Raw genomic sequence first — 56738 nt, forward strand, 5'->3', positions numbered from 1 at the left:
GCACCATCACCCGCGCCAGCAGTTCGCGGGCGGTCTGCAGGCTGACCTGGCGCAGCAGCCACTTGACCTTGGGCAGGTTGGTGGCGTTCATCGACAGGCTGTCGAAACCCATCGCCAGCAGCAGCATGGCGGCGGCCGGATCGCCGGCCATCTCGCCGCAGATACTCACCGGGCGTCCCTCGGCATGCGCCTCGTGAACCACGCGCTGCAGGGCCTCGAGCACGGCCGGATGCAGATAGTCGTAGAGATCGGCCACGCGCGGATTGTTGCGGTCGACCGCGAGCAGGTACTGGGTCAGATCGTTGGAGCCGACCGAGATGAAGTCCACCAGACGCGCCAGCTCGCGCGTCAGGTAGACCGCCGCGGGCACCTCGATCATCACGCCCACCGGCGGCATCTGCACGTCCAGGCCTTCGTCGCGCACCTCGCCCCAGGCGCGGTGAATCAGGTGCAGCGCCTCTTCCAACTCGCGCAGCCCGGAAATCATCGGCAGCAGGATACGCAGGTTATTCAGCCCGACACTGGCCTTGAGCATCGCACGGGTCTGCAGCAGGAAGATTTCCGGGTGATCCAGCGTGACGCGGATGCCGCGCCAGCCGAGGAACGGATTCTCTTCCTTGATCGGGAAATACGGCAGCGACTTGTCGCCACCAATGTCCAGGCTGCGCATGGTGACAGGCAGCGGATGGAACGCCTCCAGCTGCTCGCGATAGATCGCCATCTGTTCCTTTTCGCTGGGGAAGCGCTCCTTGATCATGAAGGGCACTTCGGTGCGATACAGGCCGACGCCCTCGGCGCCACGCTCCTGCGCGCGCACCACATCGGCGAGCAGGCCGGTGTTGACCCACAGCGGGATACGCCGGCCATCGGTGGTCTCGCAAGGCAGCTCGCGCAGCACGTCGAGCCCTTCGGAGAGCTGGCGTTCCTGCTCGGCGAGCACTGCGTACTGTTCGCGCAGCACCTTGCCGGGGTTGGTGATGATCTCGCCGCGATAGCCGTCGATGATCAGCTCGATGCCGTCGACCTTCGAATACGGCAGATCGACCGCGCCCATCACCGTGGGAATGCCCATCGCCCGCGCCAGAATCGCCACGTGCGAGTTACTCGAGCCGAGCACCGACACCATGCCGGCGAGCTTGCCTTCGGGCACCTCGCCGAGCATCGCCGGTGATAGCTCCTCGCTGACCAGGATGGTCTTGTCCGGGTAGGTAAGCGTCTGCTGGCGGGCCTCCTGCAGGTAGGAGAGCAGGCGGCGGCCGATGTCCTTGACGTCCGAGGCGCGCTCGCGCAGGTAGGCGTCGTCCATCAGCTCGAAACGCCGCACGTGCTCGGTCACCACCTGGCGCAGCGCACCCTGCGCCCACTGGCCGGTACGGATGACCTTGGCCACCTCGCCGGCCAGCGCCGAGTCGTCGAGCATCATCAGGTAGACGTCGAACAGCGCGCGCTCTTCCTTGCGCATCTGGTTGGCGAGCTTCTCGGACAGCGCACGCATGTCCGCGCGTACCGCCTCGAGCGCCGTCTCGAACAGCGCCAGCTCGGCACCGATGTCATCGACGGTCTTGTCCGGTACCACGTCCAGATCGGCCGGCGGCAGCACCACCACCGCGGTGCCGACACAGGCACCCGGCGCGCCGGGAATGCCGACGAAACGCGTTTCCTGGATACCCTTGCCCTGGCGACCGAGGCCGCGGATCGAGCCAGTCGCCTCGGCATGGGCGATGACACCGGCGAGCTGTGCGCTCATGGTGACGAGAAATGCCTCCTCCCCTTCATCGAACTGCCGGCGCTCTCTCTGCTGGATAACCAGCACGCCCATTACCCGTCGATGGTGGATGATCGGTGCACCGAGGAAGGACGCGTAACGCTCCTCGCCGGTTTCGGCGAAGTAGCGATAGCGCGGGTGTTCGGAGGCATGCTCGAGGTTGAGCGGCTCCTCGCGGGTGCCGACCAGGCCGACCAGACCTTCGTTGGGCGCCATGCTGACCTTGCCGATGGCGCGCTTGTTCAGGCCCTCGGTGGCCATCAGCACGAAGCGTTCGGTTTCCGGATCGAGCAGATAGACCGAGCAGACATGGCTGCCCATGGCCTCCTTGACTCTCAGCACGATGATGCCCAATGCCGCCTTGAGGTCCTTGGCGGCGTTCACTTCCTGGACAATCTTGCGCAGCGTGCCGAGCATGCTCAGAGGCTTTCTCCCCGATTTTTCAGTCCCGCACGGGTAGGCGCGGTGCGAGTTCTTTGAGTGCGCGACGGTAGACCTCGCGCTTGAAGGTGACGACCTGGCCCAGCGGATACCAGTAACTGACCCAGCGCCAACCATCGAATTCGGGTTTGCCGGTCAGATCCATACGCACCCGTTCTTCGGCGCCGGTCAGGCGCAGCAGAAACCACTTCTGCTTCTGGCCAATGCACAGCGGCTGGCTGTGCGTACGCACCAGACGCTGCGGCAGACGATAGCGCAACCAGCCACGGGTGCAGGCGAGGATGTTCACATCCCGCTCTTCCAGCCCGACTTCCTCGTTCAGTTCGCGGTACAGCGCTTCTTCGGGCGTCTCGCGCGGGTTGATGCCACCCTGCGGAAACTGCCAGGCGTCCTGGTTGATCCGCCGCGCCCACAGCACCTGTCCGACATCATTGGTGAGGATGATGCCGACATTCGGGCGAAAACCATCGGAATCGATCACGGCTAGCAACCTCGCAAACGCATGTCGCCGCATTGTTCCACAAAACGGCGATCAGCCGAAAGCGCGGCACGCCGCCAGTTTCCGCATCATCGGGCGCCGCCAAGCGCGAGCAGGTCTGGCGCCGCCGCCACATTTGGTTATGCTGGCGCCGCCATTCATCTTGCGAAGGAATCCATCCGTGCGCCTGGCCCTATTCGATCTCGACAATACCCTGCTGGCCGGTGACAGCGATCATGCCTGGGGGGAGTTTCTCTGCCAGCGCGGCCTGGTAGACGTCGACACCTATCGTGCGCGCAATGACGCCTTCTATCAGGACTACCTCGACGGCAAGCTCGACGTGCACGCCTATCAGAATTTCTGCCAGGAAATTCTCGGCCGCACCGACATGCCGCAGCTGGCGCAATGGCACGCGGACTTCATGCGCGAGCATATCGAGCCGATCGTGCTGGCCAAGGGCGAGGCGCTGGTGCGTCAACATCTGGAAGCCGGCGACCGCGTCGCCATCATCACCGCCACCAACCGTTTCATCACCGGCCCGATCGCCGCACGGCTGGGTGTGCAGACCCTCCTGGCCACCGAGTGCGAAATGCAGGACGGCCGCTACACGGGGCGTCTGATCGACATCCCCTGCTTCCAGGAAGGCAAGGTCGAGCGCATCGAGCGCTGGCTCGACGAAAGCGGGCAATCGCTCGAGGGCAGCTACTTCTACAGCGATTCGCGCAACGATCTGCCACTGCTGGAGCGCGTCAGCCATCCGGTCGCGGTCGACCCGGACCCGACCCTGCGCAGCATCGCCGAACAGCGTGGCTGGCAGATCATCTCGCTGCGCTGATGCCGCCGGTTCAGGCCGGCTTAGCGCCCATCAGCGCGCTGATCGCCAGCAGCACCAGCAGGATCAGGCCCGCATAGGACAGGCTGAATCCCAGCAGCCGCGCGGGTGCCGGCGCCTCGCCGAGCGCGACCCAGGCCCGTAGGCGCCCGGCCAGCAGCAGCCCGAGCGGCAGCAGCAGCACGAACAGCAGCGAGCTGACCAGCAGCCACAGCTGGCCCAGCGGCCAGCCGGCCAGATGCACCAGCCACCAGCCGCTCACCGGCAGTGATAGACCGAGCAACGCCAGCAACGGCAGCGACAACCGGCGCGTGCGCCGCAGCTTGCCTTGCAGCACAGCCGCATCGCCGCGACGCCAGCTACGCCAGAGCAACACCAAGTGCGCGGCGATCCCGAGAATCAGCAATACCGCCGAGGCACCGTGGACGATTCGCAGCAGCAGATAGTGGTCCATGCGCTCTCCTTAGACGCCCGCTCAGCCGAGGAATAGCCGATAGGCCGGGTTGTCGCTTTCATCCCAGTAGCGGTAGCCGATCTTTTCCAGCGCCGCCGGCACCAGATGGCGCTCCTCGGCCGGCACCTGCAGGCCGGCGACGACACGGCCATCGGCGGCGCCGTGGTTGCGGTAATGGAACATCGAGATGTTCCAGCGCCCGCCCAGCTTGTTGAGGAAGTTGAACAGCGCGCCGGGGCGCTCGGGGAACTCGAAACGCAGCACCATCTCGTCGCTCACCCCCGCCGCATGGCCGCCGACCATATGGCGGATATGCAGCTTGGCCAGCTCGTTGTCGGTCAGGTCGAGCACCGGAAAGCCCTTGTCACGCAGCCCTTCGACCAGCGCCGCGCGCGGGTCGTTCTCCGGGTGGGTCTGCACACCGACGAAAATGTGCGCCTCGCCATTGGTGTGATAGCGATAGTTGAATTCGGTGATCTGCCGCTTGCCGATCGCCTCGCAGAAGGCCTTGAAACTGCCCGGCTGCTCGGGAATGGTCACGGCGATGATCGCCTCGCGCTTCTCGCCCAGCTCGGCGCGCTCAGCGACGTGGCGCAGGCGGTCGAAGTTGACGTTGGCGCCCGAATCGATGCCTACCAGCACCTGACCGCTAACGCCGTCGCGCTCGACGTACTTCTTGATCCCGGCCACTGCCAGAGCACCGGCCGGCTCGGTGATCGAGCGGGTATCGTCGTAGATGTCCTTGATCGCCGCACAGATCTCGTCGGTGCTGACGGTGATCACCTCGTCGACGTAATGCCTGCAGACATCGAAGGTGTGCTGGCCGATCTGCGCCACCGCGACGCCGTCGGCAAACAGCCCGACCTGCTCGAGCACGACGCGCTCGCCGGCAGCCATGGCCGCCTGCAGGCAGTTGGAGTCGTCCGGCTCGACGCCAATCACCTTGGTCTGCGGATACAGGTATTTCACATACGCCGCGATGCCTGCCACCAGCCCGCCGCCGCCCACCGGCACGAAGATCGCGTCGATCGGCCCCTGGTGCTGACGCAGAATTTCCATCGCCACGGTGCCCTGGCCGGCGATCACGTCGGGATCGTCGTAGGGGTGGATGTAGACCAGCCCTTTCTCCTCGACCAGCTTCAGCGAATAGGCCAGCGCCTCGGGGAACGCATCGCCATGCAGCACCACCTTGCCGCCGCGGGCGCGCACGCCCTGCACTTTCAGCTCCGGCGTGGTCCGCGGCATGACGATGGTGGCCTTGATCCCCAGCTGCTTGGCCGCCAGCGCAACGCCCTGGGCGTGGTTGCCAGCCGATGCAGTGACCACGCCGCGCGCCAGCTCCTCCGGCGACAGCTGCGCCAGTTTGTTATAGGCGCCGCGCACCTTGAAGGAGAACACCGGCTGCAGGTCCTCGCGCTTGAGCAGAATCTGGTTGCCGATACGCTCGGATAGCTGACGGGCGGGTTGTAGCGGAGTTTCGACGGCAACGTCGTAGACGCGCGAGGTGAGGATCTTCTTGACGTAGTGTTCGAGCATTCTGGCTATCTTGGCGGGCATTACGGAGGGATCGGGCGAGTCTACTCCGCGACACCCGCGGCGACCACCGGCAATCGGCCATCCCGGCGCCGGCGCATCCGTCGGGCCAGCCGCCGCCGACTACGGGCTATAATCGACTCCTCGTCAATCCAGCCCCGGACCCTCCATGACCCAGGATCAGCTCAAGCAGGCCGTCGCCCAGGCCGCTGTCGACTACATCGTGCCCAAGCTCAACGACCGCAGCATCGTCGGCGTCGGCACCGGCTCGACCGCCAACTTCTTCATCGATCTGCTGGCCAAGCACAAGGGCTTCTTCGATGGCGCGGTGGCCAGCTCCGAGGCCACCGCCGAGCGCCTGAAGCAGCACGGCATTCCGGTCTACGACCTGAACTCGGTCAGCGAGCTGGAGTTCTACGTCGACGGCGCCGACGAGGCCAACAAGCACCTCGAGCTGATCAAGGGCGGCGGCGCCGCGCTGACCCGCGAGAAGATCGTCGCGGCCGTGGCCAAGACCTTCATCTGCATCGCCGATGGCAGCAAGCTGGTCGAACAGCTCGGCACCTTCCCGCTACCGGTAGAGGTCATTCCGATGGCACGCAGCCATGTCGCCCGCGAGCTGGTGAAGCTTGGCGGCGACCCGGTCTATCGCGACGGCGTGGTGACCGATAACGGCAACGTGATCCTCGACGTGCACAACCTGATGATCGGCTTTGCGCCGGAGCTCGAAGGCAAGATCAACGACATCGTCGGCGTGGTCTGCAACGGACTGTTTGCGATGCGCCCGGCCGATCTGCTGCTGCTCGGCACCGCCAGCGGCGTACAGACGCTGACGCGCTGAAGCGAAGCGGCAGTTTCGCTCGACTGCGGCTACGCTTGTGGATACTGCGCCGGCAACCGGCGCAGCTCGCCACAGGAGGTGTCGCCATGCCCGGCAAGTTCCAGTTGAAGAAAACCGCCAACGGTCAGTTCCATTTCAACCTGCTGGCCAGCAACGGCCAGGTCATTCTCACCAGCGAGCAATACAAAGCTCACGCTTCGGCCGTCAACGGCATCGATTCGGTACGCAAGAACGCCACCCGCGAAGGCGCGTTCGAGATCAAAGAGTCGAGCAGCGGCAAACATTACTTCGTGCTCAAGGCCACCAACGGGCAGATCATCGGCCAGAGCCAGATGTATGCCAGCCTGAGCAGCGCCGAACACGGCTGCGAATCGGTGCGCAATCACGCGCCGGACGCGGCGCTGCAAGATGAAAGTGCCGCACCGGTCGCGTGATCCGCAAAGGCTACTTGCGAAACACGTAGAACAGGTTCGGTTCGCTGACCAGGTACAACGTGCCGTCGGCCGACATGGCGATGCCTTCGGCCTGCGGCACGTCTGCTTCGAGCCCATGCTGACCCGCCGTCAGCCGCAGACTGCTGAGCGGCCGCCCAACCAAATCCAGCTCGACCACCAGCCGCGACTCGTCCGATAGGGCCAGCAGATGACCGCTCGCCTCGTCGTACTGCAGGCTGGAAAGGTCACGCACGAACAGGCCGGCATCGCGCCGGGGATCATCCTGCACGTGCACGGCATAGGGCTCGTTCGGGTCCGCATGTGGGAACCCCTGAATCTCATAGATCCGCAGCGGGTCGCGTTCCTTGGCCACAAAAAGTCGTCGACCAGACGCATCGTAAGCCAACCCTTCGAAACCCTTGTTACCGTTGCGGCCGATCCCAAGCGACAGCTGCCGGACACCGCTCGCATCAATCACCGAGGTGTGCTCGTCGACTTCCACCTGCAACAGGCGCTGCTCGCGCTCGTCACTTATCACGTAGACGCCACGACTCACATACTCGATGGCCTCGGGATCACCAAATCCCTCCAGGCGGACCGAGCGCAGCAGCCGCCCATCCAGACTCAACTCCAGCAACCGCGGATCGCCATTGGTCACCGCAATCAGACTGTTGCGATCCGGATCGTAGGTGAGCGCGGAAAGGTCATCCTCGACCCCCTCTATCACCTGCGCCTGCACGACCGCTCGGTAATCCGGCAGCCATAACGAACGCTCCCGACGCTGATCTGCATAGTGCCACTGCTGAAATTCGAACCAGGCGCGCTCGGGAAGCTGAAAATGCCATGCGGTGATGGCCGAGAGGGTGACCAGCAGAGCGGCCAGGAGAGAAAACGCAACAGATCGCGAGGCTACGTGCATAAGCGGCTTGCTTCCAGACTGAGGTCATCCAGCGTGCCACGCTCAGGCTTAAGCCAAGCTGAACGGTATGCTCAGCGTGGGCGCCGGCTGAAGACGTAGAAGCGATTTGGCTCGCCGACTACATAGATATTGCCTTCACCATCCATCGCCACCCCCTCGGCCTGCTCGATGCCGTGCACCAGCCCGTTGAGCCCGCCGAACAGGCTGATGAAGCTGCGCGGCCGCCCCCGCAGATCCAGCTCCACCAGCAACCGCGATTCGTCGGAGAGCAGCAGCGTATGGCCGCTGCGCGGATCGATGGTCACCGAGGAGATATCGCGCACCAGCAGCGGTTGACGCGGCAGCGCCTCGAGCACTCCGACACCGCCGTCTTCCCCGGGGAACGGCAGCTCGAACAGGCCCTGCGGGTCGCGCTCCTTGGCCAGCAGCAGGCGTTGCGTACGCGGGTTCCAGGCCAGCCCCTCGAAGCCCTTGTTGCCGGCTTCGGCAAAGCCGAGGTCATGCACCGCCAGACCGTCCAAGTCGACGCTTTCGATACCCGGCTCCGGGCGAACCACCGCCACCAGCCGGCGGCGCTCATCAACGATCGCCAGCCGCCCGTCGCCCAGCGCTTCGACAGCCTCCGGATCGGAGAAGCCGATCAGACGTATACGGCGCAGCACCACGCCGCCAGGGGTGAATTCGACCAGCTGAGGGTTCTGCCCGGTCACGGTCCACAAGGTGCCCGACAGCGGATTCCAGGTCAGACCGGAGGTCTCATCCTCTTCCAGTCCCAGCAGGGTCGTTTCCAATGCCAGCTCGTAGTCAGGCAACCAGATACTGGCAGCGCGCTGCTCGGCGCCGACCGACTGCTCGCGCCAGTAGAGTCGTAACTGGTCATCCCAGTGCAACAGATGGCCGGCAGCCAGTATGGCGATCAACACCAGCAAGAGGACGACCTTGATGGTCAGACGCCAGCGAGATGAGCGAGCGGAAACGGCGGGCATGCAGAGGATTCCAGCGAAAGGACCCGCATTACAGCACGGCGGACATTCGCTGGAAAACGTGGATTACGTCGCAATTGCTCACGGATATGGTCGGTCAGAGCACGCGACTCTCGAAGCGTGACAGCCCAACCAGCTCCAGTACCAGCTGATCACCGGATCGCAGCGGGCCGACGCCGGCGGGCGTGCCGGTCAGTACCACGTCTCCGGGCTGCAGGCTGAAGTGCCCGGCAATGTGCTGCAGCAAAGGCAGGATGGCGTTGAGCATCTGACTGCTGTTGCCGTCCTGCCGTACTTCACCGTTGATGCTCAGGCGGATGCCGATGTCACCCAGATCGCCGACCGCGCTGGCGGGGACGAAGGGCGCGAGCACGCAGGCGCCATCGAAGCTCTTGGCGATCTCCCACGGATGGCCCTTTTCCTTGAGCTTCGCCTGCACGTCACGCAGAGTCAGGTCCAGCGCCGGGGCGAAGCCGGAAATCGCATCGCGTAGCTCCTCCTCACCCGGCTTGCGCGACAGCGGCTTGCCGATCAGTACGGCAATCTCCGCTTCGTAATGCACCGCGCCGCGATCGACCGGGATGCTGAAGCCACCCGCAAGCGGCACCGCGCAGCTGCCCGGCTTGATGAACAGCAGCGGCTCGCTGGGCACCGGGTTGTTCAGCTCCTTGGCATGCTCGGCGTAGTTGCGGCCGATGCAGACGACCTTGCCCAGGGGATAGTGAATCGGCGTACCGTCGGTGTACTGGTGCTGGTAATTCATGGCTGTCCTCGGACTCGGGGTGGAAACCGCGCAACGCTTCCACCAGGGGTGGCGGTCGAGGGTGGGCAAGGACCGATAGTCACTCGCCACCCGGCGGGTCAGAGCGGGAAGATCTTCCCGGGGTTCATGATTCCGTTCGGATCGAACACCGCCTTGACCGCCTTCATGTATTCGATTTCCGCCGGCGAGCGGCTGTATTGCAGGTAGTCGCGCTTGGTCATGCCGACACCGTGCTCGGCGGAAATCGAGCCGTTGTATTTCTCGACGGTCTCGAACACCCACTTGTTCACCGCCGCGCACTTGGCGAAGAACTCCTCCTTCGTCAGCGCCTCGGGCTTGAGAATGTTCAGGTGCAGGTTGCCGTCGCCAATGTGACCGTACCAGAGCACCTCGAAATCCGGGTAGTTCTGGCTGACGATGGCGTCGATGTCGGCCAGAAAGGCCGGCACCTTGCTGACGGTTACCGAAATGTCGTTCTTGTACGGCGTCCAGTGGGAGATGGTTTCGGAGATGTACTCGCGCAACTTCCACAGATTCTGCAACTGTTGCTCGCTCTGGCTCATCACCCCATCGATCACCCAGCCTTCGCTGACGCAGCGCTCGAAGGTCGCCAGCGCCTGCTCGGCGCGCTCCTCGGTGGTGGCCTCGAATTCCAGCAGCGCGTAGAACGGCGCGCGGGTCTCGAACGGCGCCGGCACGTCGCCGCGGGCGAGGATCTTGTCCAGGCACTTGTCGGAAAAGAACTCGAAGGCGGTCAGGTCCAGCTTGTCCTGGAACGCGTGCAGCACCGGCATGATCGAGTCGAAGTCCGGGGTGCCCAGTACCAGCGCGGTGAGGTTGGTCGGCTGGCGCTCCAGGCGCATGGTCGCCTCGACCACGAAACCCAGCGTGCCCTCGGCGCCGATGAACAGTTGGCGCAGGTCGTAGCCGGTGGCGTTCTTGACCAGGTCCTTGTTCAGCTCCAGCAGATCGCCCTTGCCGGTCACGACCTTGAGCCCGGCGACCCAGTTGCGCGTCATGCCATAGCGAATCACCTTGATTCCGCCGGCATTGGTGCCGATGTTGCCGCCAATCTGACTGGAACCGGCCGACGCAAAGTCCACCGGGTAGTAGAGGCCCTTGTCCTCGGCGAATTGCTGCAGCTGGGCGGTGATCACCCCAGGCTGGCAGACGACCGTGCGATCCATCTCGTTGAACGCGACGATCTGGTTCATGTAGTCGAACGCCACCACCACCTCGCCGTGGGCGGCTACCGCCGCGGCCGACAGCCCGGTACGTCCGCCCGAAGGCACCAGCGCCACCTTGCGCGCATTGGCCCAGCGCACGATCGCCTGCACCTGTTCGATGTTTCTGGGGAAGACGATGGCCGAAGGCGCCGGCGCGAAATGCTTGGTCCAGTCCTTGCCATAGGCACTCAGCGAGTCAGCGTCGGTCAGCACCTTGCCGGGCTCGACCAGGGTTTGCAGTTCAGCAATCAGGGAGGAGTCGGTCATCGCGGGAACACTCATATGATTCATGGTCACCCTGAGTACGCTTCAGCTCGGAAATGGGTGATTCAGAGGGTGCGTATGCTAGCATAAGCACCCCTTCGAAACGTGCCTCGGCAGACTTCCCACACCGCGTGCGCCGGTGCGGCCAGCCTTCGCTGGACACTTGTCTTCACCTCCGGCCTTAAAGGTTTTAATGCAGATGAGCCAGACTTCACTCGACAAGAGCAAGATCAAGTTCCTTCTTCTCGAAGGCGTCCATCAGAACGCCCTCGATACCTTGAAGGCCGCCGGTTACTCGAACATCGAATACCTCAAGACTGCGCTGACCGGCGAGGAGCTGAAGGCAAAGATCGCCGACGCTCACTTCATCGGCATCCGCTCGCGCACCCAGCTGACCGAGGAAATCTTCGAGGCCGCCAAGAAGCTGATCGCCGTCGGCTGCTTCTGCATCGGCACCAACCAGGTCGACCTCAATGCCGCCCGCGAGCGTGGCATCGCGGTCTTCAATGCGCCCTACTCCAACACCCGCTCGGTCGCCGAGCTGGTGCTGGCCGAAGCCATCCTGCTGCTGCGCGGCATCCCGGAGAAGAACGCCGCGTGCCAGCGTGGGGGCTGGATCAAGTCCGCCGCCAACTCCTTCGAGATCCGCGGCAAGAAGCTCGGCATCATCGGCTACGGTTCCATCGGGACCCAGCTGTCGGTCCTGGCCGAAGCGCTGGGCATGCAGGTGTTTTTCTACGACGTGGTCGCCAAGCTGCCCCTGGGCAATGCCACGCAGATCGGTTCGCTGTACGACCTGCTGGGCATGTGCGACATCGTCTCGCTGCACGTGCCGGAGCTGCCGTCCACCCAGTGGATGATCGGCGAGAAGGAAATCCGCGCCATGAAGAAGGGCAGCATCCTGATCAACGCCGCCCGTGGCACCGTGGTCGAGCTGGATCACCTGGCCGCCGCGATCAAGGACGAACACCTGATCGGCGCCGCCATCGACGTGTTCCCGGTCGAGCCCAAGTCCAACGATGAAGAGTTCGTCAGCCCGCTGCGCGGCCTGGATCGCGTGATCCTCACCCCGCACATCGGCGGCTCCACCGCCGAGGCGCAGGCCAATATCGGCCTGGAAGTTGCCGAGAAGCTGGTGCGCTACAGCGACAACGGCACCTCCGTCTCCTCGGTCAACTTCCCCGAAGTGGCGCTGCCGTCGCATCCGGGCAAGCACCGTCTGCTGCACATCCACCAGAACATCCCGGGCGTGATGAGCGAGATCAACAAGGTCTTCGCCGACAACGGCATCAACATCGCCGGTCAGTTCCTGCAGACCAACGAGAAGGTCGGCTACGTGGTGATCGACGTCGACAAGGAATACTCCGACCTCGCGCTGGAGAAACTGCAACAGGTCAACGGCACCATCCGCAGCCGCGTGCTGTTCTGATCCGCCGCGGCGAAGAAAAGCTCGCCGCCGACCGATCCAATGCCAGTCAGCCCCACTGACTGGCATTTTTTTTTGCGCCAGCGGACGCGATGCACCGCTGCAGCCGAGGCGGACTCCCAGCCCCTACGCTGATCCCGATCAGTCCGCCCACACCGTCGGCTGACTAGACTTACGTCCAATGTGCCCGAGTCCGGCCGCAGCCGAACATGAACAAAAACGGAATCCCGCCATGAGCACAGCTGACGCCCTCGCCGCCGCCGGCAAGACCGCCGTCTTGCAGAACATCCACGGCACCATGGAGTTCCTGCGCAAGTTCCCGCCGTTCAACCTGATGGAAAAGGCCCACCTCGCCTACCTGGTGGAGAACTGCGAGCTGCGCTTCTATGCCGCCGGCGAGCACATCATCTCGCCCGAAGACGGCGTGGTGCAGCACTTCTACATCGTCAAACAGGGCCGCGTGCACGGACAACGCCCGCACAGCGCCAAGCGTGGCAGCGAAACCACCTTCGAAGTGATCGTCGGCGAGTGCTTCCCAATGGCCGCCTTGATGGGCGAACGCGCCACGCGCACCGCACACCTGGCCGCCGAGGACACCTTCTGCCTTCTGCTGAACAAGCCTGCCTTCGTCCAGCTGATTTCCATCTCCAGTCCCTTCCGCGATTTCGCTATCCGCGGCGTCAGTAGCCTGCTCGACCTGGTCAACCAGCAGGCGCAGATGCGCGCCGTCGAGACCCTGGGCGAAAACTACTCGCTGGAAACCAGCATCGGCGAGCTTGCCGTGCACCATCCGGTCGCCTGCCTGCCGGACCTGCCGCTGCGCGAGGCCGTGGCACTGATGCAGCAGAACAACGTCGGCAGCATCGTCATCGTCGACGACCAGCAACGTCCGCTGGGCATCTTCACGCTGCGCGACCTGCGTCGCGTGATCGGTGCCGAGGCCGGCGAGCTGAGCGCGGCGATCTCCTGCTACATGACCCACGAACCGTTCCACCTGCCACCGGAAGCGACTGCCTTCGACGCCGCCATCGCCATGACCGAGCGCCACATCGCCCATGTCTGCGTGGTCGACAACGGCCAGCTGGTGGGCGTGATTTCCGAGCGCGACCTGTTCTCCCTGCAGCGCGTCGATCTGGTGCACTTGGCGCAGACCATCGGTCACGCCGACCGAGTCGAAGCGCTGGTGGCGATCCGCGGCCGCATCAAGCAGCTGGTCGACAACATGCTCGCGCATGGCGCTTCCTCGACGCAGATCACCCACATCATCACGCTGCTCAACGACCACACCGTGCGCCGGGTGATCGAGCTGGCCATCCGCGATATGGGCGACCCGGGCGTGCCATTCACCTGGCTGTGCTTCGGCAGCGAAGGTCGCCGCGAGCAGACCCTGCACACTGACCAGGACAACGGCATCCTCTTCGAAGCGACCGACGCTGCCGAGGCCGCTCTTCGGCGCGGACGGCTGCTGCCGCTGGCCGAACGCATCAACCGTGACCTGGACACCTGCGGTTTCACGCTGTGTCGCGGCAACATCATGGCCGGCAACCCTGAGCTGTGCCTGTCACGTCAGGAGTGGGGGCGGCGCTTCAGCGCATTCGTGCGCGAAGCGACGCCGGAAAACCTGCTCAGCAGCACCATCTTCTTCGACCTGCGTGCGGTCTGGGGTCCGCAGGAAGGCTGCGAACAACTGCGTCAGTATCTGCTTGCCGAAGTGGCGGACAATCGTATCTTCCAGCGCATGATGGCCGATAACGCCCTACGTCACCGCCCGCCGGTGGGCCGCTTCCGCGATTTCGTGCTGGCGCGCAAAGGCGATGGCAAAGACACACTCGACCTCAAGGTCCAGGGATTGACTCCCTTCGTCGACGGCGCCCGGCTTCTGGCGCTGGCCAACGGAATCGGCGAGTGCAACACGCTCGAGCGCCTGCGCCGCCTGGTCGAGAAAGGCATCATCGACGCCAAGGATGGCGCCGCCTACGAAGAGGCCTACCACTTCATCCAGCAGACCCGCATGCAGCATCACCAGCAACAGGCGCGCGACGAGGCGCCCTATTCCAACCGGCTCGACCCGGATACGCTCAACGCACTCGACCGCCGTATCCTGCGCGAATCGTTCCGCCAGGCTCAGCGTCTGCAGACGAGCCTGGCCGTGCGCTATCAGTTGTAGATCCGAGATGAAAATGACCTGGTTCCACCCGCGCGGGCCGAAGCTCACGCTCGATCAGCAGCAACGCCTGGCCAAACTGAAGCGCCCCGCCGCGCTGGACGGAACCCCGCTGCGCGAACAGCGCATGGTGGTGCTCGACCTCGAAACCACCGGCCTGCACCTCAAGCGCGATCTGGTCATTTCCATCGGCGCCGTGACCATCGAAAACGCGGCGATCGATTTCTCCCGGCAGTTCGAGTGCACGCTCAACCGGCAGATCAAGTTCAGCGAAAGCGTGCTGATTCACGGCATCGCGCCCAGCGAGCTGGCCAGCGGCCTGCCGCCGGCCGATGCGCTGCTCAGCTTCATGGAATTCGCCGGTGATAGCGTGATCCTCGCGTTCCACGCGCCCTTCGATGAGCGCATGCTGGGTCGTGCGCTAAAAAAAGAGCTGGGCTACACCCTGCAAAACACCTTTCTCGACGTGGCCGACCTGGCGCCGATGCTGTTCCCGCACGCGATGATTCACCGCGGCGGACTCGATCACTGGCTGCAGTACTTCCATATCGATATTCCGCAGCGCCACCATGCCTCCGCCGATGCGCTGGCCACGGCGCAGATCGCCTTGATCCTGATGAGCCGCGCCCGTCGTCTGGGTATCGAACGCATCGATGAGCTGGCTAAGCGCGTCCGTTACTGGAAGCGCTCGCAGCAGATCGCGCAGCACTCCCTCTAGCTTTACCTGTGCCCGGCGGTCACGCCGGCTCGCTCGACAGCCCGGCGGTTTTGTCCGCCAAGCCTGCGCCACGCGGGCTTGTGCACCTCGCCGCAAGCAGCGCGACTGCCGCTCGTGCGAGGTCAGGGGAAGTCTATGGCCGGTTGCAAATGGCCTGGTAAAGCGGGGCGTCCGTTTCCAGTTCGGTCAGAGTTTCCATCTTGGCCTCGCCGGCATCGTTCAGCCGGAACATCGCCTTCTCGTTGCAGAGCAACTGGTACTTGCCGCTTTTAACCGTGGATAGCAGGTGCTGCTTCTCGAAGCGATACAGAATGAACCGGGCCAGGCGCCCCTGCGCGACGTCCTGAACCTGCACGCTGGTACTGTCGAGCACCGTGTAGGCCAGCGGCATAGGGAACAGCAGCGTCCAGGGCCGCCACAGCATGTGGCCCTCTTCGCTGGATATCACCACGGAACCTTGTGGCAGGCGGGCCTGCGACGTCTCGAACCAGGTGTACTCGTAGTAGATCGTGTAGCCGAACATGCCCAGCCCGGCAAATACCGGGATGATCCATGCGGGCAACCGCTTGCCGGACAGGGAGCGCAGCACTAACGCAATCCCTGCGCCCGCCAGGGCGGCAGCCACTGCTGCGATGAGATGCCAGAACATAGATCACTTCCTCAAAAAAATCGGGCTTCCAGATGGAAGCCCGATTCTCACTTCAACCTCGCGTCAGCCGCGCTGACGTCCGGCCGCATTATCGTTTAGTGGCCAATAGCCGCGCCAGCACCCTTCGGTGTGCGAACGCTTTCGACCAGATCCTGGATCTCCCGCGGCGGAGCCTCGGTAGCCATCGATACGGCGTAGGCAACGGCGAAGTTCAGGATCGCACCGACGGCACCGAAGGCCTGCGGGGAAATACCGAACATCCACTCAGCCGGTACGTTGGCGAAGCTGTTGGTGCCAGGGACGAAGAACCAGCCCAGGTACAGGAAGATGTATACGGCGGTGCTCACCACACCAACCAGCATCCCCGCAACCGCACCCTTGCTGTTCACGCGCTTGGAGAAGATACCCATCATCAGTGCCGGGAACAGGCTCGCTGCTGCGAGACCGAACGCCAGTGCCACCACCTGTGCCGCAAAGCCCGGTGGGTTCAGACCCAGATAGGTGGCCAGGAGGATAGCTGCCGTCATGGACAGACGGGCCGCCATCATCTCGTTCTTCTCACTGATCTTCGGATTGATGAGCGTCTTGATCAGGTCATGACTGATTGCCGAGGAGATGGCCAGCAACAGACCGGCAGCGGTCGACAGCGCGGCCGCGATGGCACCCGCAGCGATCAGACCAACAACCCAGCCCGGCAGGTTGGCGATTTCCGGGTTGGCCAGCACGATGATGTCGTTGTTGACAGTCAGTTCGTTGCCGTTCCAGCCACGCTCCTGTGCGGTCGGAGTGAACTTGGCGTTGGTGTCGTTGTACATCTGGATACGACCATCGCTGTTCTTGTCTTCCCACTTGATCAGACCAGTGGTTTCCCAAGTCTGGATCCAGCTCGGACGCTCGTCGTAGCGAATCGCTTCAGCCTTCGGACCTTCCGGATAGATGGTGTCTACCAGGTTCAGACGCGCCATGGAGGCTACGGCCGGCGCGGTGAGGTACAGCAGGGCGATGAAGATGAGGGTCCAGCCAGCGGACCAACGAGCATCGGCCACCTTCGGCACGGTGAAGAAGCGGATGATTACGTGCGGCAGACCAGCGGTACCGATCATCAGCGACAGGGTGAACAGGAACATGTTCAACTTGTTGTCGACGTCGGCGGTGTAGGCAGCGAAGCCCAGATCGGTCACGACCTGATCCAGCTTGTCCAGCAGCGGCAAGCCGGAATCGGCGTGAGTACCGAACATGCCGAACATCGGGATCGGGTTGCCAGTCAGCTGCATGGCAATGAACACGGCCGGAATGGTGTAGGCCACGATCAGCACGATGTACTGCGCCACCTGGGTGTAGGTGATGCCCTTCATGCCACCGAATACCGCATAGGCGAACACGATGGCGGCAGCAATCCAGATACCAGCGGAGTTGCTCACTTCCAGGAAGCGGGAGAACGCCACACCAGCACCCGCCATCTGCCCGATTACGTAGGTAACGGAGATGAGGATGAGGCAGACAACGGCTACCAGACGCGCGCCACGACTGTAAAAACGGTCACCGATGAAGTCCGGCACAGTGAACTTGCCGAATTTGCGCAGATAGGGTGCCAGCAGCATCGCCAGCAGCACGTAGCCACCGGTCCAGCCCATCAGGTAAACCGAGGTGCCATAACCACCGGCAGCAATCAGGCCTGCCATGGAGATGAAGGAAGCTGCAGACATCCAGTCCGCCGCCGTTGCCATACCGTTGGTTATGGGGTGAACGCCACCGCCAGCAACGTAGAACTCTTTAGTTGACCCAGCGCGAGCCCAGACCGCGATCCCGATATAAAGCAGGAACGAGGCGCCCACGAACAGCATGTTGATCCAATATTGGCTCATAGTGGTTACTCCTCAACCCCGAATTCCTTGTCCAGTTTGTTCAGCCGCCACGCGTAGTGGAAGATGATCGCAATGAACGTGATGATGGAACCCTGTTGAGCGAACCAGAAGCCTAGATCCGAGCCCCCAACGGGGATTCCGGATACCAGCGGGCGCAGGAGGATACCGAAACCATATGAGACAAGAGCCCAGACCACTAAGCTCCAAATGATAAGGCGAACATTCGCCTTCCAGTACGCTGCAGCATTTTCTTTATCGTTGTTGGCCATTGACGCGATCTCCATCTTATTATTATTGCAAGGGAATGGAATCCACATTGCTGAATCTAACAAAGGAGGCTTCGCCAATGAAAGCCCCGACTTTAGTAGGACGAGCGAAACAGCGCAGACGCAGCGAAGCCCCTTCGCACAGGCAAATGCAGCAGCCAGGCACACCTGACTTCGCACCTCCCCCGGAGCCTGACCCCCGGGTTAAAGCCGATGCACACCCCGCCGAAACATCTTGAAACATGAACCCACCGGTCACGAAACTGACTCACCAGTCGCATAAATCAAGGCGTCCGGAGCGTGCAAATTTCAACTCAATAATTTGAAGCTAATAATGGCAAAATACTTTGCCTAATAATCAATAGTTTAACTTGACATCGGACTATAAATTAATAAGGCGGACATACTCCTTTCACAAAAAGCAAGCACCCTTCTTTTTGTTTAATCCTTCGCTGATAAATAAAAACAGACGCTTGTGATTGGCGACACACTAGTTCATAGCTAGAAAAACGCTTTGCCCGGACGGGTCACATCCGGTACCCCCCCACCGCCGAACAAGCAGAGCGCGGCGGTGGGGGGCAATGCGCACCAGCAGGCGGCGAGCGGTGCGCGAACTCTACTGACGGATCAGCAGGTCGGGCGACCTGCTGTATAATGGTCTGCCGGATCGATCGCGGCGCGCAGGTCGCGAATGACCTCGGTACCGATCAGCAAGGGATAACTGAAGTGGGTGCGGTCCGTCAGGTTCACCTCGGCCTCGCGCAGCTGATCGCCGATACACAGCTGCATGCCAATGATCGGCCGCTCGGCACGCGGCGGTTCGCGCTCGGGATCGACCGCACTCCCCTCCTCCGCACGCGTCTTGATCCGGCTGATACCCAGCATGCGCTGCTCGTAAAGGGTGTCATCGGCACCATCGACCGCCAGACGGAAACGTACCCAGTCCTCGCCATCACGCTCAAACTGCTCAATGTCGCGGGCCGACAGGGACGCCGTCATGGCGCCCGTATCCATCTTGGCCGGCAGGGTCTTGCCGAGTTCTTCGATCCTGATGTGCTCATAGCGGCCATACAGGGCTGGCTCGTCTGCCAGGGCTGGCAGTGCAAACAATCCGAGAAAGAACAAAGCGCGGGACAAAACGACCTCCTCAATGTGGAAATGAGCAATTTTCGATCAACAGCACCCTGTGGGGTTCCGCTCGCATAGCTTTCAGAACGTTTCGCCAGCCATATGCGTAACCCGGCCGGCGCGGTGCGGCGCCCGTACCAGCTGCCTGATAGACTGCCGTCCGCCTCCCTTGCGAAGACTTCCGCCGTGTCCAGTACCGACTTTTCCTCACTGCCCCTTTCCGCCGCCACCCTGGCCAACCTCGCCGCGCTCGGCTACACCGAGATGACGCCGATTCAGGCGCAGAGCCTGCCGGTCATGCTCAAGGGCCGCGACCTGATCGCCCAGGCCAAGACCGGCAGCGGCAAGACCGCCGCCTTTGGCATCGCCCTGCTGGAGCCGCTCAACCCGCGCTACTTCGGCTGCCAGGCGCTCGTGCTGTGCCCGACCCGCGAGCTGGCCGACCAGGTCGCCAAGGAACTGCGCCGGCTGGCACGGGCCGCGGACAACATCAAGATCCTCACGCTCTGCGGCGGCGTATCCATCGGCCCGCAGATCGCGTCGCTGGAGCATGGCGCGCACGTCATCGTCGGCACCCCCGGGCGGGTGCAGGAGCATCTGAAGAAGGGCACGCTGAGCCTCGACGGGCTCAACACGCTGGTACTCGACGAAGCCGACCGCATGCTCGACATGGGCTTCTACGACGCCATCGCCGAGGTCATCGCGCAGACCCCCGCGCGGCGGCAGACCCTGCTGTTCTCGGCCACCTACCCGGCCGGCATCCAGCAGCTGGCGACAACCTTCATGCGCGATCCGCAGTCGGTGAAGGTCGCCGCGCTGCATGACGATGTGCAGATCGAGCAGCGCTTCTACGAGATCGCCGCCGAGCAGCGCCTGGAGGCCGTGCTGCGCGTGCTCGCCAGTTTCCGTCCGCAGAGCTGCGTGGCGTTCTGCTTCACCAAGCAGCAGTGCCAGGACGTGGTGGACCACCTCGGCGCGCGCGGTATCTCGGCGATGGCACTGCACGGCGATCTGGAGCAGCGCGACCGCGATCAGGTCCTGGCCATGTTCGCCAACCGCAGCCTGTCGGTGCTGGTCGCCACCGACGTGGCGGCACGCGGCCTGGACATCGACGCGCTGGATATGGTGATCAACGTCGAACTGGCGCGCGATGCGGAGATTCACGTGCATCGCATCGGCCGCACCGGGCGTGCCAGCAATCGCGGTCTGGCGGTCAGTCTGGTGGCGCCGGCCGAAGCGCATCGCGCCCAGGCCATCGAAAAACTGCAGCAGGCGCCGCTGAACTGGCAGCCGCTCGACAGCCTGAAGGCCAAGGCCGGCGACCCCCTGCAGCCGCCGATGGTGACGCTGTGCATCGCTGCCGGCCGCAAGGACAAGCTGCGCCCGGGCGATATTCTCGGCGCGCTGACCGGCGAAGCGGGCATCGCCGGCAGCCAGGTCGGCAAGATCGCGCTGTTCGACTTCCAGGCCTTCGTCGCGGTCGAGCGCGGGGTGGCCAGGCAGGCACTCAAGCGCCTGAACGAAGGACGCATCAAGGGACGTTCGCTGAAGGTCAGGCTGCTCTAGAACCAGTTACCGATCTCGGCGGTAGATCGCTCGGTGCGACGGTAAACAGAAAGATGCCTGCGCGGTGGTACGTGACCGGCGCGGCGGTATAACTTTGCGTTGCGAACGGCCGCCCGCACCGGGCGGCGATTCGATGCCCAATCCTCCATCAAGGCCGACCTTTACATGCCGACCGCCTCGCTCCGTCAATCGCTGCGTCGCCTCTGGGCGCTGGAGAAGTTCGGCTACAGCCTGCGGGTGCTGATCGCGCTGGCCGGGAGCATGGGCCTGAGCAGCTGGCTCGGGCAGCCGGCGCTGGTGATTCCGCTGTTCCTCGGCATCATCGCCAGCGCCCTGGCGGAAACCGACGACAGCTGGCGCGGCCGCCTGGGCGCGCTGCTGGCAACCCTGTTGTGCTTCAGCGTGGCATCGGTCTCGGTGGAACTGCTGTTTCCCTACCCCTGGCTGTTCGCGCTCGGGCTGGCGGTCTCGACGTTCGTGCTGGTGATGCTCGGCGCGCTCGGCGAACGCTACGCAACCATCGCCCAGGCCACGCTGATCCTGTCGATCTACAGCATGATCGCCGCCGACCAGCGTGACGGTGCCAGCCTCAACTTCTGGCGCGATCCGCTGCTGCTGCTCGCCGGGGCCGCCTGGTACGGTCTGCTCTCGGTGCTGTGGGACGCGCTGTTCACCCACCAGCCGGTACAGCAGAGCTTGGCGCGGCTGTATCGCGAGCTGGGACAGTACTTCAAGCTCAAGGCCGCGCTGTTCGAGCCAATCCGCTCGCTCGACGTCGAAGAGCGACGACTGCAGCTGGCACAGCAGAACGGCCGGGTGGTCAGCGCGCTCAACGCCGCCAAGGAAACCCTGCTGCACCGTCTGGGCGACGGCCGCCCGGGCACGCGGATCAGCCACTACCTGAAGCTGTATTTCCTCGCCCAGGACCTGCACGAGCGCGTCAGCTCCTCGCACTATCCCTATCAGGCGCTCGCCGAGGCGTTCTTCCACAGTGACGTGCTGTTCCGCTGCCAGCGCCTGCTGCGCCTGCAGGCCAGCGCCTGCGCCGAACTCGGCACCGCTATCCAGCTGCGTCAGGCGTTCCACTACAGTGAAGCCAACGCCCAGGCGCTGGACGACCTGCAGGCGTCGCTGGATCATCTGCGCGAGCAGCAGAACCCAGCCTGGCGCGGGCTGCTGCGCTCGCTGCGCGCGCTGTCCGGCAACCTCTCGACCATGCAGCGCCAGCTCGCCAGCGCCAGCAACCCCGACTCCCTGGCCGGCGAGCAAGACAGCAGCTTGCTCGACCGCCAGCCGCAGACACTGGGCGAGGCACTCAGCCGCGTGCGCCTGCAGCTGACGCCCACCTCGCTGCTGTTCCGCCATGCGCTGCGCATGAGCATCGCGCTGGTCTGCGGCTATGCGGTACTGCACGCGATTCACCCCGAGCAGGGCTACTGGGTGTTGCTGACCACCGTGTTCGTCTGCCAGCCCAACTACGGCGCGACGCGCATCAAGCTGGTGCAGCGGGTCAGCGGCACGGTGCTCGGCCTGCTGGCGGGCTGGGCGCTGTTCGATCTGTTTCCCGGCACGCAGGTGCAGGCACTGTTCGCGGTCATTGCCGGCGTGGTGTTCTTCGCCACCCGCAGCACGCGCTACACCCTGGCGACTGCGGCAATCACCCTCCTGGTGCTGTTCTGCTTCAACCAGATCGGCGACGGCTACGGCCTGATCTGGCCGCGGCTGTTCGACACCCTGCTGGGCAGCGCCATCGCCGCAGCCGCGGTATTCCTGATCCTGCCGGACTGGCAAGGCCGTCGGCTGAACCAGATGGTGGCCAACACGCTGAGCTGCAACGCCGACTACCTTCGGCAGATCATGCGCCAGTACGAAAGCGGCAAGCGCGACGACCTGGCCTACCGCCTGGCGCGGCGTAACGCGCACAACGCCGACGCGGCGCTGTCCACCACCCTGTCGAACATGCTGCTGGAGCCGGGGCACTTTCGCCGCGACGCCGAGAGCGGCTTCCGCTTCCTGGTGCTCTCGCACACGCTGCTCAGCTACCTGTCCGGCCTCGGCGCGCATCGCGAAACACTGCCGGACGACGCCAGCGACGCGCTGCTCGAAGACGCCGCCGAGCGTCTGGCACAGAGCCTCGACGAGCTGGCCGCGGCGCTGCGCGACGGCCGCGCACCGACCATCCACAGCGACGCGGAAGAAGCGCTGGCACAGCAACTCGAACAGCTGCCGGAGGATATCGACGATGGCCATCGTCTGGTGCAAACCCAGCTCGGCCTGATCAGCCGGCAGCTGGCGCCGCTACGCAGCATGGCGGTGCACCTGCTCAAGCTGGGCAGCGCGCCGCCCGCCGGGCAGCCGTAACGCCGCCGGCACGGTAAGATGCGCGCCTTTTCGCGAACGAGGGCAAGCCGTGCGAACTACTGAGGTCATCATCATCGGCGCCGGCGCCGCCGGCCTGATGTGCGCATTCAGCGCCGCGCGGCGCGGCCGCCAGGTGCTGCTGCTCGATCACGCCAACAAGGCCGGCAAGAAGATCCTCATGTCCGGCGGCGGACGTTGCAACTTCACCAACCTGTACACCGAGCCGGCGAACTTCCTCTCCAACAATCCGCACTTCTGCAAATCGGCGTTGGCGCGCTACACGCAGTGGGATTTTCTCGAGCTGGTCGGACGCCACGGCGTGCCATACCACGAGAAGAAACTCGGCCAGCTGTTCTGCGATAACAAGTCCAGCGACATTCTCGAGATGCTGCTCGCCGAGTGCGGCGATGCCGGTGTCGAGCTGCACCTGAGCACGGCGGTGCAGGCGATCGAGAAAACCGCACAGGGCTATGCGCTGGAAACCGGCCTCGGCGCGCTGCACTGCCAGTCGCTGGTGATCGCCACCGGTGGCCTGTCGATCCCGACGCTGGGCGCCAGCGGGTTCGGCTATCAGGTTGCACGCCAGTTCGGCCACACCGTGCTGCCGACGCGTGCCGGCCTGGTGCCTTTCACCATCACCGAGCCGGCGCTCAAGACGCTGTGCGGCGAGCTGTCGGGGACGTCGGTAGATTGCCGGGTAAGCTGCAATGGGCAGAGCTTTCGCGAGAACCTGCTGTTCACCCACCGCGGCCTGAGCGGCCCGGCGATGCTGCAGATCTCCTCCTACTGGCAGGCCGGCGAGGCGCTGGCGATCGACCTGCTGCCCGAGCGCGATGCCGAACAGTGGCTGCTCGACGAGCAGGCGGCGCGACCGAATATCGAGCTGAAGACGCTGCTGGGCGAGGTGTTCACCCGCAAGATGGCGACGCTGCTCTGCGAGCTGTGGTTCGCCTCCAAACCGCTCAAGCAGTACACGCCTGCCGAGCTGAAAAGCGTGGCGGCGCGGCTGAGCGACTGGCAACTGGTGCCGGCAGGCACCGAGGGCTATCGCACCGCCGAAGTCACGCTCGGTGGCGTCGACACGCGCGAGGTGTCATCTAAGACGATGGAATCGCAGAAGTCGGCGGGGTTGTATTTCGTCGGCGAAGTGCTGGACGTAACCGGCCACCTCGGTGGCTTCAACTTCCAGTGGGCCTGGGCCTCCGGCCATGCAGCCGGACAGTGCGTCTGAGGCGAGGCGTTTATTCGGCGGGCGGCGTTGATGGCGGCGACACCTCGCCGGGGCCGGCGGGATCGGTGGCGGTGTTGTGATACTCCTGCGCGTTTTTCTCGACGTTCTCCAGCGCGGAGTCCTGCTCGTCTTCCGGCGAACAGCCGAGCAGCAGACCGAGGGCACAGCACAGCAGTAGCGTTGTTGGCTTCATCGTGATCTCCGTGGCATCGCAGCGCATTGGTTGCGGGAGCCTGCGCTCCCGCAACCAATCGGCTCACTGCGAGCTGGTGCTGCCACCGGCCGGCGGCGTAGTGGTGTCGCCAGTGGTGCCGGTGCCCGTCCCGGTTTCCGGAGCAGGGGTCGGAGCCGGAGTTGGCTCTGGGGTCGGAGCCGGCGCAGTCGAAGGCGCGGCGGGCTGCTCGGTGGTCGCCGGCGGCGGAGTGGGTTCGGACTGCTTGTCTTCGCCACAGCCAACCAGCAGCAGACCAAGCAGCGGGGGCAATAGATAGGTGAGACGCATGGATAACCTCCTTCGGGTGAACCGGCGGCGGGCCGGCAAGTTCTGGAATCGTCAGATTCACGGGAGATAGACCGCCGTTGCGGCCAAGAGTGCCGCTGCCATGGCAGTTTCCACAGCGGCAACCGCGCGCGCCGATTGCCAGCGCGCCAGCAGTACGGACAGCGTGCTCCGTCAGCCTCATGAGCGGGCGGAGCACGGCGCTCTGACGAGACCTCAGGCCGCCTGCTTGGCGGCGAACTCCTTCTTCATGCGCGAACGCAGCGCCTCCATTTGCTTGCCCATGTCGTCCAGCTGGGCCGCGTCGAACATTTCACGCGCCTGCGGGAACATCTCCGATTCCTCTTCCTCGAGGTGATGTTCGAGCAGCTCCTTGCACACCTTGGCGCGGCCGGAGAACTCCACGCTTGCCGGATCGGTGGCCTTGAGGTCAGGCAGCACCAGCGAATCCACCGCGCGATGCTCCTCCTTGGCCTCGTAATACATCTTCAACTCTTCCTTCGCGCCGGCATCCTTGTAGGCGGGGTAGAGAATCTGTTCTTCCAGCTGGGTATGGATGGTGACTTCCATTTCCAGCTTGTGCAGCAGCTCGGTACGGGTCTTGACCGCACGCTCGGTGGATTCGGTCAGGCGCGTCAGGATGTCCTTCACGCGCTCGTGGTCCTGGATCAGCAGGTCGATGGCATTCATCAGGCTTTCCTCTCGTGACGGTGATACACGCCCGGCTCTGCGGCCCGGTCGGATGCCGGGTGGCGCCCCTCGGCGCCAGCCCGGCGCGTTCTCAGGCGTATTCGTAGGTCGGCAGTGCCGTGCGGCTCTGGCTCTGCAGATGAGCGATGGCCGGGGACATTCCGGCCTCCAGAGCCAGATCACGGCGGATCGAGCTGACCACCCACTGCAACTGGATATCTGCCTGGGTCTGCCCCTTGGACAGGGCGCGCTTGATGATGGTCCGATCGTCGTTGCGCAGGGTCAGCAGCAGGCCGCCATCGGGGCGGGGAGCGGTGAGCACTTCGAATTCGGGAAACGCGGCAGTAAGAAAATGTTGGGCTGCATTCATTGTTCTGCTCCGGTAAGGTTCCAGCATCCGAAACAGGAGCAGCGTTCATGCCAACCCTTAGCCAGTCATATAATCCTTAAAAATCAATAGGTTAAATAAACGCTCAGAATATAACGATCTTGCATTACGCATGATCGCCTGGCTTGCAGGTTGCATTCTGCGTGACTCATCGGTCGGCAGCGGGCTTGCGCCAGACGCTCGCCAGCCATGGCTGCTGCGCACGCGGCAGGCCGCTGGGGCGATAGTAATGTTCCAGTTCGTCGAAGCCCGCCGCTAACAGCTGCGCACGCCAGGTCGGCCAGTCGTACCAGCAACCGTAACGGCCGCCGCTCCAGCCCTCCTCGTTATGCCCGCGCGGATTGGAGCAGAACAGCACGCCGCCCGGCTGGAGCGCTGCATGCAGCTGACGCAGCACCCGCGGCAGTTCGCGACTGGGCAGGTGGAACAGCACGGCATTGGCGAAGATGCCGTCGAATGCCGCGTCCGGCAGCTCCAGGCGCAGCAGGTCCTGATGCCAGACTTCACAACCGCTGTCGGCCCGCGCCATCGCGACGAAGGGCTCGGCACCGTCCAGCCCCACGGCGACATGCCCAAGGGCGGCGAAGGTCTTCAGATCGCGCCCGGGGCCGCAGCCGAGATCGAGGATGCGCAGCGGCGACGGTGCATGGATATGTTTCAGCAAGGCGGCGATGTTCTGGCTGACATCATGGTCGCGCGTGCCGGCGCGGAACGCCTCGGCGCTCTGCCGGTAGTGATCGAGGGTGCGCTCGGCAATGGTTTGCAGCGGTTCGGGTTCGCTCATCGCGGCTCTCCGCAAAAGCCTGAGCCTAGCCGCGTCGGCACCTCGCGACCAGACCTCGCGCCGGCAGGGGACACCAAGGTAGCGGTTGACGACCGCACGCTGATCGCTGAACTTGCCAGGGCGGTCCTGCTCCAAGCTCATGGCGCTGCGTTAGCCATACACCGCGCCGACATCGCAACTGTCATGAAAAACTCCGAGAATTGCGCCGATGCAGCCTGTCCCCAGCAACGTCGTCCTGCTTGTCGAAGACGAGCCGCACATTCTCTTTCTGTTGTCCGAGTACCTGGCCGGCGAGGGCTATCAGGTGCTGCAGGCCGATAGCGCCGCCCGCGCCTTCGAGATTCTGGCGACCAAGCCGCGCCTCGACCTGCTGATCAGCGACTACCGGCTGCCGGACGGCGTATCCGGGGTGATGATCGCTGAGCCCGCGCTGAAGCTGCGCCCGGACCTGAAAGTGATCTTCATCAGCGGCTATCCGATCGAGATCTATGAGTCCGGTAGCGATCTGGCGCGCGCCGCGCCGGTGCTGGCCAAACCCTTTTCGCTGGATTCGCTGCGCAGCCAGATCCAGCAGCTGCTGGCCGGCTGAGCGCGCCCGCAGCGCGTAACCCGCCGAACACCAGACATGAAAAAGCCCGCACTTGTGCGGGCTTTTTTCTTGGCCAAATCGATCAGTTGATCTTCGGGTCCAGCTCACCGCTGGCGTAGCGCTGGAACATGCCTTCCAGCGAGATCGGCTTGATCTTGCTGGCGTTGCCGGCAGTGCCGAAGGCTTCGTAACGGGCGATGCAGATGTCGCGCATGGCCGCCACGGTCTTGGCAAAGTACTTGCGCGGGTCGAATTCGGCCGGATTCTTCGCCATGAATTCGCGGATCGCGCCAGTGGACGCCAGGCGCAGGTCGGTGTCGATGTTGACCTTGCGCACACCGTACTTGATGCCCTGAACGATTTCCTCGACCGGCACGCCGTAGGTTTCACCAATCTCGCCGCCGTACTGGTTGATGATCTTCAGCCACTCCTGCGGCACCGAGGAGGAACCGTGCATCACCAGATGGGTGTCGGGAATACGCGCGTGGATTTCCTTGATGCGCTGGATCGACAGGGTGTCGCCGGTCGGCGGCTTGGTGAACTTGTAGGCGCCGTGGCTGGTGCCGATGGCGATGGCCAGCGCGTCGACCTTGGTGGCTTTGACGAACTGCGCGGCTTCTTCCGGATCGGTCAGCAGCTGGCTGTGGTCGAGCACACCCTCGGCGCCGACGCCGTCTTCCTCGCCGGCCATGCCGGTTTCCAGGCTGCCCAGGCAACCCAGCTCGCCTTCCACGGAGACGCCGCAGGCATGCGCGAAGGCCACGGTCTGCTGGGTCACGCGCACGTTGTAGTCATAGTCGGCCGGGGTCTTGCCGTCTTCCTTCAGCGAGCCGTCCATCATCACCGAGGAGAAACCGAGCTGGATCGAGCGCTGGCAGACGTCCGGGCTGGTGCCATGGTCCTGGTGCATGCACACCGGGATGTGCGGGAATTCTTCGATGGCGGCGAGGATCAGATGACGCAGGAACGGCGCGCCCGCGTATTTGCGCGCACCGGCGGAAGCCTGGACGATCACCGGGGAATCGGTCTTGTCGGCCGCTTCCATGATGGCGCGCATCTGCTCGAGGTTGTTGACGTTGAAGGCCGGCACGCCGTAGCCGAACTCGGCGGCGTGGTCGAGCATCTGGCGCATGCTGATGAGTGCCATGTTTTCCTTTCTCCCGGTCAGGGTCGTTTAATCGTGTAAGCCTGCCGCAGTGGCCGGCGCTGTTCAAGCACGGCACGCTGGGCGCGGCATTGTAGTGGCGGGCACGCCAATTACCAGCGCCGGTCGCGGCTTTCGCATCGAAGGCGCGGCGCTCGGCTAGAGGTTGATCAGCGAGGCGCTGCAGCCGTGGGCCAGCAGCTCGTCATCGGCCACGCGGTAGACCAGCGCCTCGTTGCCCTTGTCGTGGAACGCAATCACGCCGTCGCTATAGAAACTGCCGTAGGTGGCAGGTTCCCGCTTGAGCGTATGAATGCGTTCGTTGTTGCCGATTTTCAGGTCGATGGCGGTCTTCCCGTTGTCGGCGTAGCGCCAGCCGATGTGCTGCTGGCCTTTGCACTTCCAGCGCACGAATGGCGCGTCCGGGCCGGACTGCCAGTGGCCACAACCGGCCAGCAGCAGCGCCAGGGCGAGAATCGACAGGCCTTTCATTTCGGCTCCTTGGCAATGAAATCAGGGGCAATCCTGCAGATCGGTGCGGGTGGTCACCGTCGGATCACCGGTGGCCTGCATCTCGACACGCTGGTCGCGTTCGGCCGTGGGACCGCTCGCCGCCGGCGGCTCGAACACTTCACAGGCGGTATCCGGTGGGTCGCCGGCACAACCGGCCAGCCCCAGACAGCAAACAGCCAGAACGGCATAGCGCATGGTGCATCCCCTTTCCTTGTGTCTGACACAACACAGACCACAGGCGCCGGCCGGGGTTGCCACGCCGTTGCCTGCCGGGCAAGCCGCTGCCCACCCGGCCGTCGTCGCGATTACTCGGCGCCGCGCTGTTCCAGCACTTCCACGGCCGGCAGCACCTTGCCCTCGACGAACTCGAGGAAGGCACCACCGCCGGTGGAGATATAGGAGATCTGCTCGGCCACGCCGTACTTGTCGATCGCCGCCAGGGTGTCGCCACCGCCAGCGATGGAGAACGCCGGGCTCTGCGCGATCGCCTGGGCCAGTACCTTGGTGCCGTTGCCGAACTGGTCGAATTCGAACACGCCGACCGGGCCGTTCCAGAGGATGGTCTGCGAAGCCTTGAGCATTTCGCCGAACATGGCCGCGGTCTTCGGCCCGATGTCGAGGATCATGTCGTCGTCGGCGACGTCGGCAATGGCCTTGACCGTGGCTTCGGCGCTCTCGGCGAATTCCTTGGCGACCACCACGTCCACCGGCAGCGGCACAGCGACCTTGGCGGCGATGGCCTTGGCGGTGTCGAGCAGATCGGCTTCATGCAGCGACTTGCCAACCTTGTAGCCGGCCGCGGCGAGGAAGGTGTTGGCGATGCCGCCGCCGACGATCAGCTGGTCGCAGATGTCGGCCAGCGAGGTCAGCACGTCGAGCTTGGTCGACACCTTGGAACCGGCGACGATGGCGACCATCGGCCGCGCCGGCTTGTCCAGCGCCTTGCCCAGCGCTTCCAGCTCGGCGGCCAGCAGCGGGCCGGCACAGGCGACCTTGGCGAACTTGGCCACGCCATGGGTCGAACCCTGGGCGCGGTGCGCGGTGCCGAAGGCGTCCATGACGAAGACGTCGCACAGCGCGGCGTATTTTTGTGCCAGCTCGTCGGTGTTCTTCTTCTCGCCCTTGTTGAAGCGCACGTTCTCCAGCAGCACCAGCTCGCCCGGCTGGACCTCGACGCCGTCGAGGTAGTCCTTGATCAGCGGCACGTCACGGCCGAGGGCCTTGGACAAGTAATCGGCGACCGGCTTGAGGCTGTCTTCCTCGCTGTAGATGCCCTCTTCCGGACGGCCCAGGTGCGAGCAGACCAGCACCGCGGCGCCTTTCTCCAGCGCCAGCTTGATGGTCGGCAGCGAGGCCAGGATGCGTGCGTCGCTCTTCACCGCGCCATCCTTCACCGGCACGTTGAGGTCTTCGCGGATCAGCACGCGCTTACCGGCGAGGTCGAGGTCGGTCATCTTCAAAACGGTCATGTTGATCTTCCTTAAGGTCGATAGGCAGCGATGTTGCAAGGCACGGCTCGCTAGGCGCGATGAGCCACGCGCAGATAATGTTCGGTGACGTCCAGCATGCGATTGGCGAAGCCCCATTCGTTGTCGAACCAGGCCAGCAGGTTCACCAGCCGCGGCCCTGAGACCCGCGTCAGGCTGCCGTCGACGATCGCCGAATGCGGGTCGTGATTGAAATCGCAACTGGCATGCGGCAGTTCGGTGTAGGCCAGCAACCCCTTGAGCGGGCCGACTTCGGCCGCCTGGCGCAGCACCCGGTTGATCGTCTGCGCATCGGTATCGCGCGCGGTCTGCAGGGTGATATCCAGGCAAGAGACGTTCACCGTCGGCACTCGCACCGCTTTGGCCTGAATCCGCCCGGAGAGTTCCGGCAGTAGGCGCTCGATGCCGCGCGCCAGGCCGGTGGACACCGGAATCACCGACTGGAAGGCCGAGCGCGTGCGGCGCAGGTCCTCGTGGTGGTAGGCGTCGATCACCGGCTGGTCGTTCATCGCCGAATGGATGGTGGTGATCGAGGCGTACTCGATCCCGAGTGCATCGTTGAGCAGTTTGAGCAGCGGCACACCGCAGTTGGTGGTGCACGAGGCGTTGGACACCAGCCGTTCGGTGCCGGTCAGCTGCTGCTGGTTGATGCCCATCACCACGGTGGCGTCGATGTCGGCGGCGCTGGCCATCGGCTGCGAGAACAGCACCCGCGGCACGCCGGCGGCGAGAAATCGCTCGCCATCGGCGCGAGTGGTGTAGGCGCCGGAGCACTCCAGTACCAGATCGACCTCCAGCGCCCGCCAGTCGATGGCCTCCGGCGTCGACTCGCGCAGCACCTTCACGCAGTGGCCGTTGAGATGCAGGCAATCGCCAACCACGCTCACCTCACCGGGAAAGCGACCGTGGGTGGAGTCAAATCGGGTGAGGTATTCCAGGCTGGCCATGTCAGCCAGGTCGTTGAGTGCGACGAACTGAAAATCGAAGGCGCCGCCGCGCTCATAGAAGGCACGCAGCACGCAACGGCCGATGCGGCCGTAGCCGTTGAGGGCGACGCGATAGGGACGGGCGTTGGCCATCGGATTCGTCGATCCTGTCGGGGAAAACCGCTGTGCGGGTTTTGCCCCCTGCACAAGGTGATTGACGTAGGGTGGATGGCCGAAGCCATCCACCGCCGCGCGAGATCAGTCTTCCAGCAGTTCTTCGGCCACCGCGAGGATGTTCTCGACGGTGAAGCCGAACTCCTCGAACAGCTGGCCGGCCGGGGCCGACTCGCCGTAGGTGGTCATGCCGATGATGCGGCCGTCGAGGCCGACGTACTTGTACCAGTAGTCTGCATGCGCCGCCTCGATGGCGATGCGTGCACCGACCTCCACCGGCAGCACCTGCTGCTTGTAGGCCGCGTCCTGGGCGTCGAACACACTGGTGCAAGGCATGGAGACGACGCGCACCTTGCGGCCTTGCGCAGCCAGCTGGTCGGCGGCCTGCACCGCCAGGCTGACTTCCGAACCGGTGGCGATCAGGATCAGCTCCGGCTCGCCGACGCAGTTCTTCAGGATATAGCCACCGCGGGCGATGGCCGCTTCGGTTTCGTTGTCACGCACATGGAACGGCAGGTTCTGCCGCGAGAAGATCAGCGCGCTCGGGCCGTCCTTGCGCTCGAGGGCGTACTTCCAGGCTACCGCCGATTCGACGGTATCGGCCGGGCGCCAGGTGTCCAGGTTCGGCGTGGTACGCAGGCTGGTCAGCTGCTCGATCGGCTGGTGGGTCGGGCCGTCTTCGCCGAGGCCGATGGAGTCGTGGGTGAACACGTAGAGCACACGCTGCTTCATCAGCGCCGACATGCGCACCGCGTTGCGCGCGTATTCCATGAACATCAGGAAGGTCGCGCCGTAGGGAATCAGGCCACCGTGCAGGGCGACGCCGTTCATGATCGCGCTCATACCGAACTCGCGCACGCCGTAATACATGTAGTTGCCCGAGGCATCCTCGGCCACCACCGGCTTGCAGCCCTTCCACAGGGTCAGGTTGGAGCCGGCGAGGTCGGCCGAGCCACCGAGCAGTTCCGGCAGCAGCGGGCCGAAGGCGTTCAGGCAGTTCTGGCTGGCCTTGCGGCTGGCGATGGTTTCGCCCTTGTCGGCGACCTCGCGGATGAAGGCCGACGCCTTCTCGGCGAAATCGGCCGGCAGCTCACCGGCCATGCGCCGCTTGAACTCGGCAGCCAGTTCCGGGAACTCGGCGGCGTAGGCGGCAAAGCGCTGGTTCCACTCGTTCTCGGCGTCGGCGCCCTTCTGCTTGGCGTCCCACTCGGCGTAGATGTCGGCGGGAATCTCGAACGGCGGGTGGTTCCAGCCCAGCGCCTCACGGGTCAGGGCGATCTCGGCGTCACCCAGCGCAGCGCCGTGGGATTCCTCCTTGCCCTGCTTGTTCGGCGAGCCGAAGCCGATGATGGTCTTGCAGCAGATCAGCGTCGGTCGGTCGCTCTTGCGTGCGGTTTCGATGGCGATCTGGATCTCGTCGGCGTCGTGGCCGTTGACGTTGCGGATCACCTGCCAGCCGTAAGCCTCGAAGCGGCGCGGGGTGTCGTCGGTGAACCAGCCGTGCACCTCGCCGTCGATGGAGATGCCGTTGTCATCGTAGAACGCGGTGAGCTTGTTCAGCCCGAGCGTACCGGCCAGCGAGCAGACCTCGTGGCTGATGCCTTCCATCATGCAGCCATCGCCGAGGAACACGTAGGTGTTGTGATCGACGATCTCGTGGCCCGGACGGTTGAACTGCGCGGCCATGATCTTCTCGGCCAGGGCGAAGCCCACGGCGTTGGCGATGCCCTGGCCCAGCGGGCCGGTGGTGGTCTCGACGCCGGCGGTGTAGCCGAACTCGGGGTGGCCCGGGGTCTTGCTGTGCAGCTGGCGAAAGTTCTTCAGGTCGTCGATGGACAAGTCGTAACCGGTCAGGTGCAGCAGCGAGTAGATCAGCATCGAGCCGTGGCCGTTGGACAGCACGAAGCGGTCGCGGTCGGCCCACTGCGGGTTGGTCGGGCTGTGCTTGAGGTGGTCGCGCCAGAGCACTTCGGCGATGTCCGCCATGCCCATCGGGGCACCTGGGTGGCCGCTGTTGGCTTTCTGCACGGCATCCATGCTGAGTGCGCGGATGGCATTGGCTCGCTCACGACGGCTGGGCATCGCTGATCTCCTGCGGGGTGTACGTAGAAAAAGGCGGCCATTTTCCCCTTTCGCGGGAGAGGGGGCAATGACTGAATGGCCGCGGCTTCAGTCGAGCAGGCGCACACCCTGGGCCTGCACATCGGGCAGATGGGCGAGCAGGTAATCCTTCATCTGCGCCAGCACCGGATGCGCCGCGCCGTGGGCAGGCCAGACCAGGTAGTAGCTGTCGCCGGAGCGCACCGCGGCGTCGAACGGCAGCGCCAGCGTGCCGCGCGCCAGCTCGGCACCGACCAGCGCCAGATCGCCGATCGACACGCCGTGGCCCTGCGCCGCCGCGGAAATACCCAACTCCAGGGTGTCGAACAGCTTGCCCTGCTGCCACGGTACTGCGTCGGCCAGGCCGACCCGCGCCAGCCAGCGCCGCCAGTCGCGGCGGTCACGCGAGGGGTGGATCAGCTCCGCCGCCGCCAGCCGCGCGGCGTCCCACGGCTGATTGCCGAGCAACGTCGGTGCGCAGACCGGCACCAGCCACTCATCGAACAGCTTCAGGCAGTGGCCATCAGCGGCCAGCGCGGCATCGCCGAGGAGGATCGCGCAATCGAACGGCTCGCTGCTGAAGTCCACCGCATCGAGGTCCATCCAGGCGCTGGTCAGCTGCACGCGCTGCTGCGGATAGGCCAGCTGGAAGGCCTCCAGCGTGTTCAGCAGCCAGCGCATGGTCAGCGTCGAGGGAGCCTTCAGGCGCAGCGCGCCACGCTGGCGGGTCACCGCGATGCAGGCGTTCTCGATGGTGCCGAACCCGACTTTCAGCTCCTGCGCCAGCCGGCGCCCGGTGTCGGTCAGCGCCAGTCGCGAGCCGCGCCGCTCGAACAGCTGGCAGCCGAGCTGCTGTTCCAGCGTCTTCACGTGCCGGCTGATGGCGCTCTGGGTGATGCACAGGCTCTGCGCCGCCTCGGTGAAGGAGCCGAAGCGCGCCGCCACCTCGAAAGCGCGCAAGGCGTACAGCGGTGGCAGCCGGATCGTCACCGGGCACCTCCGCGGCATGAGTAAAAGTCATCCCAGCAGGTCGTTTTTTCCATTTTTCACCGCCTCGCTCCGTTCCGATACTGCGACGCCACGGGCCTTCTCGGAACGGCATCGTCCGAGCGAGTGCACCGCCCGATCAAGAAAAACTCAGGGAAGGATGACATGTCCGCGAATAATTTCGACCACCTCCTGGCTGCCAGCATCGAGCGCGGCGGACTGGACCGGCAGCAGATCGCGCAGATCCTCAACTTCAAGCTGTTCGGCAACCCGACCGGCTTCCTGCACCTGAGGCACCTGCCGATCGGCGAGATTCCGCCGACCCCGGCCAGCCGCGAGGCGCTGCACAAGCACGACGACAGCAGCGAACGGCTGCTGCTGCAGGCGACCGTGCTGCTCGGCGAGCCGGTCGGCTACCTGCAGGAATCCGGCGGCGCGATCGTCAACAACTTCTTCCCGCAGCGCGGACAGTCGCGCGCGGCGACCTCCGACAGTTTCGACACCGAACTGGACCTGCACACCGAGAACGCCTTCCACGCCATCCAGCCGGACTACCTGCTGCTGCTCTGCCTGCGCCAGGACCCGGAGGCGGAAGCGATCACCTATGTCGCCTCGGCGGAACGCATCCTCGCCAGACTGAGCTACGAGGAGCAGCTGTTCTTCCTCAACGAGCCGTACAACTTCCTTTCCGACTACGGCCCGAGCGAAAAGAACCAGCGCATCGACATCGACAAGCACCAGACGGTGCTCTACGGCGACCCCGACGCGCCGTTCCTGCGCTTCGATCCGCAGTTCATGCTCGCCTTCAGCAACCGCGCCCAGGCGCTGCTGGAGCGACTGCGCGCCATCGCCTGGTCGGTGGTCGAGCCGATCCGGCTGTGCCCGGGCGATCTGCTGATCATCGACAATCGCCGCACGGTGCACGCGCGCAGCCGCTTCGATGCGCGGTTCGACGGCAGCGACCGCTGGATCCAGCGCGCCTTCGCCATCTGCAACCCGCGCTTCTATGCCGAGCGGCTGGGTAAGCAGCATCGGGTGTTCGGCCTGGTGACCGAACTATGAACGCCACCTATCTCGCCTTCGCCTCGGCGGTCGCCCTGCTGATCGCCTCTCCCGGGCCGGTGGTGGCGCTGGTGGTCGCCGATGCGCGCCGCGTCTGGCCGCTGTGGACCATCCTTGGCGGCGTGTTGTCGGCGCAGGTGCTGATGATTGGCGCGCTGCTGGCGATCTACCTGGCGCTGGATTTCGAGCCAGTGGTGCTCGAATGGGGTCAGATACTCGGCGGGCTGTACCTGATCTGGCTCGGCGCCGACAGCCTGTGCGGCGGCGGCAGCGACCACCGGCAATCCGCCAGGAGCCAGACGCATCACTTCTGGCGGGCAATGGCGGTCGGCCTGTCGAACCCCAAGGACATCCTGTTCTTCCTCGCCTTCCTGCCCGGTTTCATCCTGCCCACGCAGCCGTTCGCACCGCAGGCGCTGACGCTGATCGCGATCTGGGCGGTCATCGATCTGTGCGTGCTGCTCGCCTACAGTTTGCTCTCGCGTCGACTGGCCGGCACGGGGCTGGTGCAACGGCTGCTGGATATTCTGCCGGGCTACTTCCTGGTCGCCCTCGGCCTGATCTCCTGCTCGCTCGGCGTGCTGCGCATGCTCGAGTGACCCTACGCCGCGCAAGGCAATATCAAAACTTTTTGATATTGCCCTTGCTGTACGAAAAGTGACCGACTAGACTGCGCGACCTATGAGCCTGCGCATACCCCAGATCCGTTTCGACGCCAGCGATTCGCTCGCCGCCCTGTGCAAGGCCGGCGGCGATCCGCTGCGCCTGAACGTGCTGCGGGCGCTGGCCAGCGACTCGTTCGGCGTGCTGGAACTGGCGCAGATCTTCGCCATCGGCCAGTCCGGCATGAGCCACCATCTGAAGGTGCTGACCCAGGCCGGACTGCTGGCCACCCGCCGCGAAGGCAACGCGATCTTCTACCGGCGCAACTTGCCGCAGGGCGACAGCCTCGGCGGCAAACTGCACGCGGCGCTGCTCGAAGAAGTCGATCAGCTGGAGCTGACCACCGAGGTGCAGGCCCGCATCGCCGCCGTCCACGCGCAGCGCAGCGCCGCCAGCGAGGACTTCTTCGCGCGCATGGCCGGCAGCTTCCAGGCCCGCCAGGACCTGCTCGCCGGCCTGCCGCAGTACCGCGACAGCGTGCTGGCACTGCTCGATGCGCTGAACTTCGAACCCACCGCCACCGCGCTGGAAGTCGGCCCCGGCGACGGCAGCTTCCTGCCGGAACTGGCCAGTCGTTTCCGTCACGTGGTGGCGCTGGACAACAGCGCGGCGATGCTCGAACTGGCGCGCGCCCGCTGCGAACAGGCCGGTCTGGACAACGTCGAGCTGAAGCTGGCCGACGCGCTGCACGACGAATGTCCGGCTGCCGACTGCGTGGTGCTGAACATGGTGCTGCATCACCTGGCGGCGCCCGGCGAGGCACTCAAACAACTGGCACGGCTGGTGAAAGCGGGCGGCAGCCTGCTGATCACCGAGCTGTGCAGCCACAACCAGAGCTGGGCCAGGGAGGCCTGCGGCGATCTCTGGCTGGGCTTCGAACAGGACGATCTGGCCCGTTGGGCCGATGCCGCGGGGCTCACGCCCGGCGAGAGTCTCTACATTGGCTTGAAGAACGGTTTTCAGATCCAGGCCCGGCACTTTTCCCGGCCCGCCGCTGACGACCGACTCACACCCGGTAATAGGAACCGATAGATGAGCGAATACTCGATTTTCACCTCCGAGTCCGTGTCCGAAGGGCACCCGGACAAGATCGCCGACCAGATCTCCGATGCAGTGCTGGACGCCATCATCGCCGAGGACAAGCACGCCCGCGTGGCCTGCGAAACCCTGGTCAAGACCGGTGTGGCGATCGTCGCCGGCGAAGTGACCACCTCGGCCTGGGTCGACCTGGAACAGCTGGTGCGCGACGTCATCGTCGACATCGGCTACAACAGCTCGGAAGTCGGTTTCGACGGTGCCACCTGCGGCATCATCAACATCATCGGCAAGCAGTCAGTGGATATCGCCCAGGGCGTCGACCGCTCCAAGCCGGAAGACCAGGGTGCCGGCGATCAGGGCCTGATGTTCGGCTACGCCAGCAACGAGACCGACGTGCTGATGCCGGCACCGATCCGCTTCTCCCACGCGCTGGTCGAGCGCCAGGCCGAGGCACGCAAGAACGGCCTGCTGCCGTGGCTGCGCCCGGACGCCAAGAGCCAGGTCACCTGCCGCTACGAGAACGGCAAGGTGGTCGGCATCGACGCCGTAGTGCTGTCGACCCAGCACAACCCCGAGGTCAAGCAGAGCGATCTGCGCGAAGCGGTGATGGAACTGATCATCAAGCACAGCCTGCCGGCCGAGCTGCTGCACAAGGACACCCAGTACCACATCAACCCGACCGGCCAGTTCGTCATCGGCGGTCCGGTGGGCGACTGCGGCCTGACCGGGCGCAAGATCATCGTCGACACCTACGGCGGCATGGCCCGTCACGGCGGCGGTGCCTTCTCCGGCAAGGACCCGTCCAAGGTCGACCGCTCGGCCGCCTACGCTGGCCGCTATGTGGCGAAGAACATCGTCGCCGCCGGTCTGGCCGAGCGCTGCGAGATCCAGGTGTCCTACGCCATCGGCGTGGCGCAGCCGACGTCGATCTCGCTGAACACCTTCGGCACCGGCAAGCTCGGCGACGACAAGATCATCGCCCTGGTGCGCGAGCACTTCGACCTGCGTCCGTACGCGATCACCCGCATGCTCGACCTGCTGCACCCGATGTACCAGGCCACCGCGGCCTACGGCCACTTCGGCCGTAACCCCTACGAGATGACGGTGGGCAACGACACCTTCACCGCCTTCACCTGGGAGCGCACCGACAAGGCCGACGCCCTGCGCGCCGCTGCCGGACTGTAAGGCGTCACCGAGGCCAAGGACCCCGTGCTCGGCCTCAAAAAGATGTTCAGCAAGTGACAGCCCGCCGCTGAATGAAGAACGCCCGCATCTGCGGGCGTTTTCTTTTGCCGCTCAGTTCTTCAACCGATAACCGGTCTTGAAGATCCACCACACCGCTACGAGGCACAGCGCGAGAAAGCCGAGGATCATCGCCAGGCTGATGCCGACACTGATGTCCGAGACGCCGTAGAAGCTCCAGCGGAAGCCGCTGATCAGGTACACCACCGGGTTGAACAGGGTGATCTTCTGCCACAGCGGCGGCAGCATCTCGATCGAATAGAAGCTGCCGCCGAGGAAGGCCAGTGGCGTGACGATCAGCGCCGGGACGATCTGCAGCTTCTCCCAGCCATCGGCCCAGATGCCGATGATGAAGCCGAACAGGCAGAAGGTCACCGCCGTCAGCACCAGGAACAGCGCCATCATCAGCGGATGCTGGATCTCGTAGTCGACGAACAGCCGCGCGGTGATGAGGATGATCACGCCGAGGATCAGCGACTTGGTCGCCGCCGCGCCGACGTAGCCGATGACGATCTCGACATAGGACACCGGCGCCGACAGCACCTCGTAGATGGTCCCCGAGTAGCGCGGCATGTAGATGCCGAACGAGGCATTGGAGATGCTTTCGGAAAGCAGCGCCATCATGATCAGGCCAGGGATGATGAACGCGCCGTAGGGGATGCCGTGCATCGCCTCCATGCGCGCGCCGATGGCCGAACCGAACACCACGAAGTACAACGAGGTGGAGATCACCGGCGTGGCGATGCTCTGCAGCAGCGTGCGCCAGGTGCGCGCCAGTTCGAACAGGTAGATCGCGCGGATCGCGTAGACGTTCATGCGGTTATTCCTCAGCGACCGTGGACCAGATTGACGAAGATTTCCTCCAGCGAACTCTGGCTCGATTGCAGGTCCTTGAAGTCGATGCCGTGCTCGCCCAGGCGCTTGAGCAGCTCGGCGATGCCGGTGTGCTCGTGCTGGGCGTCGAAGGTGTAGACCAGCTGATTGCCCTCGTCGGCCAGCGCCAGCGGATAGCCGGCGAACTCGCGCGGGATCGCCGTCAGCGGGCGCTGCAGCTGCAGGGTCAGCTGCTTCTTGCCGAGCTTGTGCATCAGCGCCGCCTTGTCCTCGACCAGGATGATCTCGCCCTTGCTGATCACGCCGATGCGGTCGGCCATTTCCTCGGCTTCCTCGATGTAGTGCGTGGTGAGGATGATGGTCACGCCGCGCTCGCGCAGGCCGCGCACCATCGCCCACATGTCGCGGCGCAGCTCGACGTCGACGCCGGCGGTGGGCTCGTCGAGGAACAGGATCGAAGGCTCATGGGACAGCGCCTTGGCGATCATCACGCGGCGCTTCATGCCGCCGGAAAGCTCCAGAATCCGGGCATTGCGCTTGTCCCACAGCGACAAATCGCGCAACAGTTTTTCCAGGAACGAATCGTCGGGCGCCTTGCCAAACAGCCCGCGCGAAAAACGCACCGTCGCCCAGACACTCTCAAAACCTTCGTTGTACAGCTCCTGCGGCACCAGCCCGATCTTCGAACGCGCGGCGCGGTAGTCCTGGACGATGTCGTGCCCATCGACCAGCACTCGCCCGCTGCCAGGGTTGACGATGCCGCAGATGATGCTGATCAGCGTGGTCTTGCCGGCTCCATTGGGGCCAAGCAGGGCGAAGATCTCGCCCTTGCGGATGTGCAGGTCGATATGTTTGAGCGCGGGATGACCCGAGGCGTAGGTCTTGCTGAGCTGCTCGATGGCGATCACGGAGTGCACAGGCGCCTCTCTTGGAAATCGGTGGGCGGAAGATTGTAGAGAAATCGCGGCGACACGGGGCACATCCTGTCACTGACCGTCGTCATTTCGCCCCTCACGCAAAAACGGCATGCTACGCGCCGCGAGTACATGGACAGCGAAAACTCGAGGATCAGACATGAAACCCATCAAATTGACCTTCCTCGGCCTGTTCGCCGGCCTGACCCTGTTGTGGTTGCTGGTCGACAGCTTTCTCATGGAGCAGTACCAGATCTGGGCGATACGCACGGTACTGGTGCATTACAGCGGCGTGCTGGCCATCGGTGCGATGAGCGTTGCGGTGATCCTGGCCGCGCGACCGAAACGCTTCGAGCGCTTCTTCGACGGCCTGGACAAGACCTACCGCCTGCACAAGTGGCTGGGCATCGCCGCACTGGTGATCAGCACTATGCACTGGGCCTGGGGCCAGGTGCCGAAATGGCTGGTCGGCGCCGGCTGGCTGGAAAAACCGGTGCGCCACGCCGGGCCGCCACCGGAGGGCATCTTCGGCCTGTTTCGGCGCTTTCGCGGGTTGGCCGAGGACGTCGGCGAGTGGGCGTTCTACGCCGCGGCGATTCTCATCGTGCTGGCGCTGATCAAGACCTTCCCCTATCGCTGGTTCTTCAAGACCCACCGCTGGCTGGCAGTGGCCTACCTGGCGCTGGTGGCGCATTCGGTGGTGCTGACGCCGCCGGACTACTGGAGTTCGCCGCTGGGCCTGGCCCTGGCACTGATGATGGGCGCCGGCTCGGTCGCCGCCTGCATCTCGCTGCTGCGCCGCATCGGCCGCAAGCACAAGGTGGTCGGCCGCATCGACGAACTGACCCATCACCCGGACAACCGCGTGCTGCGCGTCGGCCTGCAGCTCGAAGGCGCCTGGCCGGGACATGAAGCCGGGCAGTTCGCCTTCGTCACCTTCGACGAGAAGGAAGGCCCGCACCCGTTCAGCCTCTCCTCGGCCTGGTGCAACGACGGCAAGCTGGCATTCTCCATCAAGGGGCTGGGCGACTACACCAGCACGCTGCCGCATACCTTGAAAGTGGGCGACGCGGTCACCGTCGAAGGCCCGTACGGCTGCTTCGACTTCCGCGGACGCAAGGACGGGCAGATCTGGGTGGCCGGCGGAATCGGCATCGCGCCGTTCATCGGCCGCCTGCAGGCGCTGGCGACCACTGGCGGCGGTGGCAATGTCGACTTGTTCTACAGCACCAGCGCGCCCGATCAGGCGTTCATCGACAAGGTGCAGCAGCTGGCCGAGCAGGCCCGCGTTCGCCTGCACGTGCTGGTCACTCAGCGCGATGGTCGCCTGACACCCGAGCGCCTGCGGCAACTGGCGCCGTCCTGGAAGGGCAGCGACGTCTGGTTCTGCGGCCCGGCCGCGTTTGGCCAATGCCTGCGTGACGACCTGATCGCGCGCGGTCTGGCGCCGCAGGACTTCCATCAGGAACTGTTCAACATGCGCTAGCGCACGGCGCCCCCACACCGGCCGCGGGACAATCGCGGTCTCTCCCCGAGCAAGGACGCTCGCCATGCAACGCCTCGTCGCGTCACTCCTGCTGCTTGTCTCACCGATCTGCCTGGCCGCCTGCCCGCCCTGGGGCGCCGAGCGCGCGCGCAGCGAAATCAGCGAACTGACGCAGCGACTGGCGGAGTGGGACGACGCCTATCACCGCCGCGGCCTCGCGCCGATCGACGACGAGCTCTACGACCAGGCCCGCGCGCGCCTGCAACAGTGGCAGCAGTGCTTTCCGGCCCAGAACGCCGCCTCGCCGTCACCGCTGGCCCACGCCGGCGGCCCGCTACCCCACCCAGTCGCGCAGACCGGCCTGGCCAAGCTGGCCGACGTTGCCGAACTGCGCGCCTGGATGGCGGCACGCGACGACCTGTGGATTCAGCCCAAAGTCGACGGCGTGGCGGTGACGCTGGTCTATCGCGATGGCCGCCTGCACCAGGCGATCAGCCGTGGCGACGGGCACAGCGGTCAGGACTGGACGGCGCGGGCCCGCCAGCTGCCGGCGATCCCCACGCAGCTGCCGCGCCGCGACGAGGTGATTCTGCAGGGGGAGCTGTACTGGCGGCAGGACGCGCACGTGCAGGCACGCGCTGGCAGCGACGGCGCACGCGGGCGGGTCGCCGGCGCCCTGCAGGGCAAAACGCCCGCCGCGGACAGCGAGGCACGCATCGGCCTGTTCGTCTGGGACTGGCCCAACGGACCGGCCGAGATGGCCAAACGCCTGACGGGACTGGCAGCAATGGGCTTCGCCGACAGCGTGCGTTTCAGCCAGCCCCTGGCCGATCCCGAACAGGCGCGCCAGTGGTGCGAGCGCTGGTATCGCCAGCCGCTGCCCTTCGCCAGCGACGGCGTGGTGCTGCGCCAGGGCCGGCGGCCACCGGCCGAACGCTGGCAGGCGTCACCGCCGCACTGGGCAGTGGCCTGGAAGTATCCGCCGCGCTCGGCGCTGGCACAGGTGCGCCGGGTCGAGTTTCGCATCGGCCGGCGCGGCCGCATTACGCCATTGCTGCAGCTCGAACCCGTGCAACTGGACGACCGCCGCATCGCCCGCGTCAGCCTCGGTTCACTCAAACGCTGGCAGGCGCTGGACGTTCGCCCGGGCGATCAGGTTGCCATCCGCCTCGCCGGCTTGACCATTCCGCAGCTGGACAGCGTCGTCTGGCGCAGTCCGCAGCGCGCGGCAGTGCAGCCACCGAATCCGGCCCGCTATCACGCGCTGAGCTGCTGGCAGGCGACGCCCGGCTGCGAACAGCAGTTCCTCGCCCGCCTCGCCTGGCTGAGCGGCAGGCACGGCCTGGCAATTCCCGGTGTCGGCCCCGGCACCTGGCGCGCATTACTGGACGCCGGCCTGCTGCCTGACCTGCTCGCCTGGCTCGAGCTGGACGCCGCGCGCCTGCAGCAGGTGCCGGGCTTCGGGGCGACGCGCGCCACCAGCCTGGCACGCAATCTCGCCGCGGCACGCCAGCGGCCGTTCCCGCACTGGCTGGCGGCGCTGGGCCTGCCGGACGGTGCGGCGCTCGCACCGGACGACGACTGGCAGCGGCTCGCCGCGCGCAGCGAAGCTGACTGGCGCGCCGCTGGCACTGGCGCGGCCCGCGCGCGACAGCTGTGGCAGTTCTTCCAGGCCGACGCGCCGCAAGCCCTGCGCGCGCGTCTGCAACAGGCAGGTGTCCACGGTTTCTGATGCCATCCGCACGGCACTTCGCGCCCTCCGCGGAAGTCGAAACGGTTCGAACCCCTGTCTGGAGCGTGCATGTCTGCTCGGTTACTTGCGATGGTACTGGTCGGCAGCTGCCTGCCCGCTACGCTGGCGATGGCCGCGACGGGCGAAGTCGATTCGTCGTGCGCGACGCAACGCCACTGGCTCAGCGAACAGTTGCAGCAGGCCCGCCTGCAGGGCCATCAGGCGCGCCAGACACAGCTGAACGAGCAGCTGCAGGCGCTCACCCGCCGCTGCGGCGGTCTGATCGAGCTGGGCAAGCGCGACTCCTTTGCCGCCGAGCAGGCCAGCCAGCGTGTGGCGCGACGCGAAGTTCTGCTGCGCCAGGCGCTGGCGACCGGCGATGCGCAGCTCATCGAGTTGCGCAAGGATGAGCTGGCCAAGGCACGCGAACAGCTGGAAAGCAGCCGCCGCGCGACCGACCGTCAGTAGGCGCGGAATGCCTTGTGGCAGGTTTCGCAGGCGTCCTCGACGCGCTGGAACGCCGGCGCAACGTCCTGCGGTTGCAGCGGCTGCGCGCTGGTCGCGGCAACCAGTGCCGCGGTCTCGGCCTCCAGCGCACGGGCCAGCTCGTTGAAACGCGTCTGCTGCTGCCAGACATCGTCGCGCGCGTCGCTCTGCTCTTCCTTCACCGGCGGATAGTGCTGCCAGGGCTGGCGCGACAGTTCGTCGAGCTTCGCCGCGCCGCTGGCGAACGCTACGCCATCGAAAGCCAGCCGTCCGCGCAGCATGCCGCCCAGATCTTCCTTGATGTCGAGCATCTGCTGGTAGATCGCCTTGCGCTTGCCGAGCGGTGAATTCGGATCGATACGGTCGCAGCCGGCCAGCGCCAGCAACGTCATCAGGGAAATGCTCAACACTCGCAGCTTCATGTTTACCCGCTCACGCCATGCAAAGCGCGGGATTATCCGCGCTTGTGCGCGGGTGAACAAATCGCTCGGGTATCAGCGCGACCACTGGCCGCCCGCGCTCTCGCAATCCACCTTGGCCTGCGCGCGATCGCTCGCGTGATAGTGGTAGGTGACGATCTGCGCGCCTTCGGGCACCGTGGTCGGCAGCGTGCCGTTGGTCGCCTGGCTGCCGCCGGCCTGCTCGTTGGCCAAGGTTTCCGGCGTCACCGCGGCCACGCAGACGCCGAAATGACCGTCAGGGCAGCTCTGACGGGGCTCGCGTCGGGCGCTCTTGACGCCCTCTTCGTTGCGACAGAGCCAGTCCATCGAATCGTCCTCGGGCTGCATGCCACGCAGCTCGAAGCATTTCTCCGTGACCACCGGCGCGGGCACCGCGCCAGAGGTCTCGCTGTGCACGTAACAGGACTGCGCCGCCGCGGGCAGGCTGACGACCGCCGCGAGCAGGGCCAGGGTGAGGCGAAGCGTGGGATTCATCGGAGTCTCCTTGAGCATTCGCGCCCGACACGGCGCGCCAGGCCCTGCAGGTACGACCCGTGCGCCGCCGGCGGAGTTCGCCCGGCGCGGGCTTGGGATTGCCGGCAGGCGCGGCTATAATCGCCGGGTTTTTTCGCGGCCGACTCCGCTTCGGCCGTGCCCGCCACCCATCCGAGGGGCGCTGCAGCAGGGCGAATGCCTGTTTTGAATCTCGCAAGCCACGCGGCTTACCAGTCGCGCAGCAGCAGATCCAAGTCCGGTTTCACCTGTCAGGCTCGGATGGGGCGTTTCCTAGAACGCATCAACGGCGCCCATTCGCATCTATACGAATGGAGAACTCTTCGATGAGTGCTGTCATGACGCCTGCCGGTTTCACCGACTTCAAAGTCGCCGACATTTCCCTGGCCGCCTGGGGCCGCCGCGAGATCATCATCGCCGAATCGGAAATGCCCGCGCTGATGGGCCTGCGCCGCAAATACGCCGCCGAGCAGCCGCTCAAGGGCGCGAAGATCCTCGGCTGCATCCACATGACCATCCAGACCGCCGTGCTGATCGAGACGCTGATCGCCCTCGGCGCCGAGGTGCGCTGGTCGTCCTGCAACATCTTCTCCACCCAGGATCAGGCCGCGGCCGCCATCGCCGCTGCCGGCATCCCGGTGTTCGCCTGGAAGGGCGAGACCGAGGCAGAGTACGAGTGGTGCATCGAGCAGACCATCCTCAAGGACGGCCAGCCGTGGGACGCCAACATGGTGCTCGACGACGGCGGCGACCTGACGCAGATCCTCCACGACAAGTACCCACAGGTACTGGAGCGCGTGCACGGCATCACCGAGGAAACCACCACCGGCGTGCACCGCCTGCTCGACATGCTCAAGGCCGGCAGCCTGAAAGTCCCGGCGATCAACGTCAACGACTCGGTGACCAAGAGCAAGAACGACAACAAGTACGGCTGCCGCCACAGCCTCAATGACGCCATCAAGCGCGGCACCGACCATCTGCTGTCCGGCAAGCAGGCGCTGGTGATCGGTTACGGCGACGTGGGCAAGGGCTCGGCGCAGTCGCTGCGCCAGGAAGGCATGATCGTCAAGGTTTCGGAAGTCGACCCGATCTGCGCCATGCAGGCCTGCATGGACGGCTTCGAGCTGGTCTCGCCGTACAAGAACGGCATCAACGACGGCACCGAAGCCAGCGTGGACGCTGCGCTGCTGGGCAAGATCGACCTGATCGTCACCACCACCGGCAACGTCAACGTTTGCGACGCCAACATGCTCAAGGCGCTGAAGAAGCGTGCCGTGGTGTGCAATATCGGCCACTTCGATAATGAGATCGACACCGCCTTCATGCGCGCCAACTGGGGCTGGGAAGAGGTCAAGCCGCAGGTGCACAAGATCCATCGCACCGGCAAGACCGTCGATCCGGCCAACGACGACTACCTGATCCTGCTCGCCGAAGGCCGCCTGGTGAACCTGGGCAATGCCACCGGCCACCCGAGCCGGATCATGGACGGCTCCTTCGCCAACCAGGTGCTGGCGCAGATCCACCTGTACAACGAGAAGTTCGCCGATCTGCCAGTGACCGAGAAGACCAAGAACGTCACCGTCATGGTCCTGCCGAAGAAGCTCGACGAGGAAGTGGCGCTGGAGATGGTCAAGGGCTTCGGCGGCGTCGTCACCCAACTGACGCCCAAGCAGGCCGAGTACATCGGCGTGACCGTCGAAGGTCCGTTCAAGCCGGACAGCTACCGCTACTGATCGCCGTAGGGTGGAAAACGGCCGGAGGCCTATTCCACCCGCCGCTCCTAGGCGGTGGAAACGCGTTGCGCGCGTTTTCCACCCTACGCTCTGAAGGATTTAGTCCATGTCTCAGGAACGCCGCTACAGCTTCGAGTTCTTCCCCACGAAGACCGAAGCCGGGCATGAAAAACTGCTGAACGTGGCCCGCCAGCTGGCCGGCTACCACCCCGATTTCTTCTCCTGCACCTACGGTGCCGGCGGCTCGACCCGCGACCGTACGCTGAACACCGTGCTGCAGCTCGATGGCGAGGTGAAGGTGCCGACCGCGCCGCACCTGTCCTGCGTTGGCGACAGCAAGGCCGAGCTGCGCGAACTGCTGGATATCTACCGCAACGCCGGCATCCGCCGCATCGTCGCATTGCGCGGCGACCTGCCGTCCGGCATGGGCCTGGCCAGCGGCGAGCTGCGCCACGCCAACGAGCTGGTGGAGTTCATCCGCAGCGAAACCGGTGATCATTTCCATATCGAGGTCGCCGCCTACCCGGAGATGCATCCGCAGGCACGCAACTTCGAGGACGACCTGACGAACTTCGTGCGCAAGGCCCAGGCCGGTGCCGACAGCGCCATCACCCAGTACTTCTTCAACGCCGACTGCTACTTCTACTTCGTCGAGCGCGTGCGCAAGCTCGGCGTGGAGATTCCGGTCGTCCCGGGCATCATGCCGATCACCAACTACAGCAAGCTGGCGCGCTTCTCCGACGCCTGCGGAGCAGAGATTCCGCGCTGGGTACGCAAGCAGCTGGAAGCCTACGGCGACGATATCGACAGCATCCAGGCCTTCGGCGAGCAGGTCATCAGCGAGATGTGCGAGAAACTGCTGGCCGGCGGCGCGCCGGGTCTGCACTTCTACACGCTGAACCAGGCCGAGCCGAGCCTGGCGATCTGGAACAACCTCGGCCTGCCGCGCCAGGCTTGAGACCACCGGCTTCGCTGCCCAAGCGAAGCCGGCAAATGAACCCGTGACCTGCGACACTGTCAGAGCAGTGCGGAGCGAACAGGCTCTGTTATACTCCGCGCTTCCGCCAGACTTACGTCCGGATGCCGCATCAGCAAATCGCGGCAGGACCGGACGGGATCGCACGCCAGTCGCGATTCGAGCCAGGCACGATCATCCCAGGGCCACGCCCTCTACAAGACAGGATTACTCATGTCCTTTGCTTCCCTCGGTCTCTCCGAGGCTTTAGCCGGTGCCGTCGAGGCCGCCGGTTATACCCAGCCTACTCCCGTGCAACAGCGGGCTATTCCCGCCGTGTTGCAAGGCCGCGACCTGATGGTTGCCGCCCAGACCGGTACCGGCAAGACCGGCGGCTTCGCCCTGCCGGTACTCGAACTGCTGTTCCCCGGTGGCCACCCGGACCGCGAGCATCGCCACGGCGCGAAACAGCCGCGCGTGCTGGTGCTGACGCCGACCCGCGAACTCGCCGCCCAGGTCCATGACAGCTTCAAGGTCTACGCCCGCGATCTACCGCTGAAAAGCGCAGTGATATTCGGTGGCGTCGGCATGAACCCGCAGATCCAGGCCGTGGCCAAGGGCCTCGACGTGCTCGTCGCCTGCCCCGGTCGCCTGCTCGATCTGGCCAACCAGAAGGCCATCGATCTGTCGCACGTGGAAATCCTCGTGCTCGACGAAGCCGACCGCATGCTCGACATGGGCTTCATCCACGACGTCAAGAAGGTGCTGGCCAAGCTGCCAGCCAAGCGCCAGAACCTGCTGTTCTCGGCCACCTTCTCCAAGGACATCACCGATCTGGCCGGCAAGCTGCTGCACGACCCCGAGCGCATCGAGGTCACACCGCCGAACACCACCGTCGAACGCATCGAGCAGCGGGTGTTCCACATCGCCTCCAGTCACAAGCGTGCCCTGCTCGCGCACCTGATCACCCAGGGAGCCTGGGAACAGGTCCTGGTGTTCACCCGTACCAAGCACGGCGCCAACCGCCTGGCCGAGTACCTGGAGAAGCACGGCCTGCCGGCCGCCGCGATCCACGGCAACAAGAGCCAGAACGCCCGCACCAAGGCGCTGGCCGATTTCAAGGCCAACCAGGTGCGCATCCTGGTGGCGACCGATATCGCCGCCCGCGGCCTGGACATCGACCAGCTGCCGCACGTGGTCAACTTCGAGCTGCCCAACGTCGAGGAAGACTACGTGCACCGCATCGGCCGCACCGGCCGTGCCGGACGCAGCGGCGAGGCCATCTCGCTGGTCGCGCCGGACGAGGAAAAGCTGCTCAAGGGCATCGAACGCCTGACCAAGCAGCGCATTCCCGACGGTGACCTAATGGGCTTCGACGCCAGCACCATCGAGGCGGAAAAGCCCGAAGTGCGCGAACCGCGCCAGCCACGCCCGCAGCGCGGCGAACGCAAGGCCCGTAGCGAGGACAAGCCGGCGGAAAACGCCGAGCAGAAGGAACGTAACCGGCGCAACCGCAACAAGGCCAAGCCAGCCCGCAGCGCCAGCGAGGCCGCGCAACCGGTCAGTCGCCCTCCGCGCGTGCCGGCCGATCGCGACCCGGAAGAATTCCTCGATGACGAGGTGGACAACTTCGGCAACCGCGTCGATTACGTCAGCCCGTACCAGAACAAGCAGGGCCGCGGTCGTCGCCCCGGCGCGCCGGCCCAGCCGGGCAGCGCTCAGCCACGTCCAGCCGGTGCCGGTGCCGGTGCCGGTGGCGCACAGGGCCGCGGCAAGCGTTCAGGCCAGAGCCAAGGCCAAGGCGGGCAAGGCCGCAATGGTCAGCCTCGGCGCAAAAGCGAAGGACGGCGCATCGAGGAGCCGGCGGTGTCGCGTCAGGATGTCGCCAAGCCGCGCGAGAAGCAGCCGGTGATCATCCACAAGGAGTCCAAGGCTGATCGCCTGCCGAGCATGGAGCAGCTTGAGCAGTTGCCGACCCGTCCGCGGGGCGAGAAGCCCGCGCTGCTGACGCGCAACCGCTGAGTTGCCGCACCAACGAAAACGCCGCCCCTTGGGGCGGCGTTTTCGTATTCACAGCAGACTGCCGCGCGCTCAACCCTCTTCAGGCGAGGGCGCAGCAGCGGCTTGCCAGCCGCCACCAAGCGCCTTGAACAGGTTGACTTCGCTGACCAGCTGCGCCAGACGGTCACCGATCAGCTGTTGCTGAGCGCTGAACAGCTGGCGCTGCGCATCAAGCAGGGTCAGGTAGCTGTCCACACCGGTGCGGTAGCGCCGTTCGGCGAGGTTGTAGTAGTCCTCGCTGGTCTGCAGCAGATCACGCTGCGCCTGGACCTGGCGGGTGTAGGTGGCCTGCGCCGCCAGACCATCGGCCACCTCGCGGAAGGCGGTCTGGATCGCCTTCTCGTACTCGGCCACCTGAATGTTGCGGCTGATCGTGGCGTAGTCGAGATTGGCGCGCAGCTGGCCGGCATTGAAGATCGGCATGCTGATGCTCGGTGTGAAGGTCCAGTAACCGGAACCGCCGTCGAACAGGCCGGACAGCTCGCGGCTGGCCGTCCCGGCCGCGCCGGTCAGGCTGATACGCGGGAAGAACGCCGCGCGCGCCGCACCGATGCTGGCGTTCACCGCCTTGAGCTGGTGTTCGGCCTGGAGGATGTCCGGGCGCTGCTGCAACAGGTCCGACGGTAAGCCGACCGGCAACTCGGCCAGCTGTTCACGCACCAGCTCGCCGGAGACCCGCAGGTTCGCCGGCATGCCCTGGCCGAGCAGCAGCGTCAGCGCGTTACGGTCCTGCGCCACCTGGCGGGTGTACTGCTCGATGCTCACCCGCGCACTTTCCACCGCGCTGCGCGCCTGGCGCAGCTCCAGCGCCGAGGCCACGCCGACGTCGAAGCTGCGCTGGGTCAAGCCGAAACTTTCCTCGTAGGTCTTGAGCGTGTCTCGCGTGACCTCCAGCAGCGCCTGATCGGCCTGCAGGGTCAGCCAGGCGTTGGCGACGCTGGCGATCAGGCTGATCTGTGTGCTGCGCTGGGCGGCCTCGCTGGCGAAGTACTCCTCCAGCGCCTGATCGCGCAGGCTGCGCAGCCTGCCGAACAGATCCAGCTCCCAGGACACGCCGAGGGTGGCGCTGTACTGGCTGCTGATCGTCGGCTCGCCGCTCATGCTCAGATCGCCCGGAGTACGAGTGCGCGTGCCGCCGCCATCGGCCGTGACGGCCGGCAACAGGTCGGCGCGCTGGACGCGATACAGTGCGCGATAGGCATCGACGTTCAGCGCCGCCACGCGCAGGTCGCGGTTGTTTTCCAGCGCCACCTCGATCAGCTGCTGCAGCGCGGGATCGCGGAAGAATTCGCGCCAGCCCGGCACGGCGGCTGCCTGCTCGCCGTCGGCCGCGTAGGCCTCACCCTGTGGCCAGCTGGCCGCCACCGGCGCTTCCGGCCGCTGGTAGTCGGGAATCAACGAACAGCCGCTCAATGCGGCGAGCAAGGCGATGCTCAACAACGACCTGTTCATTGCACGTCTCCCTTCTCGTTCGCGGCTGCAGCCTTGCGGCCGCCGGCGAGCGAGGTCACCAGAACGAAGAATAGCGGCACCCAGAAGATCACCAGCAGGGTCGCCGTGACCATGCCGCCAATCACGCCGGTGCCGATGGCATGCGAGCTGCCTGCCCCGGCGCCGCTGGCCAGCGCCAGCGGCACCACGCCGAGGGTGAACGCCAGCGAGGTCATGATGATCGGCCGCAGGCGCATCCGGCAGGCCTCGACGGCGGCGTCGAACAAGCTCTTGCCTTCGCCATGCAGGTCCTTGGCGAATTCGACGATCAGGATCGCGTTCTTCGCGGTCAGGCCGATCGTCGTCAGCAGGCCGACCTGGAAGAACACGTCGTTGCTCAGACCACGTCCCATCGTCGCCAGCAGCGCGCCGATGACGCCGAGCGGCACCACCAGCATCACGGCGAACGGAATCGACCAGCTTTCATACAACGCCGCCAGGCAGAGGAACACCACCAAAAGCGAGAGTGCGTAGAGCGCCGGAGCCTGCCCACCCGACAAACGTTCCTCGAACGACAGTCCGGTCCAGGACACCCCGACGCCCGCCGGCAGCTGCTGCGCCAGCCGCTCGACCTCGGCCATTGCATCGCCGGTGCTGTAGCCGGGCGCTGCCTCGCCGAGGATTTCCATCGACGAAACGCCGTTGTAGCGTGACAGCTTGGGCGAGCCGTAGATCCACTGGCCGCTGCCGAAGGCACTGAACGGCACCATCTCCCCGGCATCGTTACGCACGAACCACTTGTCCAGGTCTTCCGGACCCATGCGCGACGGCGCAGCGCCCTGCAGGTAGACCTTCTTCACCCGACCGCGGTCGATGAAGTCGTTGACGTAACTCGAGCCCCAGCCGATCGACAGCGCGCTGTTGATCGCGTCCAGGGAAACCCCGAGCGTGCGCGCCTTTTCATCGTCGATCAGCAGCTGGTACTGCGGCTCGTCGTTCAGCCCGTTCGGCCGCACCGCCTGCAGCACCGAACTCTGCGCCGCCATCCCGAGGAACTGGTTGCGCGCCGCCATCAGCGCATCGTGGCCGAGCCCGCCACGGTCTTGCAGATAGAAGTTGAAACCGGTCGCGGTGCCCAGCTCCATCACCGCGGGCGGCGCGAAGGCGAACACCATGGCGTCGCGGAAGCCGGCGAAGCGTTGCTGTGCGCGCTTGGCCAGCGCGAACACAGAGTCCTCGGCATCCGGACGCTGATCCCACGGCTTGAGGCCGACAAAGCCCAGCGCCGAGTTCTGTCCACGGCCGGCGAAGTTGAAGCCGGTGACAGTAAACACCGAATTGACAACGTCACCCTCCTCCTTCAACAGATACTCGCGCATGGCGTCCACGGTCTGCTGAGTGCGCTCGGCGGTCGAGCCCACCGGCGTCTGCACCTGGACGAACAGCACGCCCTGATCCTCGTCCGGCAGGAACGCGCTGGGCAGACGGCTGAACAGCACCGCCAGCGCGGCGACGATAACCAGGTAGATGATGATGAACGGCAGTTTGCGCCGCAGCACCGCGACCACGCCCTGCTCGTAGCGGCGCACGCCGCGATCAAACGTGCGGTTGAACCAGCCGAAGAAACCGCGCTTCTCGTGGTGATGACCCTTCTCGATAGGCTTGAGCAGCGTCGCGCACAGCGCCGGGGTGAAGACCAGCGCCACCAGTACCGAGAGTGTCATCGCCGAAGCGATGGTGATCGAGAACTGCCGGTAGATCACGCCGGTGGAGCCGCCGAAGAAGGCCATCGGCAGGAATACCGCAGACAGCACCAGGCCGATGCCGACCAGCGCGCCCTGAATCTGCCCCATCGACTTGCGCGTCGCCTCCAGCGGCGACAGCCCTTCCTCCGCCATCACCCGCTCAACGTTCTCCACCACGACGATGGCGTCGTCCACCAGCAGACCGATGGCCAGCACCATCGCGAACATGGTGAGCGTGTTGACGCTGAAACCGAACACCGCCAGCAGACCGAAGGTCCCCAGCAGCACCACCGGCACCGCCAGCGTCGGAATCAGCGTGGCACGGAAGTTCTGCAGGAACAGGTACATCACCAGGAACACCAGGACGATGGCCTCGAACAGGGTGTGCACCACGTTGGTGATCGACGCCGAAACCACCGGCGAGGTGTCGTACGGGTAGACGATCTCCATCCCCGCCGGGAAGAACGGCTGCAGCTCGCTGATGGTCTGGCGCACCGCCTTGGCGGTATCCAAAGCGTTGGCGCCGGTCGCCAGCTTGATGCCGATACCGGCGGCCGGCTTGCCGTTGTATTGCGCGGTAATCGCCGCCCGCTCGGCGGCCAGCTCGACGCGCGCGACGTCCTTGAGGCGCACCTGCGAACCGTCGCCATTGACCTTGAGCAGGATCTCGCGGAACTGCTCGGGCGTCTGCAGGCGCGTCTTGCCGATGATGGTGGCGCTCAGCTGCTGCCCCGGCACCGCCGGCAGACCGCCGAACTGGCCGGCGGAAACCTGTACGTTCTGTACGCGGATGGCGTTGCCCACGTCGGTGGGCGTGAGCTGGAAATTGTTCAGCCGCGCCGGATCGAGCCAGATGCGCATGGCGTACTGCGAGCCGAACACCTGGAAGTCGCCAACCCCGGGCGTACGCGACAGCGGGTCCTGGATGTTGGAGACGATGTAGTCGGCCAGGTCGCTCTGCGTCATGCTGCCATCCGCCGAGACGACGCCGACCACCATGAGGAAGTTGCGCACCGACTTGGTCACGCGGATGCCCTGTTGCTGCACTTCCTGCGGCAGCAGCGGCGTCGCCAGCTGCAGCTTGTTCTGCACCTGCACCTGGGCGATATCCGGATCGGTGCCCTGGTTGAAGGTCACCGTGATCTCCATGCTGCCGTCGGAGTTGCTCGCCGAGGAGATGTAGCGCAGCCCGTCGATCCCGTTCATCTGCTGCTCGATGACCTGCACCACCGTGTCCTGCACGGTTTGCGCGGAGGCACCCGGGTAGCTCACGGAGATGCCGACCGCGGGCGGCGCGATGCTGGGATATTGGTTGACTGGCAGGCCGAGAATGGCGAGCCCGCCGGCGAGCATGATCACCAGTGCGATCACCCAGGCGAAAATCGGGCGATCAATGAAGAACTTGGACATCGTGATTGATCCTCGGCCTCAGCCTCAGTTGGCTTGCGGCTGGGCAGCCGTGACATTGCTCGCGGGAGCCGGCTCCACCTGGTCACCCGGGCGGATGAACTGCAGGCCCTCGGTAATCAGGCGGTCGCCGGCCTCGAGTCCTTCGGCGATCAGCCAGCGGTTGCCGACGGCACGATCGGTCTTGACCTGGCGCAGCTCGACCTTGTTCTCGGCGTCGATCACCAGCGCGGTGGCCTCGCCCTTGGGATTGCGCGTCACGCCCTGCTGCGGCGCCAGGATCGCTTCGCTCTTGAGCCCGGCGACCAGTTGCGCATGCACGAACATACCCGGCAGCAGGATGCGATCCGGGTTGGGGAAGACCGCACGCAGGGTCACCGACCCGGTGGTGGAGTCGACGGACACCTCGGAGAACTCCAGTTTGCCCTCGTGCGCATAGCGGGTGCCGTCCTCCAGCGTCAGCGTCACTTTGGCCGCATCATCGCCGGCCTTCTGCAGACGGCCTTCGGCCAGGTCGCGTCGCAGAGCGAGTAGATCGCGCGCCGGCTGGGTAACATCGACATAGATCGGATCGAGCTGCTGGATGGTCGCCAGTTCCTGCGCCTGGCCATTGCTGACCAGCGCGCCCTCGGTTACCGCCGAGCGACCGATACGCCCGGAGATTGGCGCCAGCACCTTGGTGTAACGCAGGTTGATGCGCGCCTGCTCGAGATTCGCCTCGGCCTGCAGGCTCGCCGCGCGCGCCTCGTCATAGGCTTGCTTACTCACCGCCTGCTCCTCGACCAGCAGCCCGTAGCGGTCGGACAGCGACTTGGCCGACGCCAGGCTGGCCTGCGCGCTCTTCAGCGTGGCCTCGTACACCGACGCATCGATCTGGTAGAGCTGCTGCCCGGCCTTCACTTCGCTGCCTTCGGTGAACAGCCGCTTCTGGATGATGCCGTTGACCTGCGGACGCACCTCGGCGACCCGGTGCGCGCGAGCACGTCCCGGCAGCTCGGTGGTCAGTGCGAACGGCTCGGCCTGCAGCGTGACGAAGCCGACCTTGGGCGTCGGTTTCGCCGCCGGCGCCGCCGATTCCTCCTGGCAGCCGCCCAGCATTAATGCCGCGGCAACGAGTGAAACCAGGGCGGCGGCATTGGCTGACTTACGTGACATGGAAAGAACCTCTTGAGGACGGACAGGCCAAGGCAGCGGACACCCGGCAGATTCGAATGGCAGGGTCCGGAATATACTTACGTTCAAAGATGTTTGTAAACACAAAAAACCGCCTGCCGGACAACGCTACAGGGTGGCGCAAAACCGGCCGTACGAGTAGGCGTAGACCATTGCGAGCATTTCGATTCGTTACGCTTCGATCACTCTGCCGCCGCGCGCCGAACGAGCCACCACAACGCAGAACGCCGGCAGAGAGCCGGCGTTCGGGTCAATCTCGTCGCGCGTTTACTGACGCACGCCCTCGACCGAAATGATCAGATCCACGGTCTGCGAAGCCGGGCCGAGATCCATCTTGATGTCGAAATCTTTCAGCTTGAGCGTCGTGCTGCCCTCGAAGCCGGCGCGGTAGCCACCCCAGGGGTCATCGCCCTCGCCGATGAACTTGGCGGCGATCACCACCGGCTTGGTCACGCCGTTGAGGGTGAGGTTGCCGGTGATATCGGCAGTACCTTCGCCGGTCGACTTGACCGAGGTGGACTCGAAAGTCGCCGTCGGGTGCTTGGCCACGTTGAGGAAGTCCTCGCTACGCAGGTGCTTGTCGCGCTCGGCGTGGTTGCTGTCGAGGCTGGCGGTCTTCAGCGTGACGCTGACCTTGCTCGCTTCCGGCTGGGCGGCATCGAAGCTGAAGGTGCCGTCGAAGTCCTTGAAGGTGCCCCACAGCCAGCTGTAACCCAGGTGGCTGATCTTGAAGTTGACGAAGGCATGCTGACCTTGCTTGTCGATGACATAGTCAGCGGCCATTGCCTGGCCGGCGAGCAGCGCAGAACTCAGGGCGAGTGCGGTGAGCGTTTTCTTCAGCATCATGTGTCTCCTTGGTGAGTCGAGTCAGGCATCGGCGCGGCCGAACATGCGCAGCAGGGTCGGATCGCGGTCGATGAAGTGGTGTTTAAGGGCTGCCAGGCCATGCAGGCCGGCCAGAATGACCAGTCCCCAGGCGAGGTATTCATGAACCAGGCCGGCAACATCCTCTTGGTTGGGAATCGAGGTCAGCAGCGCCGGCACCTCGAACCAGCCGAAGACGCTGATCGGCCGGCCGTCGGCGGTGGAAATCAGATAGCCAGACAGCATGACCGCGAAGAGGCCCAGATAGAGCACCCCGTGGCCCAGACGGGTCATCAGCCGAGTCGCCGCGCCGTGCGAAGCCAGGGGCGTCGGACCGGCGCTGAGGAAGCGCCACAGCAGCCGCACCAGCA

At 65.0% G+C, this 56738-nt stretch carries 52 protein-coding genes, 1 pseudogene and 1 riboswitch (2 of these 54 cut by a window edge); of the genes and pseudogenes, 20 read left to right on the plus strand and 33 right to left on the minus strand.

Annotation, left to right across the window (positions count from 1 at the left end):
* Together ptsP and NAV27_RS10595 are read right to left on the minus strand one after the other, a co-directional pair.
* Positions 1-2182: the 5' portion of a phosphoenolpyruvate--protein phosphotransferase gene (gene ptsP, locus NAV27_RS10590; protein ID WP_008568429.1), read on the minus strand. It extends 92 nt beyond the left edge of the window; 2182 of the gene's 2274 nt are visible here — the first part of the coding sequence; the start codon lies at positions 2180-2182; its stop codon lies off the left edge, out of view.
* A gap of 25 nt (positions 2183-2207) precedes the next feature.
* Positions 2208-2687, minus strand: a complete 480-nt coding sequence (locus tag NAV27_RS10595) for an RNA pyrophosphohydrolase (protein ID WP_003286151.1) — start codon at positions 2685-2687, stop codon at positions 2208-2210.
* A 178-nt stretch (positions 2688-2865) separates the two neighbouring features.
* Here NAV27_RS10595 and NAV27_RS10600 point away from each other — a divergent pair, with 178 nt between their 5' ends.
* Positions 2866-3519, plus strand: a complete 654-nt coding sequence (locus NAV27_RS10600) for a histidinol-phosphatase (RefSeq protein ID WP_008568430.1) — start codon at positions 2866-2868, stop codon at positions 3517-3519.
* Between the two features lie 10 nt (positions 3520-3529).
* Here the strand turns inward: NAV27_RS10600 and NAV27_RS10605 are convergent, their stop codons facing one another.
* Both NAV27_RS10605 and ilvA read right to left on the minus strand, forming a co-directional pair.
* Positions 3530-3970 (minus strand): DUF2269 family protein, encoded by a 441-nt coding sequence (locus tag NAV27_RS10605; RefSeq protein ID WP_102829053.1) that lies wholly within the window; start codon positions 3968-3970, stop codon positions 3530-3532.
* A 21-nt stretch (positions 3971-3991) separates the two neighbouring features.
* A complete protein-coding gene (ilvA, locus tag NAV27_RS10610; protein ID WP_083862499.1) occupies positions 3992-5527 on the minus strand; it encodes a threonine ammonia-lyase, biosynthetic in 1536 nt (511 codons plus the stop codon).
* Positions 5528-5672: 145 nt separating this feature from the next.
* Here ilvA and rpiA point away from each other — a divergent pair, with 145 nt between their 5' ends.
* Both rpiA and NAV27_RS10620 read left to right on the plus strand, forming a co-directional pair.
* Complete coding sequence (gene rpiA, locus NAV27_RS10615) at positions 5673-6344, plus strand: ribose-5-phosphate isomerase RpiA (protein WP_102829054.1); 672 nt, start codon at positions 5673-5675, stop codon at positions 6342-6344.
* A gap of 86 nt (positions 6345-6430) precedes the next feature.
* Complete coding sequence (locus NAV27_RS10620) at positions 6431-6778, plus strand: YegP family protein (protein WP_008568435.1); 348 nt, start codon at positions 6431-6433, stop codon at positions 6776-6778.
* A gap of 10 nt (positions 6779-6788) precedes the next feature.
* Here the strand turns inward: NAV27_RS10620 and NAV27_RS10625 are convergent, their stop codons facing one another.
* The 4 genes from NAV27_RS10625 to NAV27_RS10640 all read right to left on the minus strand — a co-directional run bounded on the left by NAV27_RS10625 (position 6789) and on the right by NAV27_RS10640 (position 10936).
* Positions 6789-7697 carry an SdiA-regulated domain-containing protein gene (locus NAV27_RS10625; protein ID WP_102829055.1) on the minus strand — a complete coding sequence of 303 codons (909 nt, stop codon included), beginning with the start codon at positions 7695-7697 and terminating at the stop codon, positions 6789-6791.
* A gap of 71 nt (positions 7698-7768) precedes the next feature.
* A complete protein-coding gene (locus NAV27_RS10630) occupies positions 7769-8683 on the minus strand; it encodes an SdiA-regulated domain-containing protein (protein WP_102829056.1) in 915 nt (304 codons plus the stop codon).
* A gap of 94 nt (positions 8684-8777) precedes the next feature.
* On the minus strand, positions 8778-9443 hold the full coding sequence (locus NAV27_RS10635) for a fumarylacetoacetate hydrolase family protein (RefSeq protein WP_102829057.1): 666 nt from the start codon (positions 9441-9443) through the stop codon (positions 8778-8780).
* Positions 9444-9541: 98 nt separating this feature from the next.
* Complete coding sequence (locus tag NAV27_RS10640; RefSeq protein WP_102829058.1) at positions 9542-10936, minus strand: D-2-hydroxyglutarate dehydrogenase; 1395 nt, start codon at positions 10934-10936, stop codon at positions 9542-9544.
* A 196-nt stretch (positions 10937-11132) separates the two neighbouring features.
* Between NAV27_RS10640 and serA the strand changes: the two genes are divergently transcribed.
* The 3 genes from serA to NAV27_RS10655 all read left to right on the plus strand — a co-directional run bounded on the left by serA (position 11133) and on the right by NAV27_RS10655 (position 15241).
* A complete protein-coding gene (gene serA / locus NAV27_RS10645; protein ID WP_008568441.1) occupies positions 11133-12362 on the plus strand; it encodes a phosphoglycerate dehydrogenase in 1230 nt (409 codons plus the stop codon).
* A gap of 229 nt (positions 12363-12591) precedes the next feature.
* A complete protein-coding gene (locus NAV27_RS10650; RefSeq protein WP_102829059.1) occupies positions 12592-14526 on the plus strand; it encodes a putative nucleotidyltransferase substrate binding domain-containing protein in 1935 nt (644 codons plus the stop codon).
* Positions 14527-14533: 7 nt separating this feature from the next.
* Complete coding sequence (locus NAV27_RS10655; protein ID WP_102829060.1) at positions 14534-15241, plus strand: 3'-5' exonuclease; 708 nt, start codon at positions 14534-14536, stop codon at positions 15239-15241.
* Positions 15242-15374: 133 nt separating this feature from the next.
* Here the strand turns inward: NAV27_RS10655 and NAV27_RS10660 are convergent, their stop codons facing one another.
* From NAV27_RS10660 to rloA2, 4 genes are all read right to left on the minus strand, one after another.
* Entirely contained in the window at positions 15375-15890 is a 516-nt protein-coding gene (locus tag NAV27_RS10660) for a hypothetical protein (RefSeq protein WP_008568444.1), read from the minus strand.
* 95 nt (positions 15891-15985) lie between these two features.
* The gene (locus NAV27_RS10665) at positions 15986-17755 is read right to left on the minus strand and encodes a sodium:solute symporter family protein (RefSeq protein WP_102829061.1); all 1770 of its coding nucleotides are present in this window, start codon (positions 17753-17755) and stop codon (positions 15986-15988) included.
* A 5-nt stretch (positions 17756-17760) separates the two neighbouring features.
* Entirely contained in the window at positions 17761-18024 is a 264-nt protein-coding gene (locus NAV27_RS10670; protein ID WP_008568446.1) for a DUF4212 domain-containing protein, read from the minus strand.
* A 624-nt stretch (positions 18025-18648) separates the two neighbouring features.
* The gene (gene rloA2, locus NAV27_RS10675) at positions 18649-19158 is read right to left on the minus strand and encodes a retropepsin-like aspartic peptidase RloA2 (RefSeq protein WP_102829062.1); all 510 of its coding nucleotides are present in this window, start codon (positions 19156-19158) and stop codon (positions 18649-18651) included.
* A 177-nt stretch (positions 19159-19335) separates the two neighbouring features.
* Here rloA2 and dbpA point away from each other — a divergent pair, with 177 nt between their 5' ends.
* The 3 genes from dbpA (at position 19336) to NAV27_RS10690 (ending at position 24307) form a co-directional block, all read left to right on the plus strand.
* A complete protein-coding gene (gene dbpA, locus NAV27_RS10680; protein ID WP_102829063.1) occupies positions 19336-20715 on the plus strand; it encodes an ATP-dependent RNA helicase DbpA in 1380 nt (459 codons plus the stop codon).
* Between the two features lie 165 nt (positions 20716-20880).
* Positions 20881-23076, plus strand: a complete 2196-nt coding sequence (gene yccS, locus NAV27_RS10685; protein ID WP_102829064.1) for a YccS family putative transporter — start codon at positions 20881-20883, stop codon at positions 23074-23076.
* A 49-nt stretch (positions 23077-23125) separates the two neighbouring features.
* On the plus strand, positions 23126-24307 hold the full coding sequence (locus NAV27_RS10690) for a BaiN/RdsA family NAD(P)/FAD-dependent oxidoreductase (RefSeq protein WP_008568451.1): 1182 nt from the start codon (positions 23126-23128) through the stop codon (positions 24305-24307).
* A 10-nt stretch (positions 24308-24317) separates the two neighbouring features.
* Here the strand turns inward: NAV27_RS10690 and NAV27_RS10695 are convergent, their stop codons facing one another.
* The 5 genes and pseudogenes from NAV27_RS10695 to NAV27_RS10715 all read right to left on the minus strand — a co-directional run bounded on the left by NAV27_RS10695 (position 24318) and on the right by NAV27_RS10715 (position 26668).
* The gene (locus tag NAV27_RS10695; RefSeq protein ID WP_054094494.1) at positions 24318-24500 is read right to left on the minus strand and encodes a hypothetical protein; all 183 of its coding nucleotides are present in this window, start codon (positions 24498-24500) and stop codon (positions 24318-24320) included.
* 87 nt (positions 24501-24587) lie between these two features.
* Positions 24588-24809: pseudogene (locus NAV27_RS10700) on the minus strand (hypothetical protein); the annotation flags it as partial.
* A gap of 213 nt (positions 24810-25022) precedes the next feature.
* Positions 25023-25496 carry a PA2171 family ribosome-binding persister protein gene (locus NAV27_RS10705; protein WP_102829065.1) on the minus strand — a complete coding sequence of 158 codons (474 nt, stop codon included), beginning with the start codon at positions 25494-25496 and terminating at the stop codon, positions 25023-25025.
* A gap of 91 nt (positions 25497-25587) precedes the next feature.
* Entirely contained in the window at positions 25588-25866 is a 279-nt protein-coding gene (locus NAV27_RS10710) for a DUF3509 domain-containing protein (RefSeq protein WP_102829066.1), read from the minus strand.
* Positions 25867-26032: 166 nt separating this feature from the next.
* The gene (locus NAV27_RS10715) at positions 26033-26668 is read right to left on the minus strand and encodes a class I SAM-dependent methyltransferase (protein ID WP_102829067.1); all 636 of its coding nucleotides are present in this window, start codon (positions 26666-26668) and stop codon (positions 26033-26035) included.
* A 208-nt stretch (positions 26669-26876) separates the two neighbouring features.
* Here NAV27_RS10715 and NAV27_RS10720 point away from each other — a divergent pair, with 208 nt between their 5' ends.
* A complete protein-coding gene (locus tag NAV27_RS10720; RefSeq protein WP_054094392.1) occupies positions 26877-27257 on the plus strand; it encodes a response regulator in 381 nt (126 codons plus the stop codon).
* An 82-nt stretch (positions 27258-27339) separates the two neighbouring features.
* Here NAV27_RS10720 and fba read toward each other — a convergent pair whose 3' ends face one another.
* From fba to NAV27_RS10755, 7 genes are all read right to left on the minus strand, one after another.
* Positions 27340-28404, minus strand: coding sequence for a class II fructose-bisphosphate aldolase (gene fba / locus NAV27_RS10725; protein WP_008568459.1), 1065 nt, complete (start codon positions 28402-28404; stop codon positions 27340-27342).
* Positions 28405-28560: 156 nt separating this feature from the next.
* On the minus strand, positions 28561-28893 hold the full coding sequence (locus NAV27_RS10730; RefSeq protein WP_102829068.1) for an MliC family protein: 333 nt from the start codon (positions 28891-28893) through the stop codon (positions 28561-28563).
* Positions 28894-28914: 21 nt separating this feature from the next.
* Positions 28915-29109 (minus strand): hypothetical protein, encoded by a 195-nt coding sequence (locus NAV27_RS10735; protein ID WP_008568462.1) that lies wholly within the window; start codon positions 29107-29109, stop codon positions 28915-28917.
* 110 nt (positions 29110-29219) lie between these two features.
* The gene (locus tag NAV27_RS10740) at positions 29220-30383 is read right to left on the minus strand and encodes a phosphoglycerate kinase (protein ID WP_102829069.1); all 1164 of its coding nucleotides are present in this window, start codon (positions 30381-30383) and stop codon (positions 29220-29222) included.
* Positions 30384-30433: 50 nt separating this feature from the next.
* Entirely contained in the window at positions 30434-31480 is a 1047-nt protein-coding gene (epd, locus tag NAV27_RS10745) for an erythrose-4-phosphate dehydrogenase (protein WP_054094388.1), read from the minus strand.
* Between the two features lie 105 nt (positions 31481-31585).
* Positions 31586-33583: a transketolase gene (gene tkt / locus NAV27_RS10750; RefSeq protein ID WP_102829070.1), complete on the minus strand. Its 1998-nt coding sequence runs from the start codon at positions 33581-33583 to the stop codon at positions 31586-31588.
* A gap of 87 nt (positions 33584-33670) precedes the next feature.
* Positions 33671-34591 carry a LysR substrate-binding domain-containing protein gene (locus tag NAV27_RS10755; RefSeq protein WP_302473971.1) on the minus strand — a complete coding sequence of 307 codons (921 nt, stop codon included), beginning with the start codon at positions 34589-34591 and terminating at the stop codon, positions 33671-33673.
* Positions 34592-34753: 162 nt separating this feature from the next.
* On the opposite strand from NAV27_RS10755, the gene NAV27_RS10760 reads away from it, so the two are divergent.
* The 4 genes from NAV27_RS10760 (at position 34754) to metK (ending at position 38536) form a co-directional block, all read left to right on the plus strand.
* Positions 34754-35650 carry a TauD/TfdA family dioxygenase gene (locus tag NAV27_RS10760; protein ID WP_102829072.1) on the plus strand — a complete coding sequence of 299 codons (897 nt, stop codon included), beginning with the start codon at positions 34754-34756 and terminating at the stop codon, positions 35648-35650.
* On the plus strand, positions 35647-36249 hold the full coding sequence (locus NAV27_RS10765) for a LysE family translocator (protein ID WP_102829073.1): 603 nt from the start codon (positions 35647-35649) through the stop codon (positions 36247-36249). Before NAV27_RS10760 ends, NAV27_RS10765 begins: the two co-directional genes overlap by 4 nt.
* An 82-nt stretch (positions 36250-36331) precedes the next feature.
* The gene (locus tag NAV27_RS10770) at positions 36332-37345 is read left to right on the plus strand and encodes an ArsR/SmtB family transcription factor (RefSeq protein ID WP_008568470.1); all 1014 of its coding nucleotides are present in this window, start codon (positions 36332-36334) and stop codon (positions 37343-37345) included.
* Positions 37346-38536: a methionine adenosyltransferase gene (metK, locus tag NAV27_RS10775; RefSeq protein WP_102829074.1), complete on the plus strand. Its 1191-nt coding sequence runs from the start codon at positions 37346-37348 to the stop codon at positions 38534-38536.
* 111 nt (positions 38537-38647) lie between these two features.
* On the opposite strand, the gene NAV27_RS10780 is transcribed toward metK, so the two are convergent.
* Both NAV27_RS10780 and NAV27_RS10785 read right to left on the minus strand, forming a co-directional pair.
* Positions 38648-39409 carry an ABC transporter permease gene (locus tag NAV27_RS10780; protein ID WP_008568472.1) on the minus strand — a complete coding sequence of 254 codons (762 nt, stop codon included), beginning with the start codon at positions 39407-39409 and terminating at the stop codon, positions 38648-38650.
* Positions 39410-39420: 11 nt separating this feature from the next.
* A complete protein-coding gene (locus NAV27_RS10785; protein WP_102829075.1) occupies positions 39421-40344 on the minus strand; it encodes an ABC transporter ATP-binding protein in 924 nt (307 codons plus the stop codon).
* Positions 40345-40501: 157 nt separating this feature from the next.
* Between NAV27_RS10785 and NAV27_RS10790 the strand changes: the two genes are divergently transcribed.
* From NAV27_RS10790 to NAV27_RS10800, 3 genes are all read left to right on the plus strand, one after another.
* Positions 40502-41827, plus strand: coding sequence for a ferredoxin reductase family protein (locus tag NAV27_RS10790; protein WP_102829076.1), 1326 nt, complete (start codon positions 40502-40504; stop codon positions 41825-41827).
* Between the two features lie 64 nt (positions 41828-41891).
* Positions 41892-43559 (plus strand): NAD-dependent DNA ligase LigB, encoded by a 1668-nt coding sequence (gene ligB, locus NAV27_RS10795; protein ID WP_102829077.1) that lies wholly within the window; start codon positions 41892-41894, stop codon positions 43557-43559.
* A gap of 69 nt (positions 43560-43628) precedes the next feature.
* The gene (locus NAV27_RS10800) at positions 43629-44027 is read left to right on the plus strand and encodes a DUF1090 family protein (RefSeq protein ID WP_102829078.1); all 399 of its coding nucleotides are present in this window, start codon (positions 43629-43631) and stop codon (positions 44025-44027) included.
* Here the strand turns inward: NAV27_RS10800 and NAV27_RS10805 are convergent.
* Both NAV27_RS10805 and NAV27_RS10810 read right to left on the minus strand, forming a co-directional pair.
* On the minus strand, positions 44021-44467 hold the full coding sequence (locus NAV27_RS10805; protein ID WP_102829079.1) for a c-type cytochrome: 447 nt from the start codon (positions 44465-44467) through the stop codon (positions 44021-44023). The genes NAV27_RS10800 and NAV27_RS10805 overlap by 7 nt on opposite strands.
* A gap of 72 nt (positions 44468-44539) precedes the next feature.
* Positions 44540-44980 (minus strand): hypothetical protein, encoded by a 441-nt coding sequence (locus tag NAV27_RS10810; protein ID WP_102829080.1) that lies wholly within the window; start codon positions 44978-44980, stop codon positions 44540-44542.
* Positions 44981-45147: 167 nt separating this feature from the next.
* Positions 45148-45300: riboswitch (S-adenosyl-L-homocysteine riboswitch) on the plus strand.
* 24 nt (positions 45301-45324) lie between these two features.
* Here NAV27_RS10810 and ahcY point away from each other — a divergent pair.
* The 3 genes from ahcY (at position 45325) to rhlE2 (ending at position 49708) form a co-directional block, all read left to right on the plus strand.
* Positions 45325-46731 (plus strand): adenosylhomocysteinase, encoded by a 1407-nt coding sequence (gene ahcY, locus NAV27_RS10815; RefSeq protein WP_102829081.1) that lies wholly within the window; start codon positions 45325-45327, stop codon positions 46729-46731.
* Between the two features lie 106 nt (positions 46732-46837).
* Positions 46838-47689, plus strand: coding sequence for a methylenetetrahydrofolate reductase [NAD(P)H] (metF, locus tag NAV27_RS10820; protein ID WP_102829082.1), 852 nt, complete (start codon positions 46838-46840; stop codon positions 47687-47689).
* Between the two features lie 231 nt (positions 47690-47920).
* Positions 47921-49708 carry an RNA helicase RhlE2 gene (rhlE2, locus tag NAV27_RS10825; RefSeq protein ID WP_102829083.1) on the plus strand — a complete coding sequence of 596 codons (1788 nt, stop codon included), beginning with the start codon at positions 47921-47923 and terminating at the stop codon, positions 49706-49708.
* A 69-nt stretch (positions 49709-49777) separates the two neighbouring features.
* Here rhlE2 and NAV27_RS10830 read toward each other — a convergent pair whose 3' ends face one another.
* The 5 genes from NAV27_RS10830 to NAV27_RS10850 form a co-directional block, all read right to left on the minus strand.
* A complete protein-coding gene (locus NAV27_RS10830) occupies positions 49778-51199 on the minus strand; it encodes an AdeC/AdeK/OprM family multidrug efflux complex outer membrane factor (protein WP_102829084.1) in 1422 nt (473 codons plus the stop codon).
* Complete coding sequence (locus tag NAV27_RS10835; RefSeq protein WP_102829085.1) at positions 51196-54333, minus strand: efflux RND transporter permease subunit; 3138 nt, start codon at positions 54331-54333, stop codon at positions 51196-51198. The genes NAV27_RS10830 and NAV27_RS10835 overlap by 4 nt, the downstream gene beginning before the upstream one ends.
* Before the next feature lie 24 nt (positions 54334-54357).
* A complete protein-coding gene (locus NAV27_RS10840; protein WP_102829086.1) occupies positions 54358-55485 on the minus strand; it encodes an efflux RND transporter periplasmic adaptor subunit in 1128 nt (375 codons plus the stop codon).
* A gap of 285 nt (positions 55486-55770) precedes the next feature.
* Positions 55771-56346: a YceI family protein gene (locus tag NAV27_RS10845; RefSeq protein ID WP_102829087.1), complete on the minus strand. Its 576-nt coding sequence runs from the start codon at positions 56344-56346 to the stop codon at positions 55771-55773.
* A 24-nt stretch (positions 56347-56370) separates the two neighbouring features.
* Positions 56371-56738, minus strand: partial view of a cytochrome b gene (locus NAV27_RS10850; protein WP_054094375.1) — the 3' portion only. The gene runs 187 nt beyond the window's last position; only the last 368 of its 555 coding nucleotides appear in the window; its start codon lies beyond the right edge, outside the window; it ends in the stop codon at positions 56371-56373.

The sequence above is a fragment of the Stutzerimonas degradans genome (genome assembly GCF_024448505.1).
Classification (GTDB): Bacteria; Pseudomonadota; Gammaproteobacteria; order Pseudomonadales; family Pseudomonadaceae; genus Stutzerimonas; species Stutzerimonas degradans.

Coding starts and splice junctions, on each gene's coding strand:
- NAV27_RS10670 (WP_008568446.1), bottom strand. CDS start 18,024: ATGGCCAACAACGATAAAGAAAATGCTGCAGCGTACTGGAAGGCGAAT.
- NAV27_RS10665 (WP_102829061.1), bottom strand. CDS start 17,755: ATGAGCCAATATTGGATCAACATGCTGTTCGTGGGCGCCTCGTTCCTG.
- NAV27_RS10630 (WP_102829056.1), bottom strand. CDS start 8,683: ATGCCCGCCGTTTCCGCTCGCTCATCTCGCTGGCGTCTGACCATCAAG.
- NAV27_RS10780 (WP_008568472.1), bottom strand. CDS start 39,409: ATGAACGTCTACGCGATCCGCGCGATCTACCTGTTCGAACTGGCGCGC.
- NAV27_RS10620 (WP_008568435.1), top strand. CDS start 6,431: ATGCCCGGCAAGTTCCAGTTGAAGAAAACCGCCAACGGTCAGTTCCAT.
- NAV27_RS10625 (WP_102829055.1), bottom strand. CDS start 7,697: ATGCACGTAGCCTCGCGATCTGTTGCGTTTTCTCTCCTGGCCGCTCTG.
- NAV27_RS10705 (WP_102829065.1), bottom strand. CDS start 25,496: ATGAATGCCATCGACCTGCTGATCCAGGACCACGAGCGCGTGAAGGAC.
- NAV27_RS10655 (WP_102829060.1), top strand. CDS start 14,534: ATGAAAATGACCTGGTTCCACCCGCGCGGGCCGAAGCTCACGCTCGAT.
- NAV27_RS10830 (WP_102829084.1), bottom strand. CDS start 51,199: ATGAACAGGTCGTTGTTGAGCATCGCCTTGCTCGCCGCATTGAGCGGC.
- metK (WP_102829074.1), top strand. CDS start 37,346: ATGAGCGAATACTCGATTTTCACCTCCGAGTCCGTGTCCGAAGGGCAC.
- NAV27_RS10650 (WP_102829059.1), top strand. CDS start 12,592: ATGAGCACAGCTGACGCCCTCGCCGCCGCCGGCAAGACCGCCGTCTTG.
- ilvA (WP_083862499.1), bottom strand. CDS start 5,527: ATGCCCGCCAAGATAGCCAGAATGCTCGAACACTACGTCAAGAAGATC.
- NAV27_RS10695 (WP_054094494.1), bottom strand. CDS start 24,500: ATGAAGCCAACAACGCTACTGCTGTGCTGTGCCCTCGGTCTGCTGCTC.
- NAV27_RS10835 (WP_102829085.1), bottom strand. CDS start 54,333: ATGTCCAAGTTCTTCATTGATCGCCCGATTTTCGCCTGGGTGATCGCA.
- NAV27_RS10770 (WP_008568470.1), top strand. CDS start 36,332: ATGAGCCTGCGCATACCCCAGATCCGTTTCGACGCCAGCGATTCGCTC.
- NAV27_RS10800 (WP_102829078.1), top strand. CDS start 43,629: ATGTCTGCTCGGTTACTTGCGATGGTACTGGTCGGCAGCTGCCTGCCC.
- fba (WP_008568459.1), bottom strand. CDS start 28,404: ATGGCACTCATCAGCATGCGCCAGATGCTCGACCACGCCGCCGAGTTC.
- rhlE2 (WP_102829083.1), top strand. CDS start 47,921: ATGTCCTTTGCTTCCCTCGGTCTCTCCGAGGCTTTAGCCGGTGCCGTC.
- NAV27_RS10790 (WP_102829076.1), top strand. CDS start 40,502: ATGAAACCCATCAAATTGACCTTCCTCGGCCTGTTCGCCGGCCTGACC.
- metF (WP_102829082.1), top strand. CDS start 46,838: ATGTCTCAGGAACGCCGCTACAGCTTCGAGTTCTTCCCCACGAAGACC.
- NAV27_RS10605 (WP_102829053.1), bottom strand. CDS start 3,970: ATGGACCACTATCTGCTGCTGCGAATCGTCCACGGTGCCTCGGCGGTA.
- NAV27_RS10660 (WP_008568444.1), bottom strand. CDS start 15,890: ATGTTCTGGCATCTCATCGCAGCAGTGGCTGCCGCCCTGGCGGGCGCA.
- NAV27_RS10740 (WP_102829069.1), bottom strand. CDS start 30,383: ATGACCGTTTTGAAGATGACCGACCTCGACCTCGCCGGTAAGCGCGTG.
- NAV27_RS10720 (WP_054094392.1), top strand. CDS start 26,877: ATGCAGCCTGTCCCCAGCAACGTCGTCCTGCTTGTCGAAGACGAGCCG.
- NAV27_RS10805 (WP_102829079.1), bottom strand. CDS start 44,467: ATGAAGCTGCGAGTGTTGAGCATTTCCCTGATGACGTTGCTGGCGCTG.
- NAV27_RS10845 (WP_102829087.1), bottom strand. CDS start 56,346: ATGCTGAAGAAAACGCTCACCGCACTCGCCCTGAGTTCTGCGCTGCTC.
- NAV27_RS10635 (WP_102829057.1), bottom strand. CDS start 9,443: ATGAATTACCAGCACCAGTACACCGACGGTACGCCGATTCACTATCCC.
- ligB (WP_102829077.1), top strand. CDS start 41,892: ATGCAACGCCTCGTCGCGTCACTCCTGCTGCTTGTCTCACCGATCTGC.
- NAV27_RS10810 (WP_102829080.1), bottom strand. CDS start 44,980: ATGAATCCCACGCTTCGCCTCACCCTGGCCCTGCTCGCGGCGGTCGTC.
- NAV27_RS10715 (WP_102829067.1), bottom strand. CDS start 26,668: ATGAGCGAACCCGAACCGCTGCAAACCATTGCCGAGCGCACCCTCGAT.
- ahcY (WP_102829081.1), top strand. CDS start 45,325: ATGAGTGCTGTCATGACGCCTGCCGGTTTCACCGACTTCAAAGTCGCC.
- tkt (WP_102829070.1), bottom strand. CDS start 33,583: ATGCCCAGCCGTCGTGAGCGAGCCAATGCCATCCGCGCACTCAGCATG.
- yccS (WP_102829064.1), top strand. CDS start 20,881: ATGCCGACCGCCTCGCTCCGTCAATCGCTGCGTCGCCTCTGGGCGCTG.
- NAV27_RS10730 (WP_102829068.1), bottom strand. CDS start 28,893: ATGAAAGGCCTGTCGATTCTCGCCCTGGCGCTGCTGCTGGCCGGTTGT.
- rpiA (WP_102829054.1), top strand. CDS start 5,673: ATGACCCAGGATCAGCTCAAGCAGGCCGTCGCCCAGGCCGCTGTCGAC.
- NAV27_RS10760 (WP_102829072.1), top strand. CDS start 34,754: ATGTCCGCGAATAATTTCGACCACCTCCTGGCTGCCAGCATCGAGCGC.
- NAV27_RS10735 (WP_008568462.1), bottom strand. CDS start 29,109: ATGCGCTATGCCGTTCTGGCTGTTTGCTGTCTGGGGCTGGCCGGTTGT.
- serA (WP_008568441.1), top strand. CDS start 11,133: ATGAGCCAGACTTCACTCGACAAGAGCAAGATCAAGTTCCTTCTTCTC.
- NAV27_RS10840 (WP_102829086.1), bottom strand. CDS start 55,485: ATGTCACGTAAGTCAGCCAATGCCGCCGCCCTGGTTTCACTCGTTGCC.
- NAV27_RS10710 (WP_102829066.1), bottom strand. CDS start 25,866: ATGAATGCAGCCCAACATTTTCTTACTGCCGCGTTTCCCGAATTCGAA.
- NAV27_RS10765 (WP_102829073.1), top strand. CDS start 35,647: ATGAACGCCACCTATCTCGCCTTCGCCTCGGCGGTCGCCCTGCTGATC.
- NAV27_RS10640 (WP_102829058.1), bottom strand. CDS start 10,936: ATGACCGACTCCTCCCTGATTGCTGAACTGCAAACCCTGGTCGAGCCC.
- epd (WP_054094388.1), bottom strand. CDS start 31,480: ATGGCCAACGCCCGTCCCTATCGCGTCGCCCTCAACGGCTACGGCCGC.